This window comes from Psychrosphaera haliotis (genome assembly GCF_039523615.1).
In the GTDB taxonomy this organism is placed as follows: Bacteria; Pseudomonadota; Gammaproteobacteria; order Enterobacterales; family Alteromonadaceae; genus Psychrosphaera; species Psychrosphaera haliotis.
Genome location: NZ_BAAAFQ010000010.1, coordinates 115,343 through 173,013 on the forward strand (window position 1 = coordinate 115,343; position 57,671 = coordinate 173,013).

Consider the following 57,671-nt stretch of genomic DNA (forward strand, 5'->3'; position numbering starts at 1 on the left):
AACCACAATGACACACTTTCGAACTTCAACCAAAGTAACTTTGCTGGTCTGATATTGATTAAAGATGAGTTTGTTGAGCCGGTTTCGGAGCCAGCTACTATCGCGGTATTTGCATTAGGGTTGGTTGGTTTGGTAATACGAAGACGCAGAGCACGCACATAACCAAATACGAGAATGCTCTGCCAAAATTACTGATGATTGCGGTTTATGTGACCGCTTATCTATCCAGTCGCCACGTTGGACGTTCAAGCTTGATGTCTTTACCAACCGCTTTGATGATCAGAGGCACTAGGCGTTCTTGATCTGGGCCAACGAGTGAGAAAACATGGCCATTGATGTCGTTTCGACTAATGACATTTTGCTCTTCAGGCGCCGAGCTAAAGTTAGACTTGTTCTCATCAACAATTTGCTTAGACAACGTTTGTTGCATTTCTTTGGTCGCCATCGCTTTTTTCGTAGCTAGCTTATTAGTTTTGGTTCTTGCTGTACGACCTACTCTGTGAAGATAGTCGTTATTGTTAACTGGTAAATCGAAGTTAACCACATAATACAAGTCGTCAATATCGATACCACGCGAAACAATGTCGGTTGCCACTAGGTAGTTAAACTCGCCTGTTTTAAAACCTTCTAGTCGTTGCTGACGCTTTTTCTGTGAAATATCGTTATGGATACCCGTTGTTACAAAACCTTGCTCATTAAGTAACTTATTGAGGTAATTCACTTCGTGTTTGCTATGAGCAAAAATCAATACGCGCGCGCTGTCTAGGCGTTTTAACAAGGCATATAAATGCTCGTGTTTCTCTTCACGACGTACGCGATACATAGTATGAACAATCTGATCGAGAGCAGGTTGAATGTCACCGCCTTTAATCAGTTTCACGCGATTTTGGTACTCTTTACTAAATTTGTTAAGTGCTTTTGAATCCGTAGCCGAAAACAGAACTTTTTGCGCCTTAGCAGGCATTAACGCCATCATATGTTTAAGTTCGCTATGAATGCCCATGCTAACTAAACGGTCTGCTTCATCCATTACAAAAAACTGAATTTTTTCAAGTGATATGGTTTTGGCTTTTAGCATGTCCATTAAGCGTTTTGGTGTTGCGACTAAAATGTCGGTTCCGCGCTTAAAACGATTAGCTTGCGATTGCATTCTAACGCCGCCAAAAATACTAATAGTACGAAGGCCAAGATCTTTACCATATAAGCCAATCGACTCTTCTACTTGCAAGGCCAGCTCACGAGTTGGCACCAAGAACAATGCTCGGATAGGTCTGACTTGCTCTGCGCTGTAATCAACCTGACTTAACTCTTGTAAAATCGGCAATAAATAAGCCGCCGTTTTGCCCGTTCCTGTTGGTGCAATCGCATAGGTGTCTGTACCTGATAGAACAGCGCCAATAGCTTTTTCTTGGATATAAGTAGGCTTACTATACCCTAGTGTTTTAGTGTTTTTTTGAAGGGTTTTGTTAAGTCCGAGTTTTGCGAAAGATGCCATGATGCTCAATTGTTGACGAATAATGCTTTTATTATACCTCAAGTCTGCCGATTTGGTGTGCAAATTGCGCACGTAAATTTTATGCCCCATGATTTACTTAACCAGACACGCTTGAATAGCGACTGAAACGAAGTTTGTAACGGTACAACTCACTCCCAACCTTGTTACAAACAAATAACCAACACTTAAACACAATTAAGCGTTAAATTATTGATCTTGTGTTGTTTTTCGGTACTATCACGTCGCTAAAAATGGACTTTTAAGGCATCTACTTTTGGCTTTTCTTTTTTTTGCCCAGCAACTACGGAGCTAGTATGAACTTCATACCAAAAGCTATTGCGATTTTATTGATTGCAGTTTCAAGCTTTTCTTCTAATGCAGATATTATTCCTGCAGACTTTTTAAACACTAATGATCAACTAATCACGGTTGATACAGAAACCGGCATTGGCGCAAAAGACGCTAACGCAAATGCAACGTTATTACGCAGTATGTTGGGCACTATTACGAGTTCAACTTACAATCAAACGTATGGTATTACCGATACCTTGATATCTAGTAGATACGAAATAGTTTCTGTTGCCACTAAAGTTTTCAACGAAGACTATGAAGTTCAGTTAAGTAGAAGTGTCGGCATTGAAGGCTCACACCTAAAAGATTTCTACGGTCACGCACTAATTATAGATATGGCTAATGCACTATTTGTAACCAACGACGTGCCAGAACCTGCACCTTGGTTGTTATTGATGTCGGGCATGATTGTCATTGCAGCAAGAAAAGCCTACAAGCGTTAGCGCGTAATTAGCTTAATGAGATGGTTATAGGCCATCTCATTCACACTGTCAGCATTTTTTACATAAAACACCTCGACACGCCTAATAGAAACCCAACTCATTGTATTATATAGTTTTTACTAACAGGCACGTTTTTTGTATGTTTTTCAAACATATAACTAAATAATAATAACAATATCCCAGGATAACCACATGACATCAAAGTTGCTAAAAATCGGACTTACCTCACTGATTTTACTTTTTACTAGTATTGCCAACGCGAGCGTAATTACAGACCCACTTGAAGATAAGATTGTAACGGTCAATAATTTAGATTGGGTTTGGGCGTCACCATGTGCAGGTCGTTGTTCGCAATTGGTAAGTAATTGGGAATACGCGGGCGGATTGTACACAGATACATTAAATACTCAGTTGGACGTATCAATCTGGCGTTTTGCGAACCAATTTGAGTGGGCTATGGTTCCTGCGCCTGCTTTATTTCAGAACCCAGACAAATGTGCGTCATCAGCATTTGATGCAACATATAGCCATTGTGACTTTTCCGACAGACGAGTAAGCGAAATTGATTTTTCAGTTGCTGAGACTATGCTAGTGCGCACCAACAATGTCAGTAGTAACGTAAATGCTGTTTCAGAGCCATCAACATTAGCGTTATTTGGTCTTACTATCTTAGGGTTAGCATCACGCAGATTAAAAAAGCAAGCGTAGTTAAAACTGCTTTTTAAATTAATGCTCGGCGTTAATTTAAATTAAAGAAAACACCAACCATCACCGTTGGTGTTTTTTTTGTTTAACGAGGATCATTTAAGTTACTTTTTTCGTCTGTAAAAAAGTTAGGACTTCCTTCAAACAAGTCTTTGTCCATTTCCCTATTAAATTGTTTTGCATCCATGTCAAACTGGCTAAATCCTAAATGAGTTAGTTTATATACTTCGGTATACGCATCGTTCACTATATCAAAAAGACCACGCATGGCTTTCTCCTCGGGCTTTGCTTATCAAGTTAATAGTTACAACTTAAGTGATACTTCTACTAATAAACTAAGAAAGAAACATACCAGTTTGTTTAAAATTTGTAGTGCTCTGTTTTACAAAGAGTTGTTGTTTTTAGTTGGTTTTGGAATCGTTTGTTTTTGCACCAATTTGATCAGTGATGCACTGTTGTAGCGCCAAAAAGTGATTTATTGCTACGTGTTTTCAGTTAGCTCCTGTTAGGGTAGGAAAAAAGTTTCCCGTTTTCGCATCCAAATCACAGTTAGATACGTTACGGAGATAACACATAACAGTAGGTCAAATATGGAACATGATGAATTATTGCCTCTTCTCAGTGCGACTGCGAAAGGTGACAAAAAGGCATTTGCGGAATTGTATAGTGCAACCAGTGGAAAGTTATATGCTATCAGCCTGAAAATGCTAAAAAATACCGCTCAAGCAGAAGAAGCTTTGCAAGATGCTTTTATTAAAATTTGGCATAACGCCAGTGATTATCAGTCAAACAAAGGCGTGGTTATCTCATGGATGATCAGCATTGTTCGGTATCGTAGTTTAGATTTAATTAGACACAATAAAGTGAGAAAAGAGCAAGAGTTTACTAATGAGCATAGCGCTGATTTAGAAAGCGTTGAAGTTAACGATGAAACTGACTTAACCATTGAGTATGAATCGGGCAACGACAATAAGTTAGTAGACTGTATCGAACAATTAGATCAGCAGCAGCGCCAAGCTATTCATTTAGCTTATTACAAAGGCCTAACTCATTCTGAGTTAGTTGATCACGTGTCATCACCTCTAGGTACTGTAAAAAGTTGGATTAGACGTGGCTTACAACAATTACAAAGGTGTTTAACGTTATGAATTATGAAAATCAAAAACTCATAGACATGTTGGCAGCAGAGTATGTGTTGGGAACGTTAGTGGGTTCAGCGCGAGATCGCTATTCAAGACTTATGTTAACGTCAAACCGAGCTCGTGAAGCAACTTGGAAATGGGAGCAACATTTAAATCGGCTAGCGAGCTCAATTGAAGCCGTTGCACCAGATCAACAAGTTTGGGAAAAAATTAGTCAGCGTATTGATAATAATGTTGTTGCTCTGAATATCCAAACCCGCGCCAGTAATGATGAAGACAATAAGCCTGAAGAAGCAGTGAAAAAGCCGAAAAGCAGACTCTTGCAAGCTTGGTCATTGGCTGCCACGGTTGCCTGTATTGCCCTTGCTGCTATTGTTTGGCAATCTAAAACGCCATTGCCTATTGATACATTTGAAAGTAGTCAGTTAGCGGTCTTTAAAAATGAATCTAAAGCGCCATTGTGGTTAGTGGATGTTCAAGACCAAAACTTAATTGTTAGGGCGAGCTCATCACTTGAAGCTAGAACCGACAAAGATTACGAATTATGGATGATATTGAAAGGCCAAGACGCGCCAGTTTCATTAGGCTTATTGCCTAAAGATGGTATGAAAACATTGTTGAAGAACAGCCAGTTTAATGCGCAAGATATTGCATTATTAGCGGTCAGTTTGGAGCCTTTAGGTGGCTCACCGACTGGTTCACCTACTGAAGTTCTTTATACGACCGACCTAATTGTGCTTTAAAGCACAGAACATTCACCTACGTTGGTTAATTAAACAAGGTCCGTTTTACAAAGCCAGGCTTGAAATAGAGTCTGGTTTTTTTATGCCTAACAATTAGTTTCATTTATTTTTCACTATTCTGCATCCAGTTTGAAACCTTACGCGTTTTCTTCATGACTTCTTAATAAAACAAAGGATAAAGTCATGAAATTGTTAACTCCATCTTTAGTCGCTCTGGCTGTATGCAGTACTCTTTTCAGCACGGCAAGTGATGCCTCGAGTCATAGAGAAGCACCAAACATTGCTCGATTTGCAGCATTAGACTCAACAGATTTTTACGCATTTAATAGTTACGAAGAAGGTCGTGGTGAATATGTCACATTAATCGCAAACTATATCCCTCTTCAAGACGCTTACGGTGGTCCAAATTATTTTGCGATGGATCCCGACGCTACATACAGCATACATATAGACAGCGATGGCGACGCCATTGAAGATATGACCTTCGCATTTAATTTTAAAAGTATGCTAGCGCAAGACAATGAAGGTATTGCTCTTACCGTTGGTCCTGAAGGTAATCAAAGAACCGTCGCAGTACCTTTAAAGAATATTGGTGGCATCGCGCCTGGTAACAACGCCGCAGTAAATTTTAGCGAAAGCTACTCAGTGTCTGTTATTACCGGTCCACAGCGCACTGGTACAAAAACCATGCTAACAAACCCAATGACCAATACTAATGATTTTGGTAAGCCATTGGATTATGTAGGTAATAAAACATTCTCATCAATGGAGAACTACCAAGCCTACGCCGACCAATTTGTCTATCAAGTGTCTATTCCTGGTTGTGACAGCATGGCAAAAGTATTTGTTGGTCAACGTAAAGACCCATTTGTTGTAAACCTAGGTAAAACGTTTGACTTGGTGAACTATGTTCCAGTTGAAGGTGACAGCGCTCCAGGCGCCGGTGATGGCGAAGGTTTTCCTGGTGGGATTACGCAAGATGATAGCAATGATGACTTAGCGGATAAAAACGTAACCTCTATTGCAGTTGAAGTTCCAAAAGCCTGCGTAACAGGTGAAGGCAATGGCACTATTGGCACATGGACAACGGCGAGTCTACCTCAGGCACGTATTTTAAATCCAAACGCGACTTTTGAAAAACCAAGTGTAAGTGGTGGCGCATTAACTCAAGTGTCACGTTTAGGTAACCCTCTAGTAAACGAGTTAGTTATTGGTTTAAAAGACAAAGATTCGTTTTCTTCATCTCACCCACAAAATGACGGTCAGTTCATCGACTACGTTACTCACCCATCATTACCAGAGCTTCTAAACATTCTGTTTAAAGACGCAGTAAATACAACGTTAGGCACAAACATGGAAACGTTAGCACCAACTAACTTCCCACGTAACGACTTAGTTACTGCCTTTTTAACTGGCTTCCCTGGTGTTAACCAGCAAGCAACAGTAACAGGTGCAGAAATGCTTCGTTTAAATACAGGTATCGCGGCTACAGCTCAAGCAGATCAATCTGCATTTGGTGTTGCGGGTAATGACTTAGCAGGATTCCCAAATGGTCGTAGACCTGGTGATGACGTTGTAGATATCGCACTTCGTGTTGTTATGGGTCGCTTATGTCACCCAGTTCCAGTGAATGGCACTGATACAGACTTAGGCTTATGTGCTCCGGAAGATGCAAATACAGGTTTAGTTCCATTTACTGATGGCGCCCCTCTAGATGCAACTATGATGGACGCGTCGTTTCCATATTTAGCAACGCCTCTTGCGGGTTCAAAATAGGAGACACCAATATGAATAATACTTTATTCAAGCTGAGTGTGATTGCCTCTGTGCTACTTCTAACGGCATGTAACGACAGCAAAAATGAAAGACCAGAAATTAACTATAAACCACAGGCTATCAATGCAAATGTGATTACTCAAACAGAAGTCGTTATCACCGACATGCTAAATGCGTATGACCAAAATAATGAGCCTCTTACGTTTACCCTCGTTACTGAACCAAAGTTTGGAACGGTAGTTATTGCCGAAAGTGGTAATTATACCTACACACCAAACTTAGAGGTGACGGGTGCAGATAGCTTTGAATTTGTTGTTTCAGATGGTGTTAACCAATCTGATATCGGCATGGTGAATATCACAATTGAAGCGCTGAACGTTGATTTTGCGACTCAGGTTAGCAAAGCCTTTAGTCAAAGTCCTTCGGACATGCCACTTAGTGTAAATGGCCGACATTACCTTAACACTGAAGTTGAAACGGATTTTGATGAGTTGCTTGTCGATTTTTAAGTTCTTTATTTAAAAAATCGAGTTCACTTTAAATAGCCAAGGACGGCTCTTTTTAATCAACACAGTTTAAACAAAGGACAAATTATGAAGACATTAGCGACGGTTCTTATGCTGACAATTAGCGTTTCTGCTAGTGCCGAGTCTCATATTCCCAAACCGGACTATGTGGTTTCAAAAACGACAATTCATTATTACAAAAACCTATCTATTTTTGAGTTAGAGAAGCTAGTTTTACGCAGTCAAAACGTTGGCGAAACAGAAGTTAACCAAGGGTTTCTTAAAACCGAGTTAGCCAAACGATATCAAGACAAACCCACCGCAAAAGTAGGTTATTTGTATGCACGAGTATTACAAAGAGAACACCTATTTGACGATGCAATCGAAGTTATTGATAACGTTTTAGAAACTGCTCCCAACGATGTTAATTCACGGTTATTAAAGGCAAACATGTTACAAGTAAAAGGTAAGTTTGACTCTGCGAAGACGGAGTGTTTGAGATTATTAGGTTTAGCTAGTGTAGAAACAGTAAGCACTTGCGCTCTTGATGCGGAAAGTCAAAATGGAAAATTGGAAGCCAGTTATAAGAGCTTGTTATCCATCTCAAGTGACAAACCAACAAGCCAAGCAACACAGCATGTTTTAGCTGAAATGGCTTTTAGACTAAACCAACCACAACAAACTCTTAAGCACCTATCTCAAGTTAACTTAGATGAAGCGCCCGTGAGTATTTTGGTTTTATGGTCTGATGCACAACTTGAGTTAACAAATTACAGACCCGTTATAGACACTATTGGAAACTTAGTCTCAGAAGCTAATAATCTAGAAGATGCTTTACTACTTAGACTTGCTCAAGCGGAAAAACAAGATAAAAAGACCCGAGCTACTCGCTGGCAAACTTTATTGTCGAAACGTATTGAGCTGAGAGAACGTCGCCAAGATAACTTTCACGCAGCTGACCTCGCCTTGTACTATTTAACGGTTGAAGACAACAGTGATAAAGCCTTGTATTGGGCCACAATTAATTGGCAACAAGCAAAACTTGAGTCTGACAAAACGCTACTTGCTAAAGCAAGCGCAAGGTTCAAGGAGTTAGAAAATGAGTAACTTAAAAAGCACGTTCACCTTAATATTCGTTCTTCTATTTGCTACCTTTTCATCTTTTGGCCACCAGCTTAGCACCAGTTATCTCACAGTAACGTCAGAATCTGAGTCTGCACAAAACTTGTTGGGCGAATGGCAGGTTGAAATAAAAGACTTAGAACAAGTCATCGACTTCGATATAAACAAAGATGGCAACATTACTTGGCAAGAAATCACGTTTCAACAATCTGCCATTTCACAGTTCGTGAAAAGTACCGTGCTTTTTAGTCAAAACGAACGTCAATGTGTCGTTTCAAGCCAAGGCTCACTAAAATTAGACAACCACTTTAACCAACCGTATTTAAACATCCCCATTGCAGTTCAATGCTCTAGCCCAGGTACAATGGAAATACAGTACGATGGCTTTTTTGACTTTGATTCAAACCACAAGGCGTTAATCTCTATAAACGGTAGGAGTCTTGTGTACAGCGCGTCTGATCGAAATAAAACGATAAAGCTAGATCAAATTACTGCGTTTTCGACGGCTGTTGAATATTTATATCAAGGTGTTTTGCATATTTGGATGGGTCTTGATCATATTCTATTTTTAATTGCACTATTGCTGACTTGTGTGTTGATACGTGAACATAAGCAATGGCAAGCGAGTCCATCAAAAGTACAAATTTTAAAACAAACAGCCTGGATTGTTACCGCGTTTACTATTGCACACTCTATAACACTAACCGCTACTGCTATGGATGTTATTGCACCAAGTAGCAAGTGGGTAGAAATAGGTATTGCCATATCTGTAGTTTTTGCAGCACTCAATAATATTTGGCCTGTGGTTATAAGACTCGGCTGGGTTACATTTGGTTTTGGGTTATTGCATGGAATGGGCTTTGCCGGTGTACTTGGCGAACTGGGCTTATCAAATCAATTTCAATTATTAAGCGTGCTGACATTTAACCTCGGTGTGGAAATTGGTCAGTTGGCTATTTTAGCGGTGGCATTACCATTGTTAATAATGATCAGAAATTACGCTTGGTATCAAAAGTGGATAATGCCCACTGGTTCGTTGGCCATTGCTGTTATTGCAATGCAGTGGACGTTTGAGCGCCTTTAAGTTTGTAAAAGGCGCTTTGTGCTTGTGATCTACCTATTAATTTTTATTATTAGCCTTCACAGCTTGTCCAGTTTTCACCGTCAGAGCTACACTCATAAACTGTTGTGCCATCGCTCTGTTTGGTGGCGCGAGTCCAGTCAGTGCCGTTTTCAACATCAAGCTGTACGTTGCCTTGATCTTTACGCTTGCGCCACAATGAAGTGTCTATCGATACTTCATCATCCCATCGATAAGGCATAAGCTTTAATACATCAATCATCTCAGACGAGTCTAAGTCGGTTTTGTTTTCCACATCAACCCACTCTGCTAATTCGGTAAATCGACTTTGTGCTTCTCTGAAAAAGAAAACGCCAAAATAATAAGTAGAGTCGATGTCATAAGAAATTCTAAAACTTCTTTCATATGGATCATCAAGACTATCATTCACACACTCTTCAAATGTATCAAAAGTTAAGCTACCAAATGAGTTTGAAAGTTCGTATCTTATGTCATTCTCTTTAAACTCTATTCGCTCAATATTGCTGCATCTATATTCGCCATTTGGGTCTCGGTATACGTCTTTACGGACAGAAAGCTCACCGTTTAAGGCCTGATCGTTCCAAGCTTTGTCTGTTCTGTCTAAGTGTGTCAGAACATAATCCACTTCATTCAGTTGCTCGTCACTAACTAACTTAACGTCTTCTGAAAAGTAACCCGTATCATGAAATACCACTACGTCTCTGTACCAACCATCTTCTACATTAAAGTATTCATCTTTCTCTTGGTCTCTAGATACAAAAACTCGAACTTCACCTTCTGGGTATTCAACTCTAAGCTCAGTCTTAAGTTTATAAGCAGCCTTTAAGCCCTTAACAATATCCTGCGCAATATGAAACGCTTCGGAGTCTTTGTCAGCAATAAAGTCAGCGTACATTTGCTCTGCAGATAAATTGTAATACGAAACTAGTCCTCTGAGCGTATCTTCTATTTCGGTTTTTAGAGCGGTGACGGCTTCATTGTGCTCTTTAAGATAATCACAGTGTTTTTCTTCAACTTCACGAGGGTAGTTTTGCTCTATTGCTTGCCATATAACGGTAGTTAACGGAGAAATGTTGCGAACTAAACCATTGGTAAAATCAGCTTCAGTTATAGGCTCAAAGGTAGGTTGTAATACAATTTGATAAGGGTCGGTAACTTCATGACGAGCGACGCCTTCTTCTTCCGAGCCTTCATCTATCGCACCAACGGGCACGTCAACAATGATGGCTGAATACGCTAAGCAAGCCGCATCTTTTTCTGGTACTTCAAAAAGGTAATCTCCACCTTCTTCGGTGATTTTTTGTGGCTCGCTAGCATCTGCGATCCCGTTGCCATTAATATCTAGAAATACAGTGCCGCCTACGATATATCCATCAATTGCCTTACCGCTTACCGCGACAGACTTGTCTTCCGTAACAATAACTATTTGCTCATCTGAACTTTTTGAGCTTTTAGAGCAGCCGGTCAATACTGACAGCGTTAATAAACATGTAATACTAAGTTTCGTTTTGTTCACAATAAATTCCTTTTTTGACTCTTGTGATAAGTATGAACTTTACTGTTTATTAATCAATCACTCAGGTTTGATTTTTTGTTGCCATTTTGTAAGCAAATTTTGCAATAGACTCAAATCAATTGGTTTTGACATATAGTCATCCATTCCAGCGGCAAAACATTTTTCTTTATCCCCTTTCATAGCATTTGCTGTCATCGCAATGATAGGGATATCCAAATATTGATTGCCAGCATCTCCACTTCGAATAGCTTGAGTTGCGTCATACCCATCTAATATTGGCATATGGCAATCCATGAAAATCACATCAAACTCTTTATCTGTATTCGCCAACAAACGCTCTAACGCTTTCGCTCCATTAATGGCGACTTCCATTTCAACACCACTTTCGGATAGCATTTTTTTAGCGACCATTTGATTAATCATATTGTCTTCTACTAGCAAAGCTCGCATGTTGACTCGCTCAAACGGTTTAGGCTCTTCCGATTTAGTAAATAAAATGTTGTGCGCGTTGTCACTCAAGCCAAGCTGAGCTGAAAATGAGAAGGTACTGCCTTTACCAATATCACTTTGGATTGTTATGTCACCACCCATTAGCTGGCAAAGCTGCTTAGAAATAGACAAACCTAACCCTGTACCACCAAACTCTCTTGTTGTTGACGAATCCGCTTGTGTAAAGGACTCAAAAATAGACTTAAGGCGACCTTTTTTAATACCAATGCCGGTATCTGTAACATGCCAAGTGCAAGTAACAGTGCCATCGTCGGTATTTGACTCTGTTTCAACTGCAACGCTCACTTCACCTTCGTTAGTAAACTTAAGCGCATTACCAATGATGTTGTTCATTACTTGTCTTAATCGACCACCGTCGCCAATCAAAAACACTTCTTTTACGCCTGACAGGTCAATGTTAAACGCTAACTGCTTTGCATCTGCTTCAGATTTAAACGAGCGATAAACAGACCGAGTAAGTGATTCAATATCCAGCTCGTGCTTTTCAATTCCTAATTTACCGGCTTCAATTTTAGAGAAGTCTAGAATGTCATTAATAAGAGACAACAATGACTGAGCACTGTCTTTTGCTACGGTTGCATACTCACGTTGTTGCTCTCCTAGCTCTTCATTTAACATTAAGCTTAGAGTGCCTATTACGCCATTCATTGGCGTTCTAATTTCGTGACTCATGCTAGCCAAAAATTCAGACTTCATTTGTGCAGACTGTTCGGCTTTGTTTTTTGCCTGTTTCAAATAACTTGCTGCGCGTTGCAGCTCAGTTACGTCATGTGAGAAACCAATGTAATGCGTCACCAAACCGGCGTCGTTAACAATAGGACTGAGAGTTAAACTATTTGAGAAAGGCGTTTTGTCTTTGCGATAGTTAATTAACGTTATTTCCAATGACTCTCTGTTGGAGATTGCTTTGCGTATTGTTTCTACTTTATTCAGGTTGGTTTTTTCACCCTGTAAAAAACGACAATTGCGGCCAATAACTTCATCAGCTCCATAACCTGTGAGGTTATAAAAGGCCTTGTTTGCATACACAATAGGTTGATCACCATTGAGCATGTCAGTAATTACAATTGACGTACTTGCTTCATCAATCGCTTTGTTTTTCATTTTGAGTTCAAATAATAGATCTTTTTGTTTGGTCAAATCCGATGCGACCAATACATAGCCAATTTCCTGCCCATCACTGATATATTTGTTTAACAGCCATTCTAAAACTAGTGGTTTGGCCGTAAGCGTGCCGTACATTGAGTAATCTATTTCAACTTTATTATTGGCCGCAAGTTCTTGCCAAGTCTCTAGAGGAAATATTGAGTTGAAGTCTTCTGGTATGCTAATTCGGTATTCCTTTCCAAGCTCACTCATGCTTCTATTTTGAAGAACCATATTAAAGTTATGATCAAGTACCAATAAAGGTTCAGACATTGAATCAATAACACTTTCAAAGCGATCTCGTGATAAAGAGGTACTTAAAAGATCATGTAATAAAAAGTTCACTGATGCTTTAATCGCAACCACTTCACTGGGTTCTCTTTTTGATACTGGCTGATTAATTGGGCTGCGGCCCTTACTGGCCTCACTGATGCTGTCACGAAGTGCTTTTAAAGCTTGGCTGGCAATTTTGGCTGATATTCTCGCACTATAGTTAGTCGCAAAAATAACAACCATAAGTAAAAAGAACACCATAACAAACAGCTGCAAAACATCTTGATAAGCCGTTGTTAATGATTCTACGCTAAACGCTCGCCACCAGCGGCCATCTGACTTTACAGAAAAAGTACCCGATAACTTCTTTTCACTAATGTAAGTGCCAACAGGGAGTTGTTCTGGCTGAGAACTGAACATAACTTCATATTCATCATTTACCAATACCTGCACGCCTAAACTAGATGAATAAGAGATGACATCTTGCAAAGACTTTACATAAACCACAATGGCACCTTCAGCCATATCGCCATACATAACTGGCGCAGCGATTAAAATACCCTGCTTAGTAACATCAACATTTGTTTTGCCTTGTTCAAATACTTCTGGTTTCCAACTAAATGCGTCACTATTTATTTCAAATAAGGTCCAGTTTTTAACTACGATTGGTTCAGCATTAAAATTTAGAAAACCAATGGCGATGTCGGAACTGTCGGTAATTTTGAGTGACTGAAAGAAAACAGATAGATAGCTTTCACGTTGCTCATAGTCAATTAAGCTATTTATAATGAGATCGTTTTTTGCGAGGTTTTCTACTTGAACCGTAATGTTGTCGATATTATTGACGGCAATTTTTTCTATTTGCTCTAACTGAGCTCGGTGCTTATTGTTCACCTGATCTTGAATAAATAGAAAAAAACTAACAAACAAAACAACGCTTACCAATAGAGCCATTGACATGACTTTGGGCATTGCCTGTTTTACTAATATTTTATAAAGCGGCTTATTTCTCTGCATGAGTTTTTGGTACTAAAAATCCTGACTCGTTATATTTAGCCATAAAATAATCATGTGACATGAGTGCGTCGTGATTAGCTGGAGAAAATGGCGGCTTATATTCCTTCACTAAACCTTTAAATGATTTAATGTTTTCTAAACTTTTTTGTATGTTAGCAGATTCAACTGAATTGCCTAGCTCTACTGCTGTTGCTAATAAATGAATTAAATCATAGGAATGCGCAACACCTGGTGCACTAATCATGCTTTCGGCGGTTACGTCCTTATCAAACTTATTGGCATAGCTGCGCACCACTTTCTTGTTCAATGATGGATTTGTGGGCGTAATAAAACTATAAGTTTGTAATACTGACAAATTCATCGTTAGTAACTCTTCAGGCTTAAAATTGTCGGTAAATTGCCCACTAGCAATGCCCCAATGCGAGTAAACTGTCAACGCTTTAAATTCAGGCGACTTTAGAATCTCTCTAATAATTGTTGCGCCCTCTGGTGCGTTAGCCACGAGCATAATAGCCGTAGCCCCACTTCCTTTAATTCTGGCAAGCTCATTTTTCATGGATTTCTGACGCCAATTAAACCATGAAACATGCGTTACGTTTATCCCTTGCTCAAGGCTCGCTTTTTGAATGGAGTCTTGATTTGAACGACCCCAACCAGTTTGCTCTAAAAGCAATGCGACTTTCTGGTGACCTTCTGCTTTCGCTTCTTTTACTAATACAGAACCAGCTTGTTCATCTCGAATAGAAAGTCGAAATACATAATTAGGCTCAAAACCATTGTCTATAATTGGCGTGCCAGCAGCCCATGGAATTAAAAATGGGATCTTGTATTGATTGATTAAATCTAGTTCTTGTAAAACTACAGGCGTGTGAACTCCACCGAGTATGGCAATTAGATTGGGCGTCGCCGCAAATGCTTTTATATTGTGTTTACCGCGAGCAGGATTACCTCTGTGGTCTTTGCTCACTAATTTTAATGGTCTACCCAGCACGCCACCTTGCGCGTTAATTTCTTCTATCGCTATTTGCGCTCCCCTTTGAATTGCAATACCGCCATCTTTTGCAACGGCAGAAAGGTCAGCATCTAAACCAATAATATAGGGGTCTTTCGCGTAAGAATGAGGGCTAATTATCAGTAATAAATACGAAATAAGCGTTATAAATAGAAATCGCATACAAGGCCCTAGTTTATCTTCTGAAATTGAAATTGCGCAGGCGCAAAATTAAGTTAGCGTTAATATCCCGCTATCTTAATACCTTATTAAGTTTCGAGACATTACTAATTAACATTAAATATCATAACTTTACTTTGTTTTATACTGTTGCAATACAATTGAACACACCGTATTCTGACTAAAAGTCGTAACCCAAAGCAAATAAAAATGATAAATAAAAATAGTGCAAAAATACTTATTGTTGATGACGATCCAACTCAAATTCAGGTGGTTATTAGTCATTTACAGCACTTTGATTACGAGCTTTTTATTGCTAAAAATAGCGCTGATACCTGTAAGGTTTTAGCCAAGCAACATATTGATTTGGTGCTTCTTGATATAAACCTACCCGATGGCAACGGTATCGATCTTTGCCGCGAAATTCGTTCTAACCATGAGTTTAGCGACAACTTAAGTATTGTCTTTATGACCAGCCATCACTCAAATGAACAAGAGGCAAAAGGTTTATCTATAGGTGCCAACGACTACATTTATAAACCGGTGAATGCCGATGTATTAGCGGCTAGAATTAACGTTCAATTGCAACAACTTCGTAAAACAAAACTTCTTTCTCATTACGCAAATGTAGACGCCTTAACAGAACTTGGCAATCGACGCGCATTTGATAACCAACTGCAGCTTGAGTTAAAACGTGGGGAACGAGAAGGCGTACCTGTTTCATTACTTACCTTAGATATCGACTTCTTTAAAGCATATAACGACAATTATGGTCATCCTCAAGGGGACACCTGTTTGCGTGATGTAGCGGCGGCAATAAAGTCGGAGTGTCGACGTCCATCTGACTTTGCATTTAGAGTTGGCGGTGAGGAGTTTTCCATCATTTTATACAATACGCCGGCTAGCGGTGCATTATTGTTTGCCGAAAAGCTACGTGCAGCTTTGATAGATAGGGCAATTCCACATGAGTATTCAGAAGTGTCTAACTTAGTCACGATGAGCATTGGCATTAGCGATACGTTAAGTGGTTCGTACAATATAGTTGAGCTGATAGCGAGCGCAGATGACATGCTATACAAAGCCAAACAAAATGGCCGCAATAACGCAATGTCTAACGATTGGGTAGCGGCGATTTAGAAAAATACTGCTACAATTAGATTAGTTTCTATTATAGGTTTCTTTTTTAGGTTTCTACCCATGAACACACACCAAACTTCTAATATTGGCGCTAATAATGTCGCGCCTATTGTTTATCCAGACCTTTTAAACGTTCTTCAACCCGGTTTAGCAAGCATTAATGAGCTTGGTCAGCCGGAGACATATCTACTAATTTTAGAAATGTTTGTTCAACAATATGAGTCTTTTAACGACGAATTAAAAACAGCCATCAAAACCAATAACGGCCCTGAGGTTCATGCGTTAATCCATACTTTAAAAGGATCCTCTGGCGCACTTGGGTTACAACGTTTAAACGAGATTAGCACCGAACTTGATTTGCAAATCACCCAAAGAGTAGACATTGAAACTCTGTCGTTTGAACCTTTATATAAATGTGTAAGCTCGAGTATTACGGATTGTATTCAGGTTTTAAACTTGAATCAAAAGAAGCAAAGTCAAAGTCTTGCTACTGTGGATGGAGATCTGTCTGAGATGCTGGTTTCTTTAAGATCTAAATTGCACAACCATGAACTCATTACTCAACCCTTTATTAATTTGCTTATTTCTATTTTGAATGAGAAAAATTGTCGAAAGTACGATCAGGTTGTGGATCTAGTAAAAGAATTTGAGTACTCAAAAGCGTATCAATCACTCATTGACTTAGATTAAGATGACAACGAATAAGTAACTCGCACTGGTCGGTTTACCCCAACTAAAGTGCGAGTCATTGTAAAACGTTAAGCAGCTTCACATTTATTAACGGGTTTTAAATTAATATTGTTGTCCGAGGCCTGCTCAATAATATCAATGTCTTCTAAAAACATCATAAAGCCTTCTGACTCATCTGTTTGTAAAAACAAATCCACTTCTAGCTCTGAAAACTTATCCAGATTACCAAAACAATTGCTATCAAGAGATATTCCAAACGAACCTGTGCCTTTTACATCATTGGCTTTATATTTTTTTGCGAGGTCTAACAGGTCTTGCATATTTTTGGCGTCTTTATTCGACAGCTTTAAAATAGTTACCCGTTCACGGTCTTCAATTCCATCTAATAAAATAGGTGCAAAGTCAGCTTTGATATCATGTAACGCAATCACGTTTATTTTATAAACAATGTTGACCGGTTCCATTGTGTTACTGCCCTCAGAAACATAACTCATGTTTACTTTAGCTGCGCCATTTTTCACTTCTATTGCTTCGTTTGTCCTTATGGCTACTCGCATTGCTGCTGGTTTCATATCGGCTAGTGAAAATTGAGACATTTTGTACATAGTAGAAATAGGCATGCTCATACAGCCACCTATTAACACGCTGATTGATAGTGAAAAGGCTAATAGCGCTTTTTTTAAAACTGGGTTTTTCATGGTCTTCCTTGCTGGCTTAACTATTGGGTTTGAAGTGCTTTTAGATTGTTAATCTGTTTATTTACAAGTGCAGAGTCAACTTACATGTGTATAAATTAACGCTACGAGGTGAATAACTAACTTTGAATAGACTAATCAATTGTTTAAAAGTTCACCAGTATTATTTATCTTCACCGTACAAATAAAATAAGCCCGTAAATCTTGGTTATTCGCACGCTAGACTGGAAAAATTGACGAAATTTTGTTTAAATCGCGCCCCTAAATTAATACTAATGTAACAGCCATGTATTAATAATTATTTTACGGGGCTTTTTAAGCACCAATCAAGCATGATCCAAGAGGAACTCAATAACGTGATTACTACTGCAAACATCACAATGCAATTTGGCGCGAAGCCATTGTTCGAAAATATCTCGGTTAAATTTGGTAACGGTAACCGCTACGGTTTAATTGGCGCAAATGGATGTGGTAAGTCAACGTTTATGAAAATTCTTGGCGGTGAATTAGCACCTTCAGGTGGTAATGTAAGTTACGGTGAAGGTGAGCGTTTAGGTAAACTTCGCCAGGATCAATTTGGCTTTGAAGAGTATTCCGTTTTAGACACAGTTATCATGGGCCACCAAGAGTTATGGGACGTTAAACAAGAACGTGACCGTATTTACTCTTTACCTGAAATGTCTGAAGAAGACGGCATGAAAGTAGCGGACTTAGAAACTCAATTTGCAGAAATGGGCGGTTACGAAGCTGAATCGTCTGCAGGCGAATTACTGCTAGGTGTTGGCATTGGTACTGAGTTGCATTACGGACTAATGAGCGAAGTTGCGCCAGGCTTTAAACTGCGTGTTTTACTTGCACAGGCGCTGTTTTCAGAACCAGACTTTTTATTGCTCGACGAACCAACAAACAACTTGGACATCGACACAATTCGCTGGTTAGAAGACATTCTTAACCAACGTAACTCAACCATGATCATCATTTCGCATGACCGTCACTTCTTAAACTCAGTATGTACTCACATGGCTGACTTGGATTACGGTGAGCTTCGCGTTTACCCAGGTAACTATGACGAATACATGTTAGCGGCCACACAAGCTCGTGCTCGTATGATCAATGACAATGCTAAGAAAAAAGCCCAAATTGATGAGTTAAAATCGTTTGTTGCACGTTTCTCTGCTAACGCTTCAAAAGCTCGCCAAGCCACGTCTCGTCAAAAACAAATGGAAAAGATTAAGTTAGATGAGGTAAAAGCATCTAGCCGTGTGAATCCATTTATTCGTTTTGAACAAGAGAAAAAACTTTATCGTCAAGCTGTTGAAATTGAAGGTTTATCAAAAGGTTTTGATGAAGGTCCTTTATTTGAAAACTTTAACCTTATGGTTGATGTTGGTGAGCGCATTGCCATTATTGGTGAAAACGGCGCGGGTAAAACAACGCTGTTACGCACATTACAAGGCGATCTTGAGCCTGACTCAGGTTTTGTTAAATGGTCAGAGAACGTGAAAATGGGTTATTACGCTCAGGATCACGCAGCTGACTTTGAAACTGACATGAATTTGTTTGACTGGATGAGCCAATGGCGTCGTCCAAATGACGATGAGCAAAGCATACGTAGCTTCTTAGGTCGTATGTTGTTCTCATCTGACGATATTAAAAAGTCGGTAACGGTTTTATCTGGTGGTGAGCAAGGTCGTATGTTGTTTGGTAAAATGATGATGGCAACACCTAACGTTTTATTACTCGATGAGCCAACTAACCACATGGATATGGAATCTATTGAGTCTTTAAACATGGCACTTGAGAACTACGAAGGCACGTTAATCTTTGTTTCTCACGACCGTCAGTTTGTTTCTTCATTGGCAAACCGTATTCTAGAAATCAAAGGCAACAAGATCATTGATTTCCGCGGTAGCTACGATGACTACTTGAAGTCTAAAGGTGTTGACCACTAGGTCACTCTGACTTCGATAGATAAAAGGCTCTAATTCATTTAGGGCCTTTTTAGTTTTTAGTTTTTAGTTTTTAGTTTTTAGTTTTTAGTTCGGATTAGAGCAGCGGTATAACTGTATCCATAGATACCAGAAAATATAATACTGGGTGCTACGGTTAACCAAAGGTTAGGTGTTTGGTTTATGACATTCACCAACGTAACTAGAACACTTTGAATTAACAACGGCAGTAATGGTGCTAATAAAGCCCCTGGAAGCTTTTTCCCTTCAAAAAATCGAGCTGATTCATTTAATCCGTGTGACAGTGCTGTTTTGATTGCTTGATTCTGCGTTGACGTTGAATGAAATTTACAAAGTATTGGCATCATAAACGCTAGTGAAAAACAGTGACCGTGAAATTTAGATACTGAACGTTCTAGCAGCCAAGTAAATAATAATGTCATTAAGCCGCTATACGAACCTTGTACAAAGGCAGCTTGAATGGTGGTACTCGTTGGTATGGTGTCACTTAAATTAGCCCAATACGCCCATGAAAAATAAAAGCTAAAGGCCACCAGCGCTGAAATTAAAAGCCTCACGGTCGAACTACTCAATTTACTAACCCTTTAATCATTCTTTAAACACCCTTTAATGATAGTGACGTTTATATTTCCATTAGTATTAGTATTCGTATTGGTATTGGTATTGAAGTTATAGTTCATTAGCGGTTCGGTATTTACCTTTGTAATCAAAGATTTTCTCTTGAACTTGCCAAACTATATGCGTCTTTGACTTTCGTTTTGGGTCTTTTTTGGCAATAACAAAATCTGGGATAATAAATCCCTGTGACTCTTTTAAGACCTCATTCAGCGACAAAAAATTTCGCGGTTCACTAGAATTCCTAAATCGTCTACCAAACTGTAAATTAAAAACAGTCCGTTGCTTTTCGGAACTCAAATCAAAAAACTCTTTTAGCTCTGTAGCGTCTTCATCGTAGTAAACGATTTTCAACGCACCATTATGTTCCGAAAACGTCATACCACTACATCTAATCACCATTCGATTACTGAGTTTTAACGCTTCTTTTAGCTTTTCATCGGGATCGACAAGCTGATTTTTACAATCGTGGCATTCGCGCGCAGCAATATCATTTTGAGCGTTGCACGTAGGACATTCTTTAAACCGGAAGCGGTAGTCACAAGGCATAACCTCATTGTCTTGCGGGTTTGCTGACATTGAGCCTTCAAGCATTGAGTTATCTAGCACTTCATCTTCTGGCATTTCAAGAATGCCTTGGCAAGCTCTGCCATAGTGCTCAAGCACTTTTCCGTCGTTGTCTGTTATGCCCCAAAATGTATTGGCAAAACCGCATGATGGGCAAAAGACTTGAACCAACTCACTTCTAGAGTCCGGTTTTTTCTCGCCCACTTCAGGATGAAAAATGTTTATTCCGTTTCCAGCATAGTCAATCACTAAACAGTCTTGTTTGCCTTCAGCTAAGCGCAAACCTCGCCCTACAATTTGCTGATATAAGCTCACAGACTGCGTAGGCCTAAGAATCGCAATTAGGTCTACATGCGGCGCATCAAATCCTGTCGTTAATACCGATACGTTAACTAAGTACTTTATTTTCTGGGCTTTAAAGTCATTGATCAGTTGTGCCCGTTCGTCGTTTTTTGTTTTAGCTGTGATCAAGGCAACTTTTGAAACATCATCGGCACTTTGTTCTTTTGCTGGCCCAGCAGTTTCATTTTTTGATTCAAGGTAACCAACAATTTCTTTTGCGTGTTTAACTGTGGCGGCAAAAATCATTACGCCTTTACGCTCTAATTCGTTTTCATTACCGGCAGCCAGCATCTGAATCTGCTCCACAATCCCTTCTGTAACTCGAGGGTATTTGCCTAATAACTCATTCACCTCTGCGTCATCAAATTCGCCAAACTTATTGGATTGCAATGCAGAAAAGTCATATTGCTCAACCGCGGCGTCAATTAATTTAGGCGGCGTTAAAAAGCCGTTTTTGATCATGTAAGACAAGGGTAGTTCGTATATGCATTTTTTAAACGGCGTTGCTTGTGACGATCTCACAAAGCCGTGGTAATGATGTTGATAAATCCAACCAAGTCCTAAACGAAAAGGGGTAGCAGTTAACCCTAGAATTTTAAGCTCGGGATTATACGATTTCAATTGGCTGACAATTTGACTGTATTGATTGCCTGATTTTTCACTTGCTGACTCTGCATTTGTTTTTGATTGTTCTTCAAAGTGGCTGACGCGATGACACTCATCAATCACGACAAGTGAGTATTCATGAGCAAACTGCTCTAGATTTCTTACTACTGACTGCACACTTGCAAAAGTGACTTGGTGTTTGGTTTCTTTTCTATTAAGGCCGGCAGAAAATACACCACTTTTGATTCCAGCTTGTTCAGCGTAGTCATGAAACTTTTGGTGGTTTTGCTCAACTAGCTCTTTTACGTGCGTTAATACCAGTATTTTCCGACGAGCAATTCGGGCTATTTCGGCTATTACTAAACTTTTCCCTGCACCTGTAGGTAACACAATTACTGCAGGTTCATTCGTTCTTCTAAAGTGTTTAACCGTTGATTCAACGGCTTCTGATTGATATTGACGGAGTTTATACATTAAGTTTCGTTTTTAGTAATAGGTAATATTGAACTTTGCAGGTTATTATTACGTCAATTAAATTAAAAGTTTATAGATATTTCTCCTAACTATTAGGGAAACATTCACACACTTTATTACAATTAGAAACGGCAACATTGCTCCTGTAATGTTTTAATATACTACATAAGAATCGTTTCTATTGGTAACAACCAACACATAATTTTAATGGATTGAGTCATGAGCAAAAAATGGTTAAAAGTTGCAGCCCCTGTTGTTTTGTTAATTGCAGGTATAGGTGCATTTGTTTTAGTGAAAAGCAATGGTCCAACCCCTCCAGAAAAGAAAGAAGTAGATACCCGTCCTACCATTACCGTTAAGCAAGTTAACCCAGAGTTTCACCAAGTGAGAGTTAAAGGTTATGGCGCGGTAACGCCATTAGAAAAAACCATGATATCAGCTCAAGTATCTGGCGAAGTTGTTAAATGGCACCCTAACTTTGTGCAAGGTGGATTAGTTAAACGTGGTGAAGTGTTGTTTGAAATAGAATCGGACAACTATGAAGTTGCTCTATTACAAGCAGAGTCGTTATTAAAAACAGCACAAGCACAACTTATTGAAGAGCGTGGCCGAGCTGAAGTTGCAAAACGTGAAGCGAAATCAATGCCAAACGCTAGAGTTAGCGACCTGTACCTTCGCAAGCCGCAAGTAATGAGCGCGGAAGCATCGGTAAAATCAGCGGAAGCATCAGTAAAGCTTGCCACTCGTGATTTAGACAACTGTAAAGTGGTTGCACCTTACGATGCATTGATTGTAAAACGTGATTTAGGTACCGGCCAATTTGTTAACAAAGGCACTAACGTTGGTGAGTTATATAACGTTGAAAAAGCCGAAATCGTATTCCCAATTGCGGGATTTGACCGTACTTTCCTGCCAAATACTCTATTAAATCTTCCAGCTGAAGTGTCTACTCGTGAGAAATTCTCTAGCGTACGTTCAGGTACTATTGTTCGAGACACGGGCATCGTTGACCAAGCAACTCGCATGGGTAACATTGTTGTTGAAGTTAACGACCCTTACGGATTAAAAGACGACTTACCACGCTTGATGTTTGGCACATACGTTGAAGTTAGCTTTAACGGCCAAGGTTTAAACAACATAGTTAAATTGTCGCAAGACCTAGTAACCAATAACAAAGTTTGGGTATTAGGAGACGACAATACCATTACTCAAAAAGTTGTTGATGTGGTTAAAGAAGAAGGCAAACTATTCTTAATTGGTGGCGGCTTAAACAGCGACGATAAGATAGTAGAGACAATTCCTGAGTATGCTCAAGATGGCATGAAAATTAAATTGGCAAGCGACACAAAAGAAGGTGATGATAAATCATCGGACGACGCTAATGTGATCTCCACATCGGTTGCTCAAAGCAATAAGGACGCATAACTCTCATGTCTGACGTTCAACAAAAAAAAGAAACGGGTTTAATCGCGTTTTTTGCGAATAACTCAGTAGCCGCTAATTTAATGATGGTATTTATTATCGTCATGGGTTTAATTAGCTACTTTACTATTCAGCGCCAAATGTTCCCGAATATTGAGATTAACTATATTCAGGTTAGTGCGGCTTATCGTGGTGCTTCTCCTCAAGAAATTGAAGAAAGCATTTTGATAAAAATTGAAGAATCGTTAAAAGACGTAACTGAAATTGAAGAGATGTACACCAATGCATTTCGAAACTCAGGTAGAGTTACTTTAGAAATAGATCCAGACAAAGATTTGGCCGAAGTATTAGACAAGGTCAAAATGCGAGTTGATAGTATCGCTACCTTCCCCGCGGCCATGGAGCCCGTTAATGTTCGGCAAATAGAGTTTAATCAGCAAGTAATAGAAATGTCACTAGTTGGTGACATGTCCGTTGAAGAGCTAAAGCCCATCGCCAAAAAAATTGAAGATGAGCTATTACAGCTAAACAACGTATCTCTTGTGACCGTGAATGCGCCTGCTGAAGAAATAGCGATTGAGATTCAGCCCGACCAATTACGGAAATACAATTTAACGCTGGCGGATATCACACAGGCTATTAGCCGTTATTCCGCTAACTATTCTGCAGGTCAATTGCGCACCGACGCTGGGTTAATTGCCGTTAGAATAGAAAACCAGTACTACAACGGTGATGAGTTTAAACTTATTCCAATTAAAATTGGGAACAACGGCTCTAAAGTACTTTTAGAAGATGTAGCGATTATAAAAGATGGATTCACTGAAGGTGTCAGATACAACAAGTTTTCTGGCCAGAATTCGGTTTATATTCAAGTTAACGCCACTAAAGACCAAAACTCCATTGCGGTTTCTAATTCAGTTAAAAGCTATTTAGAACAGCGTAACCCAACGTTACCTGCGGGAATGGAATTAAAGGTATTGGTTGATATGACTTATTACCTTAAAGCTCGATTAAATATGATGTTATCAAACCTATTCCAAGGTTCGATTTTGGTGGCACTCATGTTAACTATATTCCTGCGTTTTAGATTAGCGTTTTGGGTAATGATCGGTTTACCGGTTTGCTTTTTAGGAGCGGTGATGATGATGCCAGTATTTGGCGTTAGCATTAACGTATTATCACTTTTCGCATTTATTATGGTGCTAGGGATTGTGGTGGACGATGCCATTGTCATTGGCGAAAGTTCCTATACCGAGATTGAAAAACACGGCGGCGGCATAGAAAACGTGGTTCGTGGTGCTAAAAAAGTGGCAACACCAGCGACGTTTGGTGTACTGACTACCATTGCGGTATTCGCACCATTCTTAGCCTCTAGTGGGCCACAAGGTTCATTCTTTTATAACATTGCAACGGTTGTCGTGTTTTGCTTAATTTTCAGCTTGGTAGAATCTAAGCTTATTTTGCCAGCCCATTTAGCGCACACTAAATTTAGTCCAGTAAAAGAAAACAGCTTAAGAGCCCGCTTTAACAAACGTTTTAGTAACTTTGTTAACGTTAAATACAAAGGCTTTTTGAGCAAATGTGTTGAATGGCGCTGGGCGGTGATGGCCGCGTTCTTTGGCATGCTTTTAATCAGTATTGCCATGATTGCAGGCAGTCACGTACGTTTTGTGCCACAGCCAAAAGTGCCGCACGATTTCCCTGATATTCGAATTGAGATGAACCAAACGGTTTCTGATCAGCAAACCATTGATGCAATTCAAAAAATTGAAAAAATGGTACAACGTATTGATCGTGAAATTGAACAAGAAACCGGCCAAAAAATGGTTCGTGATATTTTAGCGTTTAACCAAGATAGAAGTTCTGGCCGTATTGTTGTTCCTCTTGTTGATGAAGAGTTACGTCCTTACGACACATTTGAAGTGGCTCGACGCTGGCGTGAGGCAATGCCTACTATACCTGGTGTTAAATCAATTACCGTTCAAGACCAACTGTTGGGCGGTGGCGGTGGTGGCCAAGGTGGTGGTGACTTTGGTTACTTGCTATATGGCCCAAGCTTAGAGCAACTTAACGTTGCTGGCCGTGAATTTATAAAAATGTTGTCTCAAGAACCTGGTTTATTCGACATCAGCTCGACAATTGACCCGGCGAGTAAAGAGATCCAACTTGATTTGAAACCAGTGGCTTACGATCTTGGATTGTCTTTACAATCTATCGCTGGTCAAATTGGCGCGAGTTTCTTTGGTGGAGAAGCTCAACGAGTATTGCGTGATGGCGAAGAAATTCGAGTCATGGTTCGTTACCCGCAAATGACGCGAGAGCAGTTTAGTGAATTGAAATACGCAATTGTTACTACACCTTCTGGCAAAGAAGTCATGCTAGGTGATGTTGTAACACTAACTGAGAAACCAGGTATCAGTTACATTCGTCGCGAAAATGGATTCCGTAGTGTTTACATTTATGGCTCCATTGACGAAGTGGTTGTGCAACCTAACGAAGTAGTTGAGCGCATTAAAGATGACTTACTGCCACAACTAACGGAAAACTTCCCTGGCGTTAAAACGCAATTAGGTGGTTCAATTGAAGAAGAGCAAGCGCAACAAAACGAACAAATCATGTTCTTTGTTGCAGGCCTTCTAATGATTTACATTTTGTTAGCCGTGCCGCTTAAGAGTTATGCACAACCTTTAATCATCATGTCGGTTATTCCATACGGCTTTGTTGGTGCAGTTTGGGGTCACTACTTATTCGGTATGGACTTAAGCATGATGTCTACTTTTGGACTGATTGCCGCGGCCGGTGTTGTTATTAACGACAGCTTGGTCATGACAGATTATGTTAACCAAGTACGTAAACAAGGTCAGTCGGTTATTCAGGCTGTGACAGATGCAGGCTGTGTAAGATTTAGAGCAATTACGCTTACCTCTATCACTACGTTTGTTGGTGTACTTCCAATCATGTTTGAAACTAGCTTACAGGCACGAATAGTGGTGCCAATGGCGGTTGCATTAGGCTTTGCAGTCTTATTTGCGACCTTAGTTACGCTAATTCTTGTACCTTGTATGTATATGGGTCTAGAAGACTTTAAAGGCATGTTCCGTCGTAAAAGAAAGTATAAAACAACATCTGCACCTTCGGGCGAGTCATCTAGTATAACGGGTGGCAATGTTGATGCTTACGGCGGTGCAGCTAGAACATCAGACTAGTTTTATGAAAAAGCCTAACCGGTAAATAGAACAACTTAGGTTGTAACCTAGAACCCCCTTGAAGCCTGATACTCAAGGGGGTTTTTATTTGCCATTTTGAATTGAACTCACTACTCTAGCGTTTTCATTTGTAACCAAACAATAACCCACACGGAGCTTTTTGTGGTCGACTTAACCTTACTCGCCGTTTTTATTCCTACCTTTTTTATCGTCAGTGTCACGCCAGGCATGTGCATGACCTTAGCAATGACGCTTGGCATGACAATTGGCGTTAAGCGCACGTTATGGATGATGTTAGGCGAAGTTATTGGCGTAGCTATAGTGGCGGTTGCTGCGGTTCTAGGCGTTGCAGCATTGATGCTTAAATTCCCATCGGTATTTACCGTTCTAAAACTGGTTGGCGCAGGTTATCTAGCTTGGATAGCTATTCAAATGTGGCGCAGCAAAGGAAAAATGGCAATATCTGATAACCCTCAACAAACGGTTATTCATTCAAATGCGGGCTTATTTAATCAAGGTTTAGTTACCGCTTTGGCAAATCCGAAAGGCTGGGCATTTCAAATTTCATTATTGCCGCCATTTATCAATCCAGACTTAGAGCTACCAATTCAGCTAACGGTATTAGTGCTTATTATTATGTGTTCTGAGTTTGTTTGTATGATGCTATACGCCACTGGCGGAAAAACCATTAGCCGCGTATTAACAAGAAGTCAAAACGTACAGAGACTCAATAAAGTCTCCGGTACGTTGATGATGATGGTGGCAATTTGGCTGGCGTTAGGAAATTAGTCGCTTGGTATTAGTCATGTTCATTTAAGAACGCTAAGACCTCAGGAAAGTGGTCGTTTACCGCTTCAGGTGCAGTAAGAATATCAATATGATCGTAATCGAGTGCATTGCCATTTTGTTTTGATAACAAACTAAATTTTGCCTTTGCATTGCTACATTCGTCCATAAATAACTTCACATCTGTTTGATGCCCTAATGAATAGTCACTTACACCCGTTAAATGCCAAGTAGGAGGCCAATCTGTGCTTTTCGCTTTTTCTGCATAATCAAACGCATCAACGGGATCAACCCACACGCTCTTTTTCACCCACTCAATGCTTTCTAATAGTGCTTGGCGAGGTTCAGAGTCCGCACCCACTTTCATTTTTTTGGCGTCTAAGTAGCCGGCCTTTTTGGTGTACCAAGGCGCAAACCACTTCCAAAATAGGTCAACTTTTAGCAAACGCTCAATATTCATCACAGACACTTGTCTTTTAGTGCCAAACTTAACCATCGACTTAACTTTACTTTGCAACTCTGGAAAACGAACGTAAGCACTTGCAAACATAACACCGCCCCAAGAGTGGCAGATTACGTGACAGGCTTGATTTGTTTGTTGATAAACATAGTCAACTAAGGTTGGTATATCTTCCGTTGTCACTGAATGATATCCATGATCATTTTTTTCCTTCACCGAAGGTGTGCTTTCACCTCTGCCACGATAATCCGCGACAAACACATCAAATCCTTGTTTCGCTAGAAAGCCCGCGAGCCCTTTACCTGACTTAGTATAAAAAATTCGTCCATTTTCTATAGAGCCATGCAACATTAGAATAGGAGTGCGCTTTTTTGACTCGTCTTCCGTATGGATTCGACGAACATGAAGTTGATGTTCGTTACAGGTAACAAACTGAGATGATTGAATAATATTGGCTGAATGCAAAATAAAAACTCCAGTGGTCGGATGACATAAGCTTAATCATAAATAAAAGAATTACAATGTGTTTGCACGTTTACTTTTTGGCTTTCATCGCAGACACTTAGTTTTAGTACAAAAAAGGATCGCCATGACGTTATCACATTCACAATTAAAGCTAGACCAAGTGTTTAATTACCTTGAACAGGTTTTATTAGGCAAACAAGAAAAAATTAAATTAGCGGTTACCTGTTTATTAGCAAATGGTCATTTACTCATTGAAGACTTACCTGGTATGGGAAAAACCACTCTTTCTCACGCTCTCGCCGATGTATTTGGATTAAATTATCAACGTAGCCAGTTCACTTCGGACATGCTACCAGCAGACGTTATTGGCGTATCTATTTTTGACCAGTCTAAACAGTCCTTCACTTTTCATCAGGGACCTATTTTTTCACAGCTATTATTGGCCGATGAGATAAACAGAGCCAACCCTAAAACCCAAAGTGCCTTGTTAGAAGCAATGGAAGAACGCCAAGTTAGCGTAGACGGAACAACGTATGCACTGCCGCGCCCACACTTTGTTATTGCGACACAAAACCCAACGCATCAAAGCGGTACTTATCCGCTTCCAGAGTCGCAATTAGATCGATTTTTAATGTGTTTAGAAATTGGATATCCACCAGCAGAAGCTGAGTATAAATTGCTGAAAGGAGCAAGTTCGCGGGAAACAAAAATTCAACAGCCATTGCTCTCTATTGACGATTTGCTCGACCTGCAAAAAACCGTTCACAATGTCCATAAATCCGATAAAGTAATTCACTACGTTATGAGGTTGCTCGCCTATTCTCGTTCTGAAGGACAGTTTCCTAATGCTCTTTCACCTAGAGCAGGCGTAGCGCTTATGACAGCAGCACAAGCTTTTGCACTGGTCTCCAACCGAGACTTTGTGACTCCAGAAGACGTGCAGGCTGTATTCCCTTATGTTGCCGAGCATAGACTGAGAGCAGGACGAGGTACATTGTTAAACAGTACCTTTAGTCAGAAAATATTAGAGACTGTAGCAGTACATGGCGATAGTTGAGAATCGGCTAAAAGCTTGGATAAAAAGGCGGTTTGAGCCTTCCAATACATTAAAGCTTGGTCATAAAAACATTTTTATCTTGCCAAACATTGCTGGCATCTGGTTACTGCTGTGCCTGTTGATTTTATTTGTGTTAGGCACAAATTATCAAAACAATCCCATTTTACTGCTTTGCTTTTTTTTATTGAGCTTTGTTATTTACATCATTCATAGTGGTTTTAATAACTTAAATGGTCTTTCAATCAAGCTACTGCCGGTCTCTAATATTTATGTAAACCAAGAACTGTTGCTTAGGTTTGAAATCACAAGCGCTATTTCTAATTCAAATGCCAGTGCCAGTGCGAAAGGTAACCACCTAAACGCAGTAATTGATAAGAAGGTTTATCGCCTAAAAAGAGAAAGTAAAAACAGTAACATTTGGATCCTTGCCCTAAAGCCTGAGCAACGTGGGCGATATTCATTGCCTTTGATTCAATTAAGATCAGAGTATCCATTTGGCCTTATTAAAGCGTGGAGTTACTTTAGAGCAGACTTGTCCTATTTAGTTTACCCAAACCCCATTGCCTCAAACTGGCAACTAGAACTAAAAGAAGTTAACGAGACTGGCGATACAGAGATAGAAAGCACTAGCCCAACGTTAGGTGAGCGAAACTTTGATGGAATTAAGCCTTATTTGCCGGGTGCGCCACTTTCAAACGTAGCCTGGAAACAAGTTGCCAAACAACCAGACTCCCCATTACTACTCAAGTCTTTTGAATCGCCTGTCACCGTACCCGTCAGTTTGTCTTTTGATTCTGTACCAGCACAAATAGCAGAAACCGCGATTAGTCAGCTAACCTCGGCGTGCCTAGAACTGCATGATGACAGTAGACCATTTGGGTTAGATTTGTCTCGAGGCAGTCATATTTCCTCTCACATTAACGTTGGCTCTGGTACAGAGCACCTAAAACTCTGCCTTGAAGCTTTGGCTACCTGCAAATGAGTCGCTTTTATCGCTTTCCAACATTAGCACTGGCCATATTCGGCTGTAATTTAATACTTTGTATTGTGTTATTAAATGAAGCGTTACTGTGGCAAACCATTACGCTTGCCAGTTTATTGTTGGTGTTTAAAACCGTATTTCTTAGTTCTGCGCCTGCTAAGGTAGAGAGCCTTCACTCAAATTGGATTAAAAACATTGGCGCAATATTATTAGCACTCGTGGTTTTGCCCGAACTAGGCTCGGCAGGCCTACTTAACAGCATGGTAAATTTATTGTTTTCTGGCGCAGTGATGTGGTGGTTTACCGCCAACCATCACCGCACAGCTTGGGGCATGCAGTTACTTATTGGAATAACCCTTCTGGCTTCCGTATCACTAATTTACCAACAGTCATTAGAATATGCGCTGCTGGTTTTTATCACGATTTCAGCCAGTATTGTTGGCTTGTATCAAATTCAGCAATTTGAATATCGCGCAACAAATAATTCACCAAATCACGTAATTAACAACTCAACAAATAGCCTCGAAAAAAACGATGCAGGTATTTTCACCAGCGACTCGTCTAGTAATACGAGCAAGCAGGAGAACGCTTACTTGCCGCCACACTTTTTCACTATGACAGTAGTTTGTTTACTTGGCGCTACAGTGATGTTTGTTGTTATGCCTTCGTTAAGTCCATTCTGGAAATTACCACAACAGAAAGTCACGCCAACCGGTATTAGTGACTCCATGACGCCCGGCGATATTGCTAATGTTGCTAAGTCGTCAAGACTCGCTTTTAGAGCCGAATTCAGCGGAGACAAAAAACCTCCTCACGCAGAATTATATTGGCGCGTATTAACCATGGAAGAATTTAATGGTAAAACTTGGCGGCAAAGTGACTCTAAAAAGTGGACTCAAAATAAACAGGCTAAGACTCTTAACAGCTTTTTGGTTAATACCAGTACACAAGCTTGGGGCGAAAAAGCAACTCTAGGCAACTACTCTATTGTAGCGGAGCCTAACCAACAAACATGGATATATAGCCTAGGAACAAGTACTAGTGATGACTCCAACATTTACCTTACTCTTGATAATCGACTAATTAGAAATACCAAAGTCACTCAGCGCATTAAGTACTCAGCCACTCAGTATTCACAATACAATAAAAATGCTTTAGCTCTGACACAAGAAGATATTGCCAACAATGTTAAGCTTCCATCTTTTGGCCTAAGCCGAACACAAGTATTGTCTGATGAGCTTTGGCAACAGGCCAAGGGCGATGCGGAACGTTATAACCGCGTTATTCTTGAGTATTTGGCCACATCTGGTTTTCAGTATTCACTTAGTCCACCAACTTTATCCGGCGATCATATTGATAACTTTTTATTTGATGTAAAAGTCGGTTTTTGTGCTCATTTTGCTAGCGCACATGCCGTATTGTTAAGGTTAAAAAACATTCCTGCCCGAATAGTCACTGGCTACCATGGTGGCGAATATAACCCGAACGGTAACTATTTTAATATTTATGACAGTAGTGCGCACGCTTGGGTAGAGTTTTCATCGGACAATAAACAGTGGCAACACGCGGATCCTACTTCTGTGGTATCGCCGTTGAGGATCAGCGAAGGTTTAGAACAAGCGCTCAACGTTTTTGATGAAACCACTGATTCCAATTTGAATATTGTTAAACAAACGCCTTGGTTAAATACACTAAGGCAACATCTGCAGTCGTTAGATTACTATTGGACCGTATTTGTTTTAGACTTTGACCAACAGAAGCGTGACAATTTAATTTCATCTCTAGTGGCTAAACTTTCTTTTATGAAAGTAGCAATACTCGTCGTCACAATCGGCGTTTTATTAGGTAGTTGGTACTTATTCATTATCATTAAAAACAAACCCAAACTGCCCACCTCACAAAAACTATTAAAACGCCTTTATCTGCGCTTAGCTCGTTCAGAGTCTCGGACAGCTCTTAACAAAAATGCCGATACTAAAGGTAATTATAGAAATTGGTATGCCAACCAAAACTTAACGCTGGCTCAACACCAAGTTTTACTCCAAAGTTTGTATCCACACCGCTCGGAGGACGTTGTTAGCATTATAAAAACAATCAGTATTTTTCTTTATTCCAAAAATTCTTCAGGAAGTTACAAGGATGTCTGTAACAAAATTGACTTAATTTGATCAAGTCAGTGTTTATGCGACATTAAGCTCTACCAATAAGATTAAAAACTCCACTTTTAGCTCTCATTCATGTTCCAAAACCTGAGTTCTGTAACCAAAGCGTCATCTTGCTTTCTTAAATCTGTCATTTTGTTTCAGTAGATTGTGCCGCAGTTATTACAGATTAACCCCTAAAAAAACCTAATTTTAATAATACAGTTCGACTTTCGGAGAGCAAAATGGAACTTAAAAACATCTTTCGCATTTCACTAGTAGCAGCAGCCGTTTCTTTAACCGCTTGTGGTGGCGACATTAACATTACCCCTACAGTAAACGACAACAGCACAATAACTGACAACAGCGTAAATGACTCAAACAACGTTGCGGCTCCTGAGCCAGTTGTTGAAGTAGAATGTGCAAGTTACGAATCATCAGTTGGCACCGTAGAAGGTGTTCAGTCAGGTGATGACTGTGTTTACAACGACTCTTTTGCAAGCAAAAATATTTCTATCACTTCAAACATTACTTTTGAAGCACTACCAAATGACGGTGTTCACGTATTTGATAACGCACTTCAAATTGGTGAAGATGGCGATACAACATCAGGTTTCAGCGTTCCGGCAAACGGCCCAACAATGACAGTTAAACCTGGTGCCACATTAGCGTTCAAATCAGGTGAAGCAATTATTCGTATTGCTCGTGGTGCTAAAATCCAAGCGATTGGTACTATCGATGCGCCTATCGTATTTACTTCTGCTAACGCTTTCCCTCGCTTAGACGATGCTGGCCAAGGCGCACAGTTTGCAGACTGGGGCGGAATCATTATTAACGGTAACGGTATCACTGACCAATGTACTGATGCAGAGCGCGCTGCGGTAACTTGTAATGTAGCCTCAGAGGGCATTACTTCTTACTTTGGCGGTAATGACAACACTGACTCAAGCGGCTCTATAAAGTATGCAAAAGTTTGGTATGCCGGCTCAGGTCCTCGTGTAGGTGGCCCTGGTGATGACTTAAACTCGTTAACACTTAATGCGGTTGGTTCAGGCTCTTCTTTTGATTACATTCACATTCACCAAGGTTTTGATGACGGCATCGAGATTTTTGGTGGCGCAACAACACTGTCACACGTTGCTGTAACCGATACTCAGGATGATTCATTTGATTTTGATGCAGGTTGGCAAGGTTCTGCTGAATTCTTATTTGTTAAACACGGCACAGTAAATACTCGTGACGGACAAGTTGCAAATATGGGTAACAACGGTTTTGAAACGGATGGCGAAAAAGGCGATACGTCGGCTGAAGCACCAGTAACCAACCCAACTATTTCTAACGTGACAATTATCACAACAGACGCTAACTCAGTACGTGATGATGACCCGTCGCAAGCATTTACATTCGATGATTCAATTAAATCTATGTACAAAAATGTATTAATCGTTAAAGAAGTTGGTGCGAATTCATCATGTGTTAAACACAAGGCTGACGGTGAGAAAAATGCCGATGCTATCACATTTAGTGGTTCTGTAATGGCTTGTGCGTCTGAATTTGAGGGTGAAGCAACATTTGGTGCAAGCGCACCTGCAGCACTGCAAGGCACAGCTAAAACAGTTTGGTTTGATAACGGTGGTGTTAACCAACGTATCGCAGCAAACTCAGACGTATTAGCGGCTGATGGTTTTGCAACAAACACGAGCTCAACGGCTATTACAGTAGCAGCGGATGCAACTGGTGCAGCAAACTTCATTGGTGCGGTATCAGACCAAGACACAACATCTAATTGGTACAAGTGGGTTGAAATGGCAGTAACCGCTGCTTCTAACGACTAATCACTTGATTAATTAAATGGGCGCCTTGGGAACGGAAATCTTCTACAGGCGCCTTTTTGTTGATGACCCAATTAGGATTCAAACATGTTAAATCGACGCAAGCTCAAAACCATCAGTGCAGCGGTCACGCTTGGTTTATTGGCACAAGCCAATATAGCCATCGCAGCCGATGAGGATGAAATAGAAGAGGTTGTTGCCGTTGGTACTCGTCTACAAGGCAGTGCAGCAGCAGTAATCGAAGAACGACGTGGACAAGCATTTGTAGCCGATATTTTAGGTGCGGAGCAATTATCTCGCACTGGCGATAGTGACGCTGCTTCTGCTCTTCGCCGAGTAACAGGCCTTACACTCGTAGACGGTAAATTTATTTATGTTCGAGGACTAGGTGAACGTTATTCAAGCGCACGTTTAAATGGCGCGACTATTCCGTCGCCAGACTTAACCAGAAACGTAGTACCACTAGATATTTTCCCATCTAGTATTATTGAAAGCCTTTCGGTTCAAAAAGCCTATTCGCCATCTATGCCAGCGGCATTTGGTGGTGGTGCGATAAATATTAGAACTAAAACGGTACCAAAAGAATTTACCGCCGGCATTGAAGTTGGCGCTAGCTACGACTCATCAGCGGATAATGGATTTACTTACAACCGTGATGAATCAGGTATATCTGGCAATCTAAAAGAAGCCATTTCTTTTTACCGTGGTGACTTTGATACCGCTTCAATCGTAAATAAAAACGGTTTGGTTTCTGACGATACAAGTTCTGCTGGTCAAAAAGCCAACTTGATTAACCAGGAACTATTAAAGTCTCTACCAAGAGAGATGGGCTTGACTAAGTCTTCGCTTGATCCTGCCTACAACATTAAAGGTCATATTGGTAATAGCTTTGTTTTAGAAGACTATGACGTTGAATTGGGCTTCTTAGCTTCAGTTGCCTATGACACAACTTGGGATGCATCGGAAAAACGTACAGCGGTTCTTTCAAAAGATTTTGCTGATAACTGTGCTAAAGAATTAAATACCTCTGATGACACTCAAAACTCTTGTTTTGAAACGATGAAAGACTCTGTTGAAACCACTGAGTCGGAGCGCATGAATGCGGTTCTTAATTTTGGTATCAAGTACGATGCGCATAGTGTGTCATTGTCTAACTTACTGTTAACAGACAGCGAAGATGAAACTGATGTTTCAATACAGCAAAGCCCAGGCGGCAGTTCAGTCTTTTCTATTGCGGGTGATGGTCGTGCAAACCGAAGCCATGACTTTAAGTATGAAGAACGTGAACTAAAAGTAACTCAGCTTGTTGGCCAACATACATTTGTAGATATGAGCGGAATAGGTTTTGATTGGCAATATACGCGTTCAAAAGCCACCACAGATATTCCGGTAAATGCGACGTATCGCTTTAGAGATAACTACGAAGGCGGCGAATATGCCAACTCTATTATCACTGGCGACCAAAACAGAGCCGTGTATTCATACACTGACATGGAAGACAGAGTAACGTCTTACGGCGGCAACTTTACCTTGCCTGTTTATGCTGGTGATTTTGAACTTGAATTTAAAGCCGGTTACGACTTCAGCGACCGCGCTAGAATTTATGAAACCTCTAGCTTTGCCGTTAATAACAACTCTGGTGTTGCCATTGAAATTAACGACGGTTCACAAGACCCTTTAACTAACAGCGAATACCTAACGGATGAATTTCTTGATGGGCAAAGTATTTTGTTGTCCTTTAATGAGCCAACCGCGCCTGACGCCGATGACTACTTAGCAGCTCAAAAGATTGATGCTGGTTACGGCGCTTTTGACATGATTTATCAAAATGCGTGGCGTGTTAGTGGTGGATTACGCTGGGAAGAATTTAAACAAAGCTCAATTGGTACTTCATCTCTAATTTTCACTCAAGAAGACTTAAACATCTTTTATGAAGATCAGAAAATTGCCGATGGTACTATTCAAGAAGATGACATCTTCCCTGCACTATCTTTCACTTACATGGGCGGTCAAAACTACCAAGTTCGCTTAGGTTATGGCGAAACTATTGTTCGTCCAGACTTACGTGAAGTTGTACCCGTATCTTACTTTGACCCATTAACGGATATCCGAACTTTTGGTCGAGTTGGCTTGCAAAGCAGCCCAATCAAAAACCTAGATTTACGTTATGAATACTATGGTGATGCCGGTGATAACTTCTCAATTGCTGCTTTTTATAAAGACATAGAAGCGCCGATTGAAACCGTGTTAAGAATTGGTGATGACGATTATTCAGCAACGTTCACAAACGGTGAAACTGCCGAGGTTTATGGTATTGAAGCAGAATGGTTATACGACCTAACGTCATTGTCTGACGGTTTATTTACCTCTGGTAACGTTACCTTGTCGGATTCTGAGGCTGAAATTGATCCTGCCTTTGCTGGCAACTTAACAAATCCCGTTAAGCGCATGACAGGTCATTCAGAGTATGTTGTTAACTTGCAGTTAAACTATGACTCTTCTGACGGCAACCACAGTGGTTCATTAGTGTATAACGTGTTTGGTGAGCGCATCTTGGCAGCAGGTGTAGCGGGCCGTGATGATGCTTATGAACAGCCATTCCATTCACTAGATATGGTTTATACATATTACCCAGACTTTAACTCTAAAATTAAATTTAAAATTAAAAACTTACTAAACGAAGATCAAGAAGTGACGCAGTCAGACATTGTGATCCGTGAAAAGGAAGTAGGTATGGGCATCAGTATTTCTTATACTTACGAATTTGATTAATGACGCTTTGAAGTTCAACTTTTAAAGTTATGAAAGCCACCTTACGGTGGCTTTTTTGTTGTCATATTATCGTCATAATACATTCACGTAGCAGTAACCTTTATGTCACATTAAGCCGCTTTAATTAGTTAACTTTAAATTAATAATATGTAGATCATGCAGACTTCTTCTCAGACCCGCGCAACTAACGCACCAGCTCGTTCTAATATTGAACCTAAGGTGGCCGTCGATGCCGCTTTGCATTCTGATCAATCTGTTGAACTTCAACAAGCACTCACACATTTGACGCAGTTGGTCCACCGACCTTCTGTGACACCTAATGATGCCGGTTGCCAACAATACATAACTAGAATATTGCAACAAGTTGGCTTTTCGATTGAGTCTTTTGAGAAACAAGGTGTTAGCAATCTCATAGCTAAAATAGGTAGTGGCCCGATAAGAGTTGCGTTTTCTGGCCATACCGACGTTGTGCCAGCACCTTACCCAGAAAACTGGTCGTCTGATCCTTTCACATTAGCAATTGATGGTGAAAAAATCACAGGTCGCGGCGTTGCAGATATGAAAGGCGGAATTGCAGCAATGTTAGCCGCCTTTGAAATGGTGGTTGCACACTTAGACTTTGACCAATTTACTTTTTATTTTTTAATAACAAGTGATGAAGAAGGCGAAGCGGAGTTTGGCACTCAAGAAATCATCGACAAATTAGAAAACCGTGGAGAGTTACCGCATTTATGTATTGTTGGAGAGCCAAGCAGTCAAACGGTGGTTGGCGATGTATTAAAAATAGGGCGTCGAGGTTCATTATCTGGGGAAATTACCATTCATGGCCAGCAGGGTCATGTTGCGTATCCAACCAACGCGAATAACGCAGCCCACAAGGCAATGACGTTAGGTAGTTGGTTAAGCAGTTTGTCATGGGATGAAGGCACTAAGGATTTTCCTGGCACTCATCTACAAATTACCGCCATTAATACCGGCGAATGGACAGACAATATAATCCCTGGTCGATGTACATTGCAGTTTAATGTTCGTTATAGTCATAAAGTCAGCCAAGAAGACATTGTGAAACGTATAAACGATGGCTTAATGCAATTAAAACAACTCACTAGCGATATCAATATCGAATGGTCCAGACCATGTTTGCCTTACTTAACTAGCGCAGAAAATATTGAGTCGCATCACTTTGCCAACGACATTGAGTCGACCAAATTACTGCAAGGTTTTGACTTAATTGTGGAAGCGGAAAAAGCTATCTTCAGTGAAGTGAGCATATTTCCTAGACTGTCAGTTTCGGGTGGTACTTCCGATGGCCGGTTTATTTCGAATAAAGGCGCACAGGTGGTTGAACTTGGATTGCCAAATCATAGTATCCATAAAACTAATGAACACATTCATAAACAAGACCTATTGAGCTTAACTAAAATTTATAAGCGCTTGTTATTAAATATGATGACAAAATAATCTAGCATTGCTAGGGTTAACAGCGATCTAAACCTTTGCAGTTCGCTTTTGGCGGTAAAGTTGTTAGCATCTCATTTAATAACAATAACTTAGGAAAAACACCATGCAACTTAATACCGAGCTTGTAAATAAAGCGATCGATATGGGCTTTGAATACGCCCCAAAACTAGGTTCAGCTATTTTAGTTTTAATCATTGGCCTGTTTGTCGTTAAACTATTGAGCAAAGGCTTTGAAAGCATGCTTAATAAAGGCAATACCGATGCGTCACTAAAACCATTCTTATGTGGCATCGTAAACATGCTACTCAAAGTGATGCTGTTTATTACTGTGCTTGGCATGATTGGCATCGAGATGACGTCCTTTATCGCTATTTTAGGTGCGGTTGGTTTAGCTGTTGGTATGGCGTTGTCCGGTACTCTGCAAAACTTTGCAGGCGGCGTAATGATATTAATTTTCAAGCCATACAAAGTCGGCGACTTCATTGAAGCTCAAGGTTACACAGGTACTGTTTCTCAAATTCAAATTTTCAACACTATTTTAAGAACGGGCGATTTCAAAACAATCATTATTCCAAATGGTTCACTAAACAACTCGTCAATGATTAACTACTCAAAAGAGCCTCGTAGACGTGTAGATTGGACGTTTGGTATTGCCTATGGCGATGATGCTGACGTTGCAAAACGTGTATTAAAAGAATTGTGTGACGCTGATGATCGTATTTTAAAAGATCCTGAAGTTTTCATCGCACTTCATACACTAGCTGATAGCTCAGTTAACTTTGTTGTACGTGCATGGGTAGATGCTGCAAATTACTGGCCTGTATACTTCGCGATGAACGAAAGCGTTTATAAAACCTTCCCTAAAGAAAACCTTAACATTCCATTTCCACAAATGGATGTACACGTTCATAAAACAGATGCGTAGTTAAATCTAGGTGCTTGTATAGACAAGCAGAGGTTAATATTAGTAACTCATTAACCCACTAATAACTAGACTAAAAGCGGCCCTTGGGTCGCTTTTTACATTTTTGTTACAACCACATTACATCTGACATAAAACTTTAACACTCCTGTCGTCTAACTGACATTTACTCTCAATAGAATTGCTGCATCTTGATTTGATGGAGTAGTTTAATGAAACGGTTCACTTTAGCAGTAATTACAGGCGCTTTAGCCTTAAACGCTGCCTTTGCTGCCCAAGCAGACGACCTTAAGCCGGTAATAAAAGCTGGAAAAGAGATATCTAAGCTAGCAGTGTCTTCTCAACAAAAAATTAATGGTATTGCCGAGCAAACTCAAACAAAGTTTCAGCAATACCAAATGGTCAACAAAGAAATTGAAGGCCTAAACATTTATAACGCACAACTTCAAAAGCAGCTTCAAAGTCAGTATGACGAAATGAAGTCTCTGAATGTCGATATCGACCGTGTTTCTGTTATTGAGCGTCAAATTACACCTCTCATGATTCGAATGATTGATGGCTTGCAGCAGTTTGTAGAGCTTGATGTGCCTTTCCTTCCAACCGAACGCGCTGAGCGTGTTGCTAATTTAAAAAACATGATGGACAGAGCCGATGTTGCGGTTTCAGAAAAGTTTCGTCGTGTATTAGAAGCCTACCAAGTTGAAATGGGATACGGCCGCAGCATAGAAGCGTACTCAGGCTTAATTAACGTTGAAGGCCAAGAACGTGATGTCGACTTCTTACGAATTGGTCGTGTAGCACTTATGTACATCACTCGTGACGGTTCAGTTGCTGGTGTATGGGACAACGAAGCAAAAAACTGGCAACCAGCTGAAGATGAGTTTCGTATGCACATCACAAAAGGCCTAAGAATGGCTAAAAAACAACTAGCTCCTGATTTATTGGTGATGCCAATAAAAGCAGCGCCATAACCACATAGTAAAATTAGAAAGGTTTATACAAAATGATTAACTTATTTAAACCAACTTTGTTGGCTATATTAGGCGCCGGATTAGCCTTTTCAGTAAGTGCTCAAGCTGCACCAGCGGCTTTAAATTTAGATCAACTATTACAACAACTTGAGAAAGGTAAGCTAAATCAAACTCAAGAAAACAAAAACCGCGAAGCGCGCTTTAATGCAGAAAAAGAAGCGCAAACTGGTTTACTAAATCAAGCAAATAAAGAGAAAAGCGATGCATTAGCATTGTCTGAAAAGCTTGAAACAGAATTTGAACAAAATGAATTTAAGCTGGCTGATGTTTCTGAAGCTCTGAATAAACGCATGGGCTCTCTTAAAGAGTTGTTTGGTGTGTTACAGCAAGTGTCTGGTGATACTGCAGGGAAACTAAAGAGCTCTAACGTTTCTGCTCAATTCCCAGGTAGAGATGTATTTTTTGAAGAGCTAGCTCAAAGCATGGGTGGCTCTTCAAAGCTAGCCTCTATTGAGCAAATTGAACAAGTATGGTTTGAACTTCAAAAAGAAATGACAGAACAAGGCAAAGTGGTTCGCTTTGAAACGGATGTTGTTGAAGCTGGCGGCGCTAAAGTATCTAAAGAGGTGGTTCGTATTGGTGCTTTTGCTCTTGTTGCTGACGGTAAATACCTCACGGTTTCACCAACAACAGGTACAGTTGCAGAGCTTGTTCGCCAACCAACAGGACGCTTTACTGATACTGCAGCTGAACTGCAATCTTCAAACAACGAAGTCGTTCCTTTTGCACTAGACCCTACCGGTGGTTCAATACTAAACCTTTTAGTTCAAGCGCCTAGCACTAAAGAACGTGTAGACCAAGGCGGTACCGTTGGTTATATCATTATTGGTATTGGTTTAATCGCTTTCTTAATTGCATTTGAGCGTTTTGTGTCACTTAGCCTAATCAGCGCAAAGGTTAAACGCCAAATGAAAACCGATACACCTAAAGATGACAATCCACTGGGCCGTATCTTAAAAGTTAAAGATCAATATCCGCATGTTTCATTCGATACCTTAGAGCTTAAATTGAGCGAAGCTATTCTGCGCGAGATGCCAAAGATCACTCGTAATCTTACCTTGGTAAAAATCGTTTCAGTTATTGCTCCGTTGTTAGGTCTACTAGGTACAGTAACCGGCATGATTAAAACATTCCAAGCAATCACTTTGTTTGGTACTGGCGACCCGAAATTAATGGCTGGCGGTATCTCAACAGCGCTTATGACTACTGTACTCGGCCTTGTTGTTGCTATCCCAACGGTTGTTTTGTCTACCATGTTGAATACGCGCAGTAAAAGTATCTTGTTTGTACTACAAGAACAGAGTGCCGGCATTATTGCTGAGCGTTCTGAAAAGCAATCTAACGCTGAGTCTAAACCGTCTACTTCATCGACGAGTGACAAACTGTAACGTATCGCAACCAAGGAGTGCACTGTGTTGTTTTTCACAGAGACCTTAGAAGCAATTAGAGAGTTTATGGACACGGGTGGCGTTGTTCTCAGCGCTATCGCAGCAATGATTTTTGTGATGTGGTTGTTAATTTTAGAGCGCGTTTTATACACGCTTAGCGGTTACAAACAATATCAAGGCGAATTAGTTCGTCGCTGGAAAACTCGAAGCGAAAGAGACTCATGGAATGCTGAGCAAATTAGACAAGCTTACATTGCCAGAGCAAAACAAAAATTAACGGTTAACTTGCCACTCATAGCAACGTTAGTTGCACTATGTCCACTAATGGGCTTGCTAGGCACGGTAACCGGAATGATTGAAGTATTTGATGTAATGGCGATTAGTGGCAGCGGCAACGCACGCTCAATGGCAAGTGGCGTATCAAAGGCCACGATTCCAACAATGGCTGGCATGGTTGGAGCATTATCAGGGGTCTTTGCTAACACATGGGTGCAACGCAAAACCAAACGTGAAATTGAACTATTAGAAGACCATTTGCCGATGGACCATTAAGGGTCCAGGCATTTGTTAGGAGAGTAAAATGAGAGCGCCATTAGCCAACTTAATGCAAGAAGAAGAACAAGAGAATATTGATTTAACACCTATGCTAGATGTTGTTTTTATCATGTTGATTTTCTTCATTGTTACCGCGTCTTTTGTAAAAGAAGCCGGTATTGACGTTAACCGACCTGAAGCCGCAACAGCTGTGAAGAAAGAAAGAGCCAGTATTTTGGTCGCCATTTCTGACAAAGGTGAAATTTGGATTAACAAACGACAAGTGGATGTTCGTGCTGTTCAAGCAAACATTGAGCGCCTAAAAGCGGAAAACCCACAAGGTTCTGTGGTGATTCAAGCGGATAAGAAGGCCACAACCGAAACGTTAATTAAGGTTATGGATGCCTCTAGAGCTGCGGGCGCATATGACGTCTCTATCGCGGCATTAGAAAGCTAGGAAAAGGTATTATGTTCATTCGTTTATTAACAGCCGTTGTGATTGCAGGAATTATTACAACCGCTTTATTTTACGGTATGCAGGCGCTTATTAAGTCTGGTGATTCGGCTATCACCGACCCAGCACAAGGCAGCGTTTTGGACTTTATTCGATTAAAGCCTGAAGAAACCGTACAAAAGAAAGATCGTAAACCGAAAAAGCCACCTCAACCGCAAGAGCCACCACCACCAATGGAGCAGCCTCAAATGTCTCCTGATATTGCCGATGCGGGCGACGCTGGTTTTGATTTTAGCGCAGATGTTGGTGGCGACATGGCTTTACAAAGTGGATTAGCACTTGAGTCAGGTGACGGTGAATATTTACCAATTGTCAAAGTATCGCCTGTATACCCTCGCAGAGCTTTACAGCGCGGTATTGAAGGCTACGTTATTGTTGAATTTGTGGTTGATAAAACCGGCGCAGTTAAGTCACCTACAGTGATAGAAGCAAACCCAGAGGGCTTGTTCAATAGAGCGGCTTTAGACGCAGCCCTTAAGTTTAAATATAAGCCTCGTGTAGTAAATGGCGAAGCAACAGAAGTAAGTGGCGTACAAAACCGCATTACTTTTGAAATTAACGGATAATTCGGAGCAGATACTGTGAAAACACTTATTACGTCCTCTCTCATCGCGACTAGTTTGCTTTTAGGCAGCTCATTTGTTGGTGTTGTACCTAATGTTGATTTTGCCAAAGCGCACGCCGAGCAAAAGCGAAAACGCACACCATCATTGAACTCACGAGTATATAGTCAGTTAGCAAGGGCACAACAACTTGCTGATGGTGGTGACGTCAAAGGTGGATTAGAGGTATTGGACTCAGTAAAAGCTAAATCCGGCAGTTTGAATAGCTACGAAACCGCTATGATGTATAACTTTTACGGGTTTATCTATTACAACGCAGAACAAATGACCGAGGCAATGGCAGCTTTTGAACAAGTTGTCGCGCAAGATCCAATTCCAGAGTCATTAGAAAAAAGTACGCTATTCTCGTTAGCACAACTTGCCATGGCCAACGAAGAGTACTCTAAAACCATCTCATTTTTAGAACGATGGGAAAGCATTAACGAAGGTGACATCCCTGTTAAGAACAATGTACTTAAAGCGCAGGCAAGTTATCAAGGCAAAGATTATCAAAACGCAGCTCAATATATTGACCTGGCATTAGCTGAAGCAAAAGAACAGGAAGTTGAGCCAAAAGAAAACTGGTTTGTGCTGCAACGTGCAGCATATTTCGAATTAAAACAGCCGAAAAAAGTAGCCTCAATTTTAGAAGAAATGGTACGCCGTTTTAACAAGCCTGAATATTGGGTACAGTTGGCTGGGATGTATGGTGAGATTGGCGCTGAAGACAAGCAACTGGCGGTATTAGAAGCTGCGTATCAGCAGGGCTATATTTCTAAGCAATCGGACTTTAGAAATCTTGCTCAAATATATTACTTCAACGGCCTTCCATATAAAGCGGCATCAGTAATGGAGCAGGGTATTAATCAAAAAGTACTTACAAAGAACGTTAAAAACGTTAAGTTTTTATCGCAAGCGTGGATAACCGCAAAAGAACTCGACAAGGCAGTTGAGACGTTGGAAGTACTTTCTACATTAGAAAATAATGGCACTGCCCACCAGCAAATAGCGGAAATCAGACTTCAACAGGGTAAATACAAAGATGTGATCGAAGCTGCATTTGAGGCTGAAAAGCGTGGTGATTTGCCAAATCCTGGTAATTTGTATCTAGCTTTAGGTATGGCGCACTTTAACTTAAAAGAGTTTGAAGCTGCCATTGAAGCATTGAACATGGCCAGTGAATACAAAAACGTACAACGAATGGCAACGCAATGGTTAAAGTTTGTTGAGAAAGAAAAATCAACAATGGAACAACTGGCCTTCAATTACTAGCCCTAAAAACTGGTAATTTACCAAGCGTTACTCACTAAAATTTCATTCTAACCTATACTGAATATTTAATTTTTCAGTATAGGTTTTATCTATGTCACTCCATCAACTTGTTTATATTAGCCGTGCTACTCAGCCTTTTTCCAATGAAGAGTTAACTGACTTATTAGTGAACGCTAAGAACAATAACTCAAGCCAAGATATTACCGGCAATTTGATTTACAACGGTGGAATGTTTTTACAGGTACTGGAAGGTGATAAAAAAAGTGTTCAGGCACTTTATGACAAAATAGCGCTAGACAGCAGGCACACTAAAGTACGAAATATCTATTTTGAGCCAGCTGAATATAGACTGTTTAGCCGCTGGTCTATGAATATGGTGAATTTAGAATGCGATAAGCCTAAAAACATTCAAACCATTAAAGACATTATTGATGCCATTGATGAAGATAAGCTTGTGGACGGCATGTCACCGCCCGTGAAGCTTTTAAAAGAGTTTTCGACGATTCGTTAATGCAAACAAAGAAAAGCCGACTTGGATATTCGTTACATTAACGATGAATTACGAATAACGCCTACCGCTAAACCTTCAATAGCAAAGTCTTGGTAGTTTAGGTCTACATTAATTGGTGAGAACTCAGGGTTTTCAGCATGCAATATAACCTTGCTACCTTTACGCTCAAGTCTTTTAACCGTAACGTCTTCTTCAACTCTTGCAACTACAACCTGACCATCTCTGGCGGTTTGAGTTTTATGAACAGCTAATAAATCGCCGTCTAAAATACCAATATCCTTCATACTTTCACCTTCAACTTTCAACAAAAAGTCGGCCATTGGTGAAAACATAGCTGGATCAATATTTACATGACGGTCAACGTGCTCCATTGCTAATATTGGCGAGCCGGCTGCAACTTTACCAACAAGCGGTAAACCTGGATCGTCGTTAGCGACTTCTTCTGTTAGACGAATGCCTCTAGAGGTGCCAGGTAACATTTCTATGAAACCTTTTTTAGCCAGTGCTTTTAAGTGATCTTCAGCGGCATTAGCCGACCTAAAGCCCAACGTTTTAGCAATTTCAGCTCGAGTTGGTGGCATACCTGTTGAGGTAATTGAATCTCTAATTAGATCTAATATTTCTGATTGTCTAGCAGTAAGTGGTCGCATCATCTGTTTTTCCATACAGTAACATAACTGTCAGTATATACAGGCATCGAGGTTGTGCAACATAAAATTTAATAAGAATGATGGGTTTTTAGCTAACCTTTGTTAAAATCCCCTGCTGCATTCATTTTTGTATTAAGGTTTTTATGTCCATTTTAAATGTTTTAATGTATTGGTTAACTCGTCCTTTCATTCGCACTCAACTAGTTACTGACGAGAAAAATAGCGAAAGCGGTATAGATTCGTCTAAGCCAATTTCCTACGTATTGATGACAGATTCATACACAGATAAGCTTGCTTTAAAGCAAGCGGCCAAGCGTCTTAACTTACCATCACCTTTTGGCTCTATTGATTTAGACAGCGACTCAGTTAAAAGAACGATTGGTGTTAAGCCGGTAGATTCTATCTTTTTGAACAAAGACCATCACGCTAAAAAAACCGTAAAAACGGGCCAAGCGATGCTGGAATTAGTAGAGCGTACGGGCAAAGATATACAGTTTGTACCGGTTATGATTTGCTGGGGTCGTAACCCAGGTGTCGAAAAAGACACAAATCGAAAAACTCGCTTGATGGACATCATCACACAAACTTTACAAGCATCTCCGTTTCGTAAGTTCATGATTGTATTGCTTTATGGTCGCAGCAGTTTTATCAGAATTAGTAAGCCCGTTTCATTGCAAAAAATGGTTAATGACTATGGCCCATCTGAAGAAACAGCACACAAGTTAGTGCGTGTTGCTCGTATTCATTTTGAACGCCAACGCATAGTTGCAACTGGCCCTAAAGTGATGGAACGTCAGGCTTTTTTCAATAGTATGCTAGCCAGCCCCGCACTTAAAAAAGCGCTTCACGAAGAAATGGAATCTAAAGATATTTCCTTAGAAGAAGCAAAAGCAAACGCTAAAAAGCTTCTTGAAGAAATTGCAGGCGACTACAACGAAAACTACATTCGAATGGGCTCTCGTATCCTGACTTGGGTATGGAACAAAATTTATAACGGTATTCGTGTTCACAATGCTGATAAGTTAAGAGACTTAGCACAAAAAGGTCATGAGATTGTTTATGTGCCCTGCCATCGCAGCCACATGGATTATCTATTGCTAACCTACGTTATTTATCACGAAGGCTTAGTGCCGCCACATATTGCTGCCGGCATTAATTTAAACTTCTGGCCTGCAGGTCCTGTATTCCGTAAAGCCGGTGCATTTTTCTTACGCCGAAGCTTCAAAGGCAACAAGCTGTATTCTGCAGTATTTCGTGAGTACCTTTCGCAGTTGTTCATTAAAGGTTACCCAGTTAAGTATTACACCGAAGGTGGCCGTTCTAGAACGGGTAGATTGTTATCACCTAAAACTGGCATGTTAGCCATGACGATACAGTCAATGCTTCGTGGTGTAGATCGCCCAATTACCCTTGTGCCTGTTTACATTGGTTACGAACATGTAATGGAAGTAAATACCTACCTAAGTGAATTAAAAGGCAAAAGCAAAGAAAGCGAATCCATTTTTGGTATTTTTAAGGCAATCAAGAACCTTAAAAACTATGGCCACGGTGACGTGAACTTTGGCGAGCCAATTAGCCTAAATGAAATAATGAACGAACAAGCTCCAGACTGGCGATCGTTAATTAATCCAGTGGATGTGGTGAAACCAAATTGGTTAACGCCAGTTGTTAATCATACAGCCAATAAAGTTATGGGCTCTATTAATGATGCTGCAGTTTTAAACACCGTTAACTTGTCGGCACTGGCGCTACTAACCTCTGACAGCCATGCTTTACCACGAGTAGAAATGGAAGCGTTGATTGAGTTTTATATTGGCTTACAGACTTCGGTCCCTTATTCAAACTTAGTGAAAACGCCAACAGAGTCAGCCTCTGCCATTATTGATGAAGCCATTTTACTAGAGAAAGTAGACTCTGATAGTGACGAATACGGCACGATTATTAAGCTTGATGACAAAAATGCTATTTTGATGAGTTACTACCGAAACAACGTGGTTCATTTGTTTGCTATTGCCGCTATTGTTGCAGCTGAGTTAACACACTCTAGTAAAACATCGTCAGATAAAATTAAACAAAAAGTGACAAACATTTTACCGCTACTTAAAAACGAAATGTTTATTACCACAGAAGATGTAGACGGTTATGTTGATAAAATAATAGGTTACTTTGCTCAAAACGATATTATTGAAGTAAGCGATGACACCTTGTCTATTCGTAATCGCTCTTCGTTAGGCAGCCTACAATTAAGCCTACTGGCGAAAATAATGAAAGACACATTGCAACGTTATGCATTGGCGTTTAATCGTATACAACAAGTTCACGGCATACAGCGCAGTGAATTAGAAAGCGATTGCTTAAAATTAGCCAAGCGTCTTCTTACTTTGCACGACATCAAAGCGCCAGAGTATTTTGATAAGAAGATCACTTCAAGCTTTGTATCTTGTATTAAAGAACAAAAGTATGTTGAGACGGACGAAGCTGGCTTGATGCACTTAACGGACGCGGGCAAAGCCACCGCTGAAGATATTAACTCTCTGCTAGAGTCAGATATTTTGCAGTCATTGCAATCACTGGGCTAGGTTCAGGTTCAGGTTCAGAAAAACAAAAAAACCTTGTTGAAAAACAAGGTTTCTTTTTAAGAGATCAGTATATACAACCTTGCGATTCTACGTTTTTGGAAACGCCTTGTAGTCTCGAATCACGCCTTCTTGCATTGCCGACGCAACTAACTCACCTTGCTGGTTAAAGAACTGCCCTTTAACCAATCCACGGCCTCCGCTTGCGCTTGTGCTGTCCATATCAAACAATATCCACTCATCCATTCTAAATGGGCGATGGAACCACATAGAGTGGTCAAGCGTCGCCACTTGCATGTCTCTTAGAATGTGGCTGCGGCCATGTGGAAATAATGCCGTTGGTAAAAAGTTAAAATCCGATGCATATGCTAATAAATAACGGTGGATACGCTCATCATCAGGAAGACTACCATTCGACTTTATCCACACTTGGCGACGACCTGGCATTTTTTCAGGTGCGAAAGGGTCATTCACTTGTACGTGACGAATTTCTATTGGTTTTTCACCGGCAATAATAGAACGCAACGTGCCCGGTATTTTATCAATGTTTTCTTGGAAAAATTCATGCTCAGACTTTAAGCCTTCAGGGCCAACAACGTTTGGCATTTCTGGGCTATGCTCGTAACCTACTTCTTCCGTTTGAAACGACGCCGTCATATAAAAAATTGGCTTACCATACTGCAATGCTCTTACACGACGAGTACTAAAAGAGCGACCATCACGAATATTTTCTACGTCATATACAATTGGTTTTTGATCGTCACCAGGGCGCAAAAAATAACTATGGAACGAGTGAACAAAACGGTCTTCAACAGTTTCTTTTGCTGCACTTAGCGCTTGGCCAATAACCTGACCACCAAAAACACGCCCAAAACCTAAGTTTTGACTTTGACCTCGGAACAAACCTTCTTCAATTTTTTCCAATGCCAAATGGCCCAACAAATCTTCTAAAACTTTACTCATTTCAACCCTTATTTAATCACGTACTTGCTTACTGCTTGCCAATTGACTTCATTAGCTATGATGCGTTGTTTGGAAATATAGTGGATGACACACCCTGGTTTGATTACATAATCGTTACCCGGGTTAAGCTTCATTTCCATACCAATTCTATCTTTGGCAACCGCCAACAGAATTGCATCGTGGTTTTGCTTTAAATAATAAAACAACTGCCCAAATTGACTTGATGGCGCACTCTTTGGTATTTCAGTGGAAAACTGAGTAACACCACGAAGTGTAGACATCATTTCTTCTAATAGCTTGCTGCTACCTGGATCTTGCATTGACCTTACTAACATTTCTGCAGTTCTAGACGAGTTTGCTTCAACATTGGTCGTGTAGTTTTTTAGCATTTCTACTTTTTCGTCTTCATCAAAATACGCAGAAATATGACAATCATCAGCAATGATTTTGCTCAACTTTAATGCGGTGGTGAAAGTCATGTCGTCGTTTTCACAGTCCACAATAACTCTATCCGCCTTTTTAGCAGCAATTCGCTCTAGCTCTTCATTATCTGTAAACGAACGTAACCTAGCGAATTCCACCATGCCATTTTCATAAAACGGATGCTCCATCTCTTGTGTTACACACAGCAATATTTTTCGCTGTTGGCGCTTGTCGTCGCCTAAGATGTGTTCGATAATTTTTCCAGTACGGCGTTCATGCCAACCAAAAATTAAAATGTGTGTATCTAAATAACGAAAATCTTTTTCACCCGTCATAACTTGCCTCAAAACCTTTCCAACCGATTGACCCATTTTGCCAAGGAGTGCACCAAAAATAGCGAGCCCCAATGGAATTTGAATTAGCGCAACAATATATTTGCCCGCTTCACTTGTAGGACTCAGGTCGCCATAACCAACCGTACTTGTTGTCACTACGTAATAATAGAGATACTCATGAAAATCTAGTAAGGCGAGTTCGCCTGCCCATCTCAACAACACCCAGCTTAAGGTTGAATGCAATACCAACAAGGTGACAAGAGCAGGCCAGGTAATCTGACTAAATTGTTTCCATAAGAATCGGGTAAATTTGTTTACCACCAAAATGGATTCCTTTATTTTTTAATTAGTTGAATCTTGTAACTTCTGTTTTTGTAACCTTGCATCAATATAATGCTGAACTTGGCGTTCTAACTGAGATAAGGTTACCGAGCCGTTTTTCAATACTTGGTTGTGAAACTCTCTGACGTCAAAGTCGTTTCCTAACATTGATTCTGCCTTTTTTCTCAAGCGCTTAATAGTAATCTCACCTATTTTATAAGACAACGCTTGTGCAGGCCAAGAAATGTATCGGTCTACTTCAGTTTGGATGTTATGAGCCGACAACGCGCTATTTTCTGTCATTAAATCGATAGCCTGCTGCCTAGTCCAACCCTTCATATGCATGCCAGTATCAACCACCAGCCTTAATGCACGCCACATTTCATAAGTTAATCGACCAAAGTTTGAATACGGATCTTGATAAAACCCAACTTCCAGCCCTAGCCACTCAGAATAGAGCCCCCAACCTTCGCCAAATGCCGAAATATAATATGACGAACGATATTTAGGTGTGTCTTTTAACTCTTGCGTAAGTGAGATTTGTAAATGATGTCCAGGTACTGCTTCATGCAAGGTTAATGCTTCAAGCTCATAAAGAGGGCGTCGATCTAATGCGTAGGTATTAACCCAATAGTATCCAGCGTCTGTGTCGCTCGAAGCCGAAATGTATCGGCCTGTTGTGTATTTAGGTGCAATGTGAGCTGGCACTGGCGCAACGCCATAAGGCGTTCGTGGTAACACATTAAATAGCTTAGGTAATTGCGCATCCATTTTTTTAGCGATAAAGCTCGCTTCCATTAATAACTGCTTTGGAGTGGTTGCGTAAAATGCAGGATCAGTTCGTAAATACGATAAGAAGTCTGAAAAGCTTCCGTCAAAGCCTGTTTTAGCAATCACTTTTTCCATTTCAGCTCTAATACGCGCGACCTCACTTAGACCAAGCTGATGGATCTCATCAACGGACATATCGGTTGTGGTGTAATGCTTAACTCGGTTTTTATAGAACTCAATACCATTAGGAACCGTTTTAAACGCAATATCGTTTTTGGCCGCAGGTATATACTCTTCCAACATAAAGGTTCTAAATGAAATATAAGCCGCATTTACCTTATCTACAATCACCTGCTTTGCTCGATTTTGAACTTGTTGCTGCTCATCCACTGATAAAAAATCTATGTTTGTAAAAGGTTGATAAAAAACGCTTTGTTCCGGTTGTATAGCGACTAGACCATCAATGCTTTGCTCGTAGCCTTCTAGTACCACTTTAGGTTGGGTATAACCGGTTTTGATGCCTTCTCTCATCCACGCTATATTCTGATCAAAATAAACCCCAAAGGCTGACAATCTTTGAAGGTAGAACTCTATATCTTGTTTGGATTTTAGCTTAGTGCTGCTTGGTAAAAAGGCTAACGATGTATGAAAGCCACCCTCTGAAGTCAACGGAATATAGTGGCCTTTGTAGACAATTTGGTCGTATTCGTTTTGTAGGCGGTGTAATAACGTTTGCTGATTAATTTGATCTTGTTCCGATAACACAGCGGTTTCAAACTGCTTTATTTCAGATATCCACTTGGCTAGTTTTTGCTGTTTTGCTTTGATGCCTGATGGTGATAAGTCAGGTAGCGTACCGGCTAAGCTGTCCGCACCCTCAGCTTTTGATGTAAAAGGATTAGAAGCTTGGTATTCTTGCCATACTTGCTTAGAAACTTCAGAAAAGCGTTTTTTAGACTCAACCTCAAGACTCGCGCACGCACTCAAAGACAAGGCTAGAAGAGAAAGCAGGACAACTTTTAACACGATAGCCTTTGACACTATAGCCTTTGATAATGCAGCTTTTAAAAAGGCAAAGAGGCTCAAACATTTTTTCATTTTCATTCCGCTTATTTATTTTTCTGTAAAAAAGAATGCCACGGCTTACTTTTTTTAGATTGCAAAGTAGTTTTTATGTACGCATCCCAGACTGGCTTTGCAGCATCGGCTGCCATTGCGATAAACACTTCTTTTTTCGGTTCTTTTTCATCATACATAGATTCTTCCAACCAAACCAATTGGATTGAGCTCATGGTGAGTTTGACCATGTGGTGCCAACGATCACGTTCTTCGTTAAGCACATTTACGGTTTGGCTATTTGTTAAAACGTTATCTAATGTATTTGCTCTATCTAATAGATATTGTTGTTTATCTTCAGTAGATAAACTAGAAATAAGCACGCCATCCGCCAAAGACATTAGCTTACTAAACATAGGTTGCTCAAACCAAAACAACGCCACTTGCTGAATATCTTTTAAGTGTAATTCACGCCTAAAATTAGATACACATTTTGCGTACAAGTCTTGATAAATATCTAAAAACAAACGTTCTTTGGATTCAAAGTAAATATATACCGTTCCTTTGGCAAACCCCGCTTGTTTAGCAATCGCTGATACTGGCGGAAGTTCACTTACATTACCCGATAACAACTCAACGGCTGCATCAATAATAGATTGTTTTCTGGCTGATTTTTGAGCGTGGCTGCGTGCTTTGGGTGTCGCCATTTAGTTACTTTAAGACCTTTTGCTAAAAATTATGAATTAAACGCCAATTATTGCAGTATTTCCTTGACCTGAAAATAAAAGGTAATTAGTTTACTAGCCTAACCTATAAAATTATTCTTGTGTTGTTGAGATTGTACATTCATTTTTCCCATTACAATCCCCATGAAACATTTTAGTGTGTCGTTCGGAGTCGTTAGTTCATGAAATATCAGGATACTATGGAGCAAGCAGACCAAAAGCTACAAAAAGCTTTGGGGTTTTTAAAGCAATTTCGCTTGCCAGCTAGTCCAGTTAACTACAGCGTAGTGTATGAGTATGTTTCTAACTCAAACGCTGAGCTTTGTACCGAACTAGACGCTGATATAAAAGCTGGCCGAACCATTGACTCTTTCTTAATTGAGTCTTTATATAATCGCCACATCCTAATAGCGGACACTTCACAAGGTGCTTTAGTAAAAGACATTAACGCTGTGGTTAATGCAACTAATCGACATGCCTCTAAAGCTCAAAAAGACACCTCAAATTACATCACAATGTTAGATGAAGGCTTATTATTGCTAGACAAGTCTGACATTCAAACATCGCAACAAGTAATAGAACGGCTGTTAAATGTGACCTCATCGATGAAGAGTGCTCAAAAGGTGTTGGTGAATGCACTTAAACAAGCGCAAAAGCGCACTGAACAATTGCAACAGCGCATAGATGAAGTTGAAGAAAGCAGAAAACTAGATCAGTTAACTGGCTTATTTGATCGAAATGTCATGAATACCACTGTAGATATGTGGCTGCAAAGCGACATCAACAAAATTGCTGCTATAGCAATTAACCTCGACCACTTTAAACAGTTTAATGACAATTACGGCGTCACTGTAGGTAATGTTATTTTGTCTAAGGTAGCGCAAAAGGTTAAGAGTTATGTATCTGGCTCTGGCTTACCAATAAGAACTGGCGGTGAAGAGTTTTTAATTCTTATCCCTGAAACGTCAAAACAAGCAGCCAAAGAAGTGGCTGAAAAAGTAAGACTTGGCGTAGAGAAGCTGCAGTTTATTAATGCCAAAAGCAAAGAAAAACTACCGAAGATAACGGTTTCACTTGGTGTGACCGAGTATACCGAAACACTAGGTTTAGAAGGCACTATTCAACGTGCAAACTCTGCCTTAAGAATGGCAAAAGCCACAGGACGCAACCGAGTATTTGTTGACTAAACCTGCTCAAATATAGAAATAGGCTTAGCAATTTTAAAGCCTTGTATACCAGCACAACCCACTTCTTTTGCTAACTCAATTTGTTCATCCGACTCAATGTTAGGAATAATAGCTTTAACGCCTAGTTTTGAAACGAGTTCACAAATCATTTTTAGATAATCACGATTATTATCTGTTGAGTCTTTTTGTATATATCGACTGTCTACTTTTAACCAATGTAATTTCATATCTGAGAATCTGGATAGACTGCTAGAGCCTCGTCCAAAGTGATCTATCGCGATTTCAATACCATGATTAGCAAGCTTGAAGCTGATATCTCGGGCATTAGAGGTATGCGCTAAATCAATTTCATCAAATTCCATGATGATATTTTTCGCTAACGCAGGTTCTTCATTCAACCATTTTATTAACCAGGTTTGAAAGGCTTCTGAGTCGAATGAGAACGCAGAAATATTAATAGAGATTTTGTCTTTAAGTGCACCCAACTGGTAGTGTTTTTCCACTTCCATTAGTACCTTTTTATCTAAAGCCGGAGTGACTTCAAATTTTTCCGCTAAAATAAGCACCTGAGGTAACGACAGCGGTTGTTCATCAATAGAAAGCTTTGTATAAAGCTCAGTAAACAACTTTTCTCCGCTAATTGGATCAATCACTGGCTGAGTAAAAAATTCGACTCGTGAGCGCTCTATGGCGTGTACAACTTCTTGTTTAGATTTAAACAATGCATTGTTATTTGATTCGCCGGTGGACTTGTCCATGTAAAAGCGTTTATGGCTTTTTTTCGCATATTTTAGTGCTTCGTCAGTTCTTTTAGTAAGTGACACGGATGTATCATGCTCCAGTATCTCACTGGCACCAACAAAACATCCACCAAGCTGCTCTAATGGCTCGCAATCTTCAAGTTGCCTAACAATTAGCTTACTGGACTCTAAAATATCGGATGTTCCCTGATGTAATAACAGCAGCGCAAAGTCTTGCTCATTTAGTTGAAATAACGGGGCGTTTTTCCCCATACCTGTCACTCTTTCAACCACTTTAACTACATAGCTAATCACATCTTGATAAGCAGAAAAGCTCTGATCATGTCGTAACTTGGTTAAGTCATTTAAATGGATCATTACCAGGCCGCCCATTAGGCGTTCGCTTTTACGGTTTAAGAAATCAGCAAGCGTTAGTTGAAAATACTCTCGATTAGGTAAGCCACTGCTTGCTTCGTGATATAAATTGTCTTTTAAGTCGTCTAATTGCTTTTGCTGCTGGGAAAAGAGCGCCTGAATTTGCGTTGTCATACTATTGTGTACTTCAATAAGCTGTTCAAATTCGGCAATACCAGAATGATCTGTGATTTGGGTAAAGTGTTTATTTGTGACCGCGGCGGCTTGGTTCTTAACTGCAAGAATTGGTTTTAGTACTATGTTAATCAACGCAATGCCCATGGCCCACGCAATCACACCAACAAACAATGTCACTAACAAAATATCTAAGAACTGACGCCAAACAAATTGATAAAAAGCAAAAGGGTGAGTTTGAACTTCTAAAAATGCGACTCTGTCGAGCCCATTATATATTTCTTTTTCGCCCACAATAGGCTCAATTGGAAACAGTTTTATAAACCAACTAGGCACATCCGCAACCTGGTCTAATTCACTACGTTCATAAAGTACCGGCATAAAGTTCTCATTGCCGTATAACGTGATACGCGAGTAATTTCCAGAATCATAAAACACATCTATTTTTGATTTAAATCTGTCTTTCTCTCCCTCTATCACTAACTTTGCAATAGGTTCAACTAGGTATTGTGCTGAGGTGCTTGATTGATTTACTAACTCTTGAATGGTCAATTGACGAATATTCAATAAAGACAGCCACGCATAGCCGATGACTAACAGCCCAATAATTACACTGTGGATGACCACCAACTGACGTGATAACTTCATAATTTCCTGCGACTTTTGTTATTATTTTTATATTGTGTCTGAGTTCTACGTATTAGAAGAGCGAGTGTGACTGCGGTTTGATAAAACTAGTTCAGGATTTAGAACAGACAGAACATCAACTTCTGACTGAATTCTCTTCACTGTTTTTGTTCGGTCGAAAACATCGGAAGACGTAATAAGTTTAATTTTATCAGCGGTATACCAAGCTAACCAAACTTGTCTAGACAAGTCTTTTTTATCTTGCACATACACCAGTCTAAATTGTTCTTTTGGTAAGCCAAGGTCACTTAACATTTGCCACTTTGCAAACGCTAATTCAGCTTCGTTACCATAACCACTTTGAAATAATTGTTCAGGGGATTGAACTAATTTGGTTTGTTTTTCATCTTGAAGGTTAATTAATGTGCTTAGCGCTTGAATGCGATCCACTTTTTCTAAATCTGTTAACATTGCACTTTGTAATGTCAATTGTTGCAATTGAACGCGCAGCATCGTCTGCTGATTAGCGTCAGCAAGAGATATAGTAAAAAGCATAGTTACGAAAACAACAAAAATTCGCATTAGATGAGCTCAAAAATTATTCAACAAATTCCAGTTTAGCAAATACTCATGATTTTTAAACGGTATTTTTCTAAACCAACCTCAAAGAAGTAAAGTATTACATTCTTTGGTAACTGACTATTTGGTATTCCACAAACATTTCAGTAAACTAACCACAACTTATTCCACTATGACGCGAAGATCAAATGAAAACTGAGAATGAACCTGCAGGTAAGACCCATTTTGGCTACCAAACGATAGATAAAAACGACAAAGAAAAAATGGTAGCAAGTGTTTTTCATTCAGTTGCAGCAAAATACGACATCATGAATGACTTAATGTCTTTTGGTGTTCATAGGTTATGGAAACGTTTTACCATAGATGCGAGCGCCGTTAGGCCAGGTAATAAAGTACTCGACTTGGCTGGCGGTACAGGTGACCTAACCCGCAAGTTTAGTGAGATTGTGGGGCCTACAGGACAAGTTGTATTAGCAGACATTAACGATTCAATGATCAAGGTTGGTCGAGAAAAACTTCGCAATAAAGGTTACGTCGGCAACATTGAATATGTTCAAGCAAATGCAGAAGCATTACCTTTTGCTGATAACACGTTTGATTTAGTTACCATCGCGTTTGGTTTACGAAATGTTACAAATAAAGACAACGCTTTAGCTTCTATTTTTAGAGTTTTGAAACCAGGTGGCCGACTATTGGT

At 40.1% G+C, this 57,671-nt stretch carries 48 protein-coding genes (2 of these 48 running past the window's edge); 32 read left to right on the forward strand and 16 right to left on the reverse strand.

Features of this window, described 5'->3' with window-relative positions:
* Window positions 1-162: the final stretch of a PEP-CTERM sorting domain-containing protein gene (locus ABD009_RS12695; RefSeq protein ID WP_343825970.1), read on the forward strand. 399 nt of this gene lie to the left of the window's left edge; 162 of the gene's 561 nt are visible here — the last part of the coding sequence; its start codon lies beyond the left edge, outside the window; its stop codon occupies window positions 160-162.
* Between the two features lie 55 nt (window positions 163-217).
* Here ABD009_RS12695 and ABD009_RS12700 read toward each other — a convergent pair whose 3' ends face one another.
* Window positions 218-1,567, reverse strand: coding sequence for a DEAD/DEAH box helicase (locus ABD009_RS12700; protein WP_343825972.1), 1,350 nt, complete (start codon window positions 1,565-1,567; stop codon window positions 218-220).
* A gap of 242 nt (window positions 1,568-1,809) precedes the next feature.
* Between ABD009_RS12700 and ABD009_RS12705 the strand changes: the two genes are divergently transcribed.
* Together ABD009_RS12705 and ABD009_RS12710 are read left to right on the forward strand one after the other, a co-directional pair.
* Entirely contained in the window at window positions 1,810-2,289 is a 480-nt protein-coding gene (locus ABD009_RS12705; RefSeq protein ID WP_343825973.1) for a hypothetical protein, read from the forward strand.
* A 192-nt stretch (window positions 2,290-2,481) separates the two neighbouring features.
* On the forward strand, window positions 2,482-2,997 hold the full coding sequence (locus ABD009_RS12710; RefSeq protein WP_343825975.1) for a PEP-CTERM sorting domain-containing protein: 516 nt from the start codon (window positions 2,482-2,484) through the stop codon (window positions 2,995-2,997).
* Window positions 2,998-3,079: 82 nt separating this feature from the next.
* On the opposite strand, the gene ABD009_RS12715 is transcribed toward ABD009_RS12710, so the two are convergent.
* A complete protein-coding gene (locus ABD009_RS12715; protein WP_343825977.1) occupies window positions 3,080-3,262 on the reverse strand; it encodes a hypothetical protein in 183 nt (60 codons plus the stop codon).
* 322 nt (window positions 3,263-3,584) lie between these two features.
* On the opposite strand from ABD009_RS12715, the gene ABD009_RS12720 reads away from it, so the two are divergent.
* The 6 genes from ABD009_RS12720 to ABD009_RS12745 all read left to right on the forward strand — a co-directional run bounded on the left by ABD009_RS12720 (window position 3,585) and on the right by ABD009_RS12745 (window position 9,367).
* Complete coding sequence (locus tag ABD009_RS12720; protein ID WP_343825979.1) at window positions 3,585-4,142, forward strand: sigma-70 family RNA polymerase sigma factor; 558 nt, start codon at window positions 3,585-3,587, stop codon at window positions 4,140-4,142.
* On the forward strand, window positions 4,139-4,879 hold the full coding sequence (locus ABD009_RS12725; protein ID WP_343825981.1) for an anti-sigma factor: 741 nt from the start codon (window positions 4,139-4,141) through the stop codon (window positions 4,877-4,879). Before ABD009_RS12720 ends, ABD009_RS12725 begins: the two co-directional genes overlap by 4 nt.
* A 183-nt stretch (window positions 4,880-5,062) precedes the next feature.
* Window positions 5,063-6,655 carry a DUF4331 domain-containing protein gene (locus ABD009_RS12730; RefSeq protein ID WP_343825983.1) on the forward strand — a complete coding sequence of 531 codons (1,593 nt, stop codon included), beginning with the start codon at window positions 5,063-5,065 and terminating at the stop codon, window positions 6,653-6,655.
* An 11-nt stretch (window positions 6,656-6,666) separates the two neighbouring features.
* A complete protein-coding gene (locus tag ABD009_RS12735; protein ID WP_343825985.1) occupies window positions 6,667-7,164 on the forward strand; it encodes an Ig-like domain-containing protein in 498 nt (165 codons plus the stop codon).
* Between the two features lie 84 nt (window positions 7,165-7,248).
* Window positions 7,249-8,268: a tetratricopeptide repeat protein gene (locus ABD009_RS12740; RefSeq protein WP_343825987.1), complete on the forward strand. Its 1,020-nt coding sequence runs from the start codon at window positions 7,249-7,251 to the stop codon at window positions 8,266-8,268.
* Window positions 8,261-9,367, forward strand: coding sequence for a HupE/UreJ family protein (locus tag ABD009_RS12745; RefSeq protein ID WP_343825989.1), 1,107 nt, complete (start codon window positions 8,261-8,263; stop codon window positions 9,365-9,367). The genes ABD009_RS12740 and ABD009_RS12745 overlap by 8 nt, the downstream gene beginning before the upstream one ends.
* A 49-nt stretch (window positions 9,368-9,416) precedes the next feature.
* On the opposite strand, the gene ABD009_RS12750 is transcribed toward ABD009_RS12745, so the two are convergent.
* From ABD009_RS12750 to ABD009_RS12760, 3 genes are read right to left on the reverse strand one after another with little or no spacing between them, the layout of a single operon-like run.
* On the reverse strand, window positions 9,417-10,901 hold the full coding sequence (locus ABD009_RS12750) for a hypothetical protein (RefSeq protein WP_343825991.1): 1,485 nt from the start codon (window positions 10,899-10,901) through the stop codon (window positions 9,417-9,419).
* Between the two features lie 57 nt (window positions 10,902-10,958).
* Window positions 10,959-13,784 carry an ATP-binding protein gene (locus ABD009_RS12755; RefSeq protein ID WP_343825993.1) on the reverse strand — a complete coding sequence of 942 codons (2,826 nt, stop codon included), beginning with the start codon at window positions 13,782-13,784 and terminating at the stop codon, window positions 10,959-10,961.
* A 49-nt stretch (window positions 13,785-13,833) separates the two neighbouring features.
* Complete coding sequence (locus tag ABD009_RS12760; protein WP_343825995.1) at window positions 13,834-15,021, reverse strand: ABC transporter substrate-binding protein; 1,188 nt, start codon at window positions 15,019-15,021, stop codon at window positions 13,834-13,836.
* A gap of 207 nt (window positions 15,022-15,228) precedes the next feature.
* On the opposite strand from ABD009_RS12760, the gene ABD009_RS12765 reads away from it, so the two are divergent.
* Both ABD009_RS12765 and ABD009_RS12770 read left to right on the forward strand, forming a co-directional pair.
* Window positions 15,229-16,155 carry a GGDEF domain-containing response regulator gene (locus tag ABD009_RS12765; protein ID WP_343825997.1) on the forward strand — a complete coding sequence of 309 codons (927 nt, stop codon included), beginning with the start codon at window positions 15,229-15,231 and terminating at the stop codon, window positions 16,153-16,155.
* A gap of 60 nt (window positions 16,156-16,215) precedes the next feature.
* Window positions 16,216-16,845: an Hpt domain-containing protein gene (locus tag ABD009_RS12770; RefSeq protein ID WP_343825999.1), complete on the forward strand. Its 630-nt coding sequence runs from the start codon at window positions 16,216-16,218 to the stop codon at window positions 16,843-16,845.
* 68 nt (window positions 16,846-16,913) lie between these two features.
* Here the strand turns inward: ABD009_RS12770 and ABD009_RS12775 are convergent, their stop codons facing one another.
* On the reverse strand, window positions 16,914-17,543 hold the full coding sequence (locus ABD009_RS12775) for a hypothetical protein (RefSeq protein ID WP_343826001.1): 630 nt from the start codon (window positions 17,541-17,543) through the stop codon (window positions 16,914-16,916).
* A gap of 353 nt (window positions 17,544-17,896) precedes the next feature.
* Between ABD009_RS12775 and ABD009_RS12780 the strand changes: the two genes are divergently transcribed.
* On the forward strand, window positions 17,897-19,492 hold the full coding sequence (locus ABD009_RS12780; RefSeq protein WP_343826003.1) for an ABC-F family ATPase: 1,596 nt from the start codon (window positions 17,897-17,899) through the stop codon (window positions 19,490-19,492).
* Between the two features lie 77 nt (window positions 19,493-19,569).
* Here the strand turns inward: ABD009_RS12780 and ABD009_RS12785 are convergent, their stop codons facing one another.
* Both ABD009_RS12785 and radD read right to left on the reverse strand, forming a co-directional pair.
* Window positions 19,570-20,082 carry a hypothetical protein gene (locus ABD009_RS12785; protein WP_343826006.1) on the reverse strand — a complete coding sequence of 171 codons (513 nt, stop codon included), beginning with the start codon at window positions 20,080-20,082 and terminating at the stop codon, window positions 19,570-19,572.
* Between the two features lie 97 nt (window positions 20,083-20,179).
* Window positions 20,180-22,114 carry a DNA repair helicase RadD gene (gene radD / locus ABD009_RS12790; RefSeq protein WP_343826009.1) on the reverse strand — a complete coding sequence of 645 codons (1,935 nt, stop codon included), beginning with the start codon at window positions 22,112-22,114 and terminating at the stop codon, window positions 20,180-20,182.
* A gap of 219 nt (window positions 22,115-22,333) precedes the next feature.
* Here radD and ABD009_RS12795 point away from each other — a divergent pair, with 219 nt between their 5' ends.
* From ABD009_RS12795 to ABD009_RS12805, 3 genes are all read left to right on the forward strand, one after another.
* Complete coding sequence (locus ABD009_RS12795; RefSeq protein WP_343826012.1) at window positions 22,334-23,539, forward strand: efflux RND transporter periplasmic adaptor subunit; 1,206 nt, start codon at window positions 22,334-22,336, stop codon at window positions 23,537-23,539.
* A gap of 5 nt (window positions 23,540-23,544) precedes the next feature.
* Window positions 23,545-26,742, forward strand: a complete 3,198-nt coding sequence (locus ABD009_RS12800) for an efflux RND transporter permease subunit (RefSeq protein ID WP_343826014.1) — start codon at window positions 23,545-23,547, stop codon at window positions 26,740-26,742.
* Window positions 26,743-26,904: 162 nt separating this feature from the next.
* A complete protein-coding gene (locus ABD009_RS12805; RefSeq protein WP_343826016.1) occupies window positions 26,905-27,531 on the forward strand; it encodes a LysE family translocator in 627 nt (208 codons plus the stop codon).
* Window positions 27,532-27,541: 10 nt separating this feature from the next.
* Here ABD009_RS12805 and ABD009_RS12810 read toward each other — a convergent pair whose 3' ends face one another.
* On the reverse strand, window positions 27,542-28,453 hold the full coding sequence (locus ABD009_RS12810) for an alpha/beta fold hydrolase (RefSeq protein WP_155696996.1): 912 nt from the start codon (window positions 28,451-28,453) through the stop codon (window positions 27,542-27,544).
* Between the two features lie 124 nt (window positions 28,454-28,577).
* Between ABD009_RS12810 and ABD009_RS12815 the strand changes: the two genes are divergently transcribed.
* The 14 genes from ABD009_RS12815 to ABD009_RS12880 all read left to right on the forward strand — a co-directional run bounded on the left by ABD009_RS12815 (window position 28,578) and on the right by ABD009_RS12880 (window position 45,472).
* Window positions 28,578-29,510 carry an AAA family ATPase gene (locus tag ABD009_RS12815; RefSeq protein ID WP_343826019.1) on the forward strand — a complete coding sequence of 311 codons (933 nt, stop codon included), beginning with the start codon at window positions 28,578-28,580 and terminating at the stop codon, window positions 29,508-29,510.
* The gene (locus tag ABD009_RS12820; RefSeq protein WP_343826021.1) at window positions 29,497-30,492 is read left to right on the forward strand and encodes a DUF58 domain-containing protein; all 996 of its coding nucleotides are present in this window, start codon (window positions 29,497-29,499) and stop codon (window positions 30,490-30,492) included. The genes ABD009_RS12815 and ABD009_RS12820 overlap by 14 nt, the downstream gene beginning before the upstream one ends.
* A complete protein-coding gene (locus ABD009_RS12825) occupies window positions 30,489-32,660 on the forward strand; it encodes a transglutaminase TgpA family protein (protein ID WP_343826023.1) in 2,172 nt (723 codons plus the stop codon). Before ABD009_RS12820 ends, ABD009_RS12825 begins: the two co-directional genes overlap by 4 nt.
* A 218-nt stretch (window positions 32,661-32,878) precedes the next feature.
* Entirely contained in the window at window positions 32,879-34,468 is a 1,590-nt protein-coding gene (locus ABD009_RS12830; RefSeq protein ID WP_343826025.1) for a hypothetical protein, read from the forward strand.
* 84 nt (window positions 34,469-34,552) lie between these two features.
* Window positions 34,553-37,237 (forward strand): TonB-dependent receptor plug domain-containing protein, encoded by a 2,685-nt coding sequence (locus ABD009_RS12835; RefSeq protein ID WP_343826027.1) that lies wholly within the window; start codon window positions 34,553-34,555, stop codon window positions 37,235-37,237.
* A 156-nt stretch (window positions 37,238-37,393) separates the two neighbouring features.
* Window positions 37,394-38,698 carry a succinyl-diaminopimelate desuccinylase gene (gene dapE, locus ABD009_RS12840; RefSeq protein WP_343826029.1) on the forward strand — a complete coding sequence of 435 codons (1,305 nt, stop codon included), beginning with the start codon at window positions 37,394-37,396 and terminating at the stop codon, window positions 38,696-38,698.
* A gap of 103 nt (window positions 38,699-38,801) precedes the next feature.
* Window positions 38,802-39,623, forward strand: coding sequence for a mechanosensitive ion channel family protein (locus ABD009_RS12845; protein ID WP_155696980.1), 822 nt, complete (start codon window positions 38,802-38,804; stop codon window positions 39,621-39,623).
* A gap of 209 nt (window positions 39,624-39,832) precedes the next feature.
* A complete protein-coding gene (locus ABD009_RS12850; RefSeq protein WP_343826032.1) occupies window positions 39,833-40,591 on the forward strand; it encodes a DUF3450 domain-containing protein in 759 nt (252 codons plus the stop codon).
* Between the two features lie 35 nt (window positions 40,592-40,626).
* Complete coding sequence (locus ABD009_RS12855) at window positions 40,627-42,039, forward strand: MotA/TolQ/ExbB proton channel family protein (RefSeq protein ID WP_343826084.1); 1,413 nt, start codon at window positions 40,627-40,629, stop codon at window positions 42,037-42,039.
* A gap of 24 nt (window positions 42,040-42,063) precedes the next feature.
* A complete protein-coding gene (locus ABD009_RS12860) occupies window positions 42,064-42,591 on the forward strand; it encodes a MotA/TolQ/ExbB proton channel family protein (protein ID WP_343826034.1) in 528 nt (175 codons plus the stop codon).
* Window positions 42,592-42,619: 28 nt separating this feature from the next.
* Window positions 42,620-43,030, forward strand: a complete 411-nt coding sequence (locus ABD009_RS12865) for an ExbD/TolR family protein (RefSeq protein ID WP_343826036.1) — start codon at window positions 42,620-42,622, stop codon at window positions 43,028-43,030.
* Between the two features lie 11 nt (window positions 43,031-43,041).
* Window positions 43,042-43,653: an energy transducer TonB gene (locus ABD009_RS12870; RefSeq protein ID WP_155696975.1), complete on the forward strand. Its 612-nt coding sequence runs from the start codon at window positions 43,042-43,044 to the stop codon at window positions 43,651-43,653.
* A 15-nt stretch (window positions 43,654-43,668) separates the two neighbouring features.
* Window positions 43,669-44,961, forward strand: a complete 1,293-nt coding sequence (locus ABD009_RS12875; RefSeq protein WP_343826039.1) for a tetratricopeptide repeat protein — start codon at window positions 43,669-43,671, stop codon at window positions 44,959-44,961.
* Window positions 44,962-45,052: 91 nt separating this feature from the next.
* Window positions 45,053-45,472: a BLUF domain-containing protein gene (locus tag ABD009_RS12880; protein ID WP_343826042.1), complete on the forward strand. Its 420-nt coding sequence runs from the start codon at window positions 45,053-45,055 to the stop codon at window positions 45,470-45,472.
* A 32-nt stretch (window positions 45,473-45,504) separates the two neighbouring features.
* On the opposite strand, the gene lexA is transcribed toward ABD009_RS12880, so the two are convergent.
* Complete coding sequence (gene lexA / locus ABD009_RS12885; RefSeq protein WP_155697155.1) at window positions 45,505-46,122, reverse strand: transcriptional repressor LexA; 618 nt, start codon at window positions 46,120-46,122, stop codon at window positions 45,505-45,507.
* Between the two features lie 143 nt (window positions 46,123-46,265).
* On the opposite strand from lexA, the gene plsB reads away from it, so the two are divergent.
* On the forward strand, window positions 46,266-48,701 hold the full coding sequence (plsB, locus tag ABD009_RS12890; protein ID WP_155696972.1) for a glycerol-3-phosphate 1-O-acyltransferase PlsB: 2,436 nt from the start codon (window positions 46,266-46,268) through the stop codon (window positions 48,699-48,701).
* Between the two features lie 87 nt (window positions 48,702-48,788).
* Here the strand turns inward: plsB and tesB are convergent, their stop codons facing one another.
* The 4 genes from tesB to ABD009_RS12910 are packed head-to-tail and all read right to left on the reverse strand — an operon-like array spanning window position 48,789 to window position 53,274.
* Window positions 48,789-49,661: an acyl-CoA thioesterase II gene (gene tesB / locus ABD009_RS12895; RefSeq protein WP_343826046.1), complete on the reverse strand. Its 873-nt coding sequence runs from the start codon at window positions 49,659-49,661 to the stop codon at window positions 48,789-48,791.
* Window positions 49,662-49,669: 8 nt separating this feature from the next.
* Complete coding sequence (locus ABD009_RS12900) at window positions 49,670-50,746, reverse strand: potassium channel family protein (RefSeq protein WP_425543082.1); 1,077 nt, start codon at window positions 50,744-50,746, stop codon at window positions 49,670-49,672.
* A gap of 15 nt (window positions 50,747-50,761) precedes the next feature.
* Complete coding sequence (locus tag ABD009_RS12905; RefSeq protein WP_343826050.1) at window positions 50,762-52,609, reverse strand: DUF885 domain-containing protein; 1,848 nt, start codon at window positions 52,607-52,609, stop codon at window positions 50,762-50,764.
* A gap of 11 nt (window positions 52,610-52,620) precedes the next feature.
* Entirely contained in the window at window positions 52,621-53,274 is a 654-nt protein-coding gene (locus ABD009_RS12910) for a TetR/AcrR family transcriptional regulator (protein ID WP_343826052.1), read from the reverse strand.
* Between the two features lie 200 nt (window positions 53,275-53,474).
* Here ABD009_RS12910 and ABD009_RS12915 point away from each other — a divergent pair, with 200 nt between their 5' ends.
* Complete coding sequence (locus ABD009_RS12915; RefSeq protein ID WP_343826054.1) at window positions 53,475-54,479, forward strand: GGDEF domain-containing protein; 1,005 nt, start codon at window positions 53,475-53,477, stop codon at window positions 54,477-54,479.
* On the opposite strand, the gene ABD009_RS12920 is transcribed toward ABD009_RS12915, so the two are convergent.
* Both ABD009_RS12920 and ABD009_RS12925 read right to left on the reverse strand, forming a co-directional pair.
* A complete protein-coding gene (locus ABD009_RS12920; RefSeq protein WP_343826056.1) occupies window positions 54,476-56,416 on the reverse strand; it encodes a bifunctional diguanylate cyclase/phosphodiesterase in 1,941 nt (646 codons plus the stop codon). The two genes, ABD009_RS12915 and ABD009_RS12920, sit on opposite strands and share 4 nt — an antisense overlap.
* A gap of 45 nt (window positions 56,417-56,461) precedes the next feature.
* The gene (locus ABD009_RS12925; protein WP_343826059.1) at window positions 56,462-56,977 is read right to left on the reverse strand and encodes a hypothetical protein; all 516 of its coding nucleotides are present in this window, start codon (window positions 56,975-56,977) and stop codon (window positions 56,462-56,464) included.
* A 185-nt stretch (window positions 56,978-57,162) separates the two neighbouring features.
* On the opposite strand from ABD009_RS12925, the gene ubiE reads away from it, so the two are divergent.
* Window positions 57,163-57,671, forward strand: partial view of a bifunctional demethylmenaquinone methyltransferase/2-methoxy-6-polyprenyl-1,4-benzoquinol methylase UbiE gene (gene ubiE, locus ABD009_RS12930; RefSeq protein ID WP_155696955.1) — the 5' portion only. Its footprint extends 253 nt past the window's final position; the window shows 509 of its 762 coding nt (coding positions 1-509); the start codon lies at window positions 57,163-57,165; its stop codon lies off the right edge, out of view.

What these genes read in the sequence shown, in the direction of transcription:
- ABD009_RS12705 (WP_343825973.1), top strand. Translation starts at nt 1,810, where the DNA reads ATGAACTTCATACCAAAAGCTATTGCGATTTTATTGATTGCAGTTTCA.
- ABD009_RS12710 (WP_343825975.1), top strand. Translation starts at nt 2,482, where the DNA reads ATGACATCAAAGTTGCTAAAAATCGGACTTACCTCACTGATTTTACTT.
- ABD009_RS12715 (WP_343825977.1), bottom strand. Translation starts at nt 3,262, where the DNA reads ATGCGTGGTCTTTTTGATATAGTGAACGATGCGTATACCGAAGTATAT.
- ABD009_RS12720 (WP_343825979.1), top strand. Translation starts at nt 3,585, where the DNA reads ATGGAACATGATGAATTATTGCCTCTTCTCAGTGCGACTGCGAAAGGT.
- ABD009_RS12725 (WP_343825981.1), top strand. Translation starts at nt 4,139, where the DNA reads ATGAATTATGAAAATCAAAAACTCATAGACATGTTGGCAGCAGAGTAT.
- ABD009_RS12730 (WP_343825983.1), top strand. Translation starts at nt 5,063, where the DNA reads ATGAAATTGTTAACTCCATCTTTAGTCGCTCTGGCTGTATGCAGTACT.
- ABD009_RS12735 (WP_343825985.1), top strand. Translation starts at nt 6,667, where the DNA reads ATGAATAATACTTTATTCAAGCTGAGTGTGATTGCCTCTGTGCTACTT.
- ABD009_RS12740 (WP_343825987.1), top strand. Translation starts at nt 7,249, where the DNA reads ATGAAGACATTAGCGACGGTTCTTATGCTGACAATTAGCGTTTCTGCT.
- ABD009_RS12745 (WP_343825989.1), top strand. Translation starts at nt 8,261, where the DNA reads ATGAGTAACTTAAAAAGCACGTTCACCTTAATATTCGTTCTTCTATTT.
- ABD009_RS12755 (WP_343825993.1), bottom strand. Translation starts at nt 13,784, where the DNA reads ATGGCTCTATTGGTAAGCGTTGTTTTGTTTGTTAGTTTTTTTCTATTT.
- ABD009_RS12760 (WP_343825995.1), bottom strand. Translation starts at nt 15,021, where the DNA reads ATGCGATTTCTATTTATAACGCTTATTTCGTATTTATTACTGATAATT.
- ABD009_RS12765 (WP_343825997.1), top strand. Translation starts at nt 15,229, where the DNA reads ATGATAAATAAAAATAGTGCAAAAATACTTATTGTTGATGACGATCCA.
- ABD009_RS12770 (WP_343825999.1), top strand. Translation starts at nt 16,216, where the DNA reads ATGAACACACACCAAACTTCTAATATTGGCGCTAATAATGTCGCGCCT.
- ABD009_RS12775 (WP_343826001.1), bottom strand. Translation starts at nt 17,543, where the DNA reads ATGAAAAACCCAGTTTTAAAAAAAGCGCTATTAGCCTTTTCACTATCA.
- radD (WP_343826009.1), bottom strand. Translation starts at nt 22,114, where the DNA reads ATGTATAAACTCCGTCAATATCAATCAGAAGCCGTTGAATCAACGGTT.
- ABD009_RS12795 (WP_343826012.1), top strand. Translation starts at nt 22,334, where the DNA reads ATGAGCAAAAAATGGTTAAAAGTTGCAGCCCCTGTTGTTTTGTTAATT.
- ABD009_RS12800 (WP_343826014.1), top strand. Translation starts at nt 23,545, where the DNA reads ATGTCTGACGTTCAACAAAAAAAAGAAACGGGTTTAATCGCGTTTTTT.
- ABD009_RS12815 (WP_343826019.1), top strand. Translation starts at nt 28,578, where the DNA reads ATGACGTTATCACATTCACAATTAAAGCTAGACCAAGTGTTTAATTAC.
- ABD009_RS12820 (WP_343826021.1), top strand. Translation starts at nt 29,497, where the DNA reads ATGGCGATAGTTGAGAATCGGCTAAAAGCTTGGATAAAAAGGCGGTTT.
- ABD009_RS12825 (WP_343826023.1), top strand. Translation starts at nt 30,489, where the DNA reads ATGAGTCGCTTTTATCGCTTTCCAACATTAGCACTGGCCATATTCGGC.
- ABD009_RS12830 (WP_343826025.1), top strand. Translation starts at nt 32,879, where the DNA reads ATGGAACTTAAAAACATCTTTCGCATTTCACTAGTAGCAGCAGCCGTT.
- ABD009_RS12835 (WP_343826027.1), top strand. Translation starts at nt 34,553, where the DNA reads ATGTTAAATCGACGCAAGCTCAAAACCATCAGTGCAGCGGTCACGCTT.
- dapE (WP_343826029.1), top strand. Translation starts at nt 37,394, where the DNA reads ATGCAGACTTCTTCTCAGACCCGCGCAACTAACGCACCAGCTCGTTCT.
- ABD009_RS12845 (WP_155696980.1), top strand. Translation starts at nt 38,802, where the DNA reads ATGCAACTTAATACCGAGCTTGTAAATAAAGCGATCGATATGGGCTTT.
- ABD009_RS12850 (WP_343826032.1), top strand. Translation starts at nt 39,833, where the DNA reads ATGAAACGGTTCACTTTAGCAGTAATTACAGGCGCTTTAGCCTTAAAC.
- ABD009_RS12865 (WP_343826036.1), top strand. Translation starts at nt 42,620, where the DNA reads ATGAGAGCGCCATTAGCCAACTTAATGCAAGAAGAAGAACAAGAGAAT.
- ABD009_RS12870 (WP_155696975.1), top strand. Translation starts at nt 43,042, where the DNA reads ATGTTCATTCGTTTATTAACAGCCGTTGTGATTGCAGGAATTATTACA.
- ABD009_RS12880 (WP_343826042.1), top strand. Translation starts at nt 45,053, where the DNA reads ATGTCACTCCATCAACTTGTTTATATTAGCCGTGCTACTCAGCCTTTT.
- lexA (WP_155697155.1), bottom strand. Translation starts at nt 46,122, where the DNA reads ATGCGACCACTTACTGCTAGACAATCAGAAATATTAGATCTAATTAGA.
- plsB (WP_155696972.1), top strand. Translation starts at nt 46,266, where the DNA reads ATGTCCATTTTAAATGTTTTAATGTATTGGTTAACTCGTCCTTTCATT.
- tesB (WP_343826046.1), bottom strand. Translation starts at nt 49,661, where the DNA reads ATGAGTAAAGTTTTAGAAGATTTGTTGGGCCATTTGGCATTGGAAAAA.
- ABD009_RS12905 (WP_343826050.1), bottom strand. Translation starts at nt 52,609, where the DNA reads ATGAAAAAATGTTTGAGCCTCTTTGCCTTTTTAAAAGCTGCATTATCA.
- ABD009_RS12910 (WP_343826052.1), bottom strand. Translation starts at nt 53,274, where the DNA reads ATGGCGACACCCAAAGCACGCAGCCACGCTCAAAAATCAGCCAGAAAA.
- ABD009_RS12915 (WP_343826054.1), top strand. Translation starts at nt 53,475, where the DNA reads ATGAAATATCAGGATACTATGGAGCAAGCAGACCAAAAGCTACAAAAA.
- ABD009_RS12920 (WP_343826056.1), bottom strand. Translation starts at nt 56,416, where the DNA reads ATGAAGTTATCACGTCAGTTGGTGGTCATCCACAGTGTAATTATTGGG.
- ABD009_RS12925 (WP_343826059.1), bottom strand. Translation starts at nt 56,977, where the DNA reads ATGCGAATTTTTGTTGTTTTCGTAACTATGCTTTTTACTATATCTCTT.